Genomic DNA, 57671 nt, shown 5'->3' on the forward strand with positions numbered 1-57671 from the left:
CAGCAAATGCTCTTGCTGAACTAATTCTTCTACAGAAACTAATACGCATTCCAGATAATTTTTCACCCGTTGTAACATAGAAAAAGAGATTTAGATATAAAAAACAGGCTCTGGGGAAACTTTCCCCACAACAAAAAAAGGATGGCATTAGCCATCCTTTTTTCCATCATCAACTATAAAATTATAGTTTGATTACGTTTTTAGCTTGAGGTCCACGGTTACCTTCTTCGATTTCGAAGCTAACTTTTTGACCTTCTTCTAGAGATTTGAAACCGTCAGTTTCGATTGCAGAGAAATGTACGAATACATCGTTTTCGCCTGGAACTTCGATGAAACCGAAGCCTTTTTCGTTGTTAAACCATTTTACTTGTCCTGTTACTGCCATAATTATTTCCTCCTAAAGAAAACACAATTTATTTTAGTCTTCCTGTATAAAAAAAGAATCCACACATTATCAAACACGAAACATAAACTAGTTCTCACATACTTTTTCTCGTTCGTTTTTCGGCACTTGATAATATATGGATTGCTTAATTTAACTATTCAACTGATATTATCATAGCACATTAAAATAAAATGTACAATCTTTTTTGAAAATAACTGACAAATTAAATTACGTATGCAATTATCAATATCTTATTTGAATAAAAATAAACAAATCTTTCGAATGCCACTATATTCCTTTTTCTAAGTGTTAAAATATAATCTGACAGTACTTACTGGAGGGGATGAAATGTCAAACTACACAAACGAAGAAAAGCTTACAGGGGGAAACGTCTCAAACGTATATCGTTCTAAAAATACTGTTCGGCGAGAATTGAAGCCAGACAGTGCAAAAGTTCATAAGTTATTACAGCATTTAGAAAACAAAGCTTTTCATTACGCACCAAAGTTTTTAGGTATAGATGAGAGAAATAGAGAGATTTTATCTTTTATTGAAGGAGAGGCTGGAAATTATCCTTTAAAAGAATATATGCGATCTAATGATGTGTTAAAAGAAATAGCAAAGATGGTTCGCCTTTATCATGATGCTGTAAGTGACTTTCCGTTATTAGATGATTGGAAACCTATGGACCATACCCCAAATAATATTGAGGTTTTATGCCACAATGATTTTGCTATATATAACATTATATTTAATAACGAGAAACCAGTAGGTATTATTGATTTCGATGTTGCTGCTCCCGGACCAAGAATTTGGGATATCGCTTATACACTGTATACTTGTGTGCCTTTAAGTAGAGTGTATTATACGGAATCAGGCGAGACAATTCATTATGAATCGGCACAACATGCTGACCGTATGAAAGAAAGAATAAAATTATTCGTCCAGTCCTACGGTAAAAGTATGGATGAAGATTACTTAGGTATGGTACTACTACGTCTAGAAGCATTATGTACATATATGAAAAGAAAAGCAAACGAAGGCGACATAAATTTCCAAAGAATGATTGACGAAGGACATTTAGAGCATTATGAAAAAGATATGAAGTTTATTCGTGATCATGGAGCTGAGTGGATTTGATCATATTGTCTTTTTTTGTCGGTAAGTCGATACCCTTTGTCGAATCGTCGATATATTTGAAAAATCGTTGATATATTTTAAGTTATGATAGATATATCGAAAAAATCGTCGATATATTTTTATTTACTCTCGAATCGTGCGAAAAATAATAAGGGGCACCCTTCAAAAAGGGGCCCCTTCCTTTTATTTCGTAAATTGTGCTTCTTCTGTAGATCCTTTTAATGCTGTCGTTGATGAAGTACCACCTGTAATCACTTGTGCTACTTCATCAAAGTAACCTGTTCCTACTTCTCGTTGATGGCGAGTTGCAGAGTAGCCGTGTTTTTCTGCTGCGAATTCTGCTTGTTGTAGTTCAGAGTACGCTGCCATGCCGCGCTCTTTATAGCCGCGTGCTAATTCGAACATGCCGTAGTTTAATGAGTGGAATCCAGCAAGTGTTACGAACTGGAACTTATAACCGTAAGATGCGATTTCTTTTTGGAAGCTCGCAATTGTTTTCTCATCTAGTTTTTGTTTCCAGTTAAATGAAGGTGAACAATTGTATGCAAGCAATTTCCCTGGATGCTCTTTATGAATTGCGTCCGCAAATCGTTTTGCATCTTCTAAATTTGGTTCAGATGTTTCACACCAAACGAGGTCTGCATAAGGAGCGTATGCTAAACCACGTGCAATCGCTTGATCAAGACCTGCTTTCGTACGGTAAAATCCTTCTGGTGTTCTTTCTCCTGTAATAAACGCCTTATCAACCGGATCAATATCGCTCGTAATTAAATCAGCTGCATCCGCATCTGTTCTTGCAACGATAATTGTCGGTACTCCCATTACATCTGCCGCAAGGCGTGCCGAAATTAAATTACGTACCGCTGTTTGCGTTGGTAGTAATACTTTTCCGCCTAAATGACCGCATTTTTTCTCTGAAGATAATTGATCTTCAAAGTGCACGCCAGATGCGCCTGCTTCAATCATACCTTTCATCAGCTCAAATACGTTTAATTGTCCGCCAAATCCAGCTTCTGCATCTGCTACAATTGGTACGAAATAATCTGTATCACCGCTTCCTTCCATATGCTGAATTTGATCCGCACGTTGAAGCGTTTGATTAATTCGTTTTACTACAGCAGGTACGCTATTTGCTGGATATAAACTTTGGTCTGGATACATATGTCCAGAAAGGTTTGCATCTGCTGCTACTTGCCATCCACTTAAATAAATTGCTTTTAACCCAGCTTTTACTTGCTGCATCGCTTGGTTTCCTGTTAATGCGCCAAGTGCATGAATGTAATCTTCCGTATGAAGCGATGCCCAAAGCTTTTCAGCACCGCGGCGCGCTAACGTATGTTCAATATCAATTGACCCGCGCAGGCGAATTACATCTTCTGCCGAATATGGACGTGTGATCCCTTTCCAGCGCGTATCTAGTTCCCAGCTCTCTTGTAATTTCTCGATTCTTTCGTTTTTCATTTGTTCCATCCCCTTTTCACTTTTTATAAAATTTCATAACCCGGTAATGTTAAAAATGGTACGAATTCATCATTCCGAACGAGATTTGTAAATAACGTTGTCGCCTCTTGGAATCTCCCTTTCTTAAAGGCTTCTTTACCAATCTCTCTTTCTATTTTTGCTAACTCTTCTTCTTTTAGCTCTTCCATTAATTCAAGTGTAATATTACGGCCATCATTTAATTTTCCACCTTCATGGCGAATCCATTGCCATACTTGTGCCCTAGAAATTTCCGCTGTTGCCGCATCTTCCATTAAGTTATAAATTGGTGCTGCTCCCCGTCCGCTTAACCAAGATGCGATATATTGAATACCTACGCTAATATTCAGACGAAGACCCTCTTCTGTAATCGTTCCCACTGGTACTTCTAATAAATCCTTTTCTGTAACATGTATTTCTTCACGTTTTCTAAAAATTTGATTTGGCGTTTTCATAATGTGATTAAATACTTCCATTGCGACTGGTACAAGTCCCGGGTGGGCAACCCAAGTCCCGTCATGACCGTCTAAAGCTTCGCGCTCCTTATCCGCACGTACTTTTTCAAAAGCTGCTTCATTCGCTTTTGGGTTGTTTTTAATTGGAATTTGTGCTGCCATTCCTCCAATAGCTGGTGCATTACGACGGTGACACGTTTGAATGACTTTCAAAGAATACGCGCGCATAAACGGCGCCGTCATCGTGACTTGCGCTCTATCTGGAAGTAAAAATTCATTATGATTACGGAAACCCTTTAGAAAACTAAAAATATAATCCCATCTTCCGCAATTTAATCCAGCAGAATGATCTTTAAGCTCATACAAAATTTCATCCATTTCAAACGAAGCATGTATCGTTTCCAGTAACACTGTGGCTTTGATCGTTCCGTTTGGAATACCGATATATTTTTGAGCAAATACGAAAACATCATTCCATAACCTTGCTTCTAAATAACTTTCCATTTTCGGTAAGTAAAAGTATGGACCGCTTCCTTTTGCTAAAAGAGCTTTCGCATTATGGAAAAAATAAAGTCCAAAATCTACTAAGCTACCAGACATATTCTTTCCGTCAACTTGCATATGTTTTTCTTCTAAATGCCATCCTCTTGGACGCACAATTAATACTGCTGTTTTACTATTTAAACGATATTCTTTTCCGTTTTCATTTTTATGTGAAATCGTTCCCTTCACTGCATCTCGTAAGTTTATTTGACCTTCAATCGCATTTTCCCAAGTTGGTGAATTCGAATCTTCAAAATCCGCCATAAAAAGATGTGCTCCTGAATTTAAAGCGTTAATAACCATCTTTCTATCTACTGGGCCAGTAATCTCTACGCGGCGATCCTCTAAATCTTTTGGCAATTTAGCAATTGTCCAATCCGCTTCACGTATGTGCTTCGTTTCTTCTAAAAACTTCGGAAACTCCCCTGCATCAATTCTCTTTTGTTTCTCCGCACGCTTTTGTAAAAGTTCTATGCGGCGCTCATTGAAATTTCCATGTAGTTCCTTCAAAAAACTAAGCGCCTCAGGTGTCAATATTTCGTTGTACGCTGGCAACATTTCTCCGGGCAATGTAACCCGTGAAGTTTGCGTCGACATATTAGCATCCCCTTCTTAAACTGTTTTATAACAGATTTGATTTTATGTTTTATATTATATAACAAATCTTCAGAAAAGGAAGTTTTTTTTGAAAATTTAATTGTTTTTTTGTAAAACTGTATTCTTTCACCGGTATTACACATAAAAAAAAAGCCAGTGTTATACAACACTGACCCCTTTTTTATTAAAGCGCTCTAAATAAGAACTGCGCATATTGTTCACGTGTTACTTTCATGTTCGGAGCGAAGTTACCCTTCCCATCTCCTATTGAAATACCATTTGAACCTACTGCATTAATCGCATTTTCTGCCCAATGTCCTTTTGGTACATCTTTAAATCCTGCTGATCCTTTTACTTGTAGTCCAAATGCTCTCGTAAGAACTTGCGCCATTTCTGCACGTGTTAACGTATCTTTTGGTCTGAAGTTTCCTTTCTCGTCACCTGTAAAAATACCTAATTCTGTTACTGCTAACACTTCGAAAGGAAACATCGTTGAGTTATCATCAACAATATCATTATACGGGCTTTCTAATTCCTCATCTTCACCAAATTCTTCATCAAGGTCAAGCGCACGATAAATTAAAGCGGCTACTTGTTCACGTGTTACGTTATGTCCAAAACCGAACACACCATTTCCATAACCAAGCATAATTTCTTGTTCTGCTAAAGTTTGAATTGCTTCATAAGACCAATGTCCTGCTGGCACATCTTTAAAGATTGCCTGACTTGCTTGTTGTGGCTTTGCAGCTAATTCAGCTTTTGCTGTTGTCCCTTCAGCACTAAATGCCACTCCACCCATAATTGTTAAAGCTGTTGCTACTTTTAAAAACTTTTTCTTCACAGTATTCTCTCCCTAAAAACATATTTTTTTTCTAATATAAAGAATTAATGGAAGAGTAACAATATAATTTTCATGTGATTTTTGTCTAATTTATGAACTATATTTCATATACTTTTATTTACACTTTATTAAAAATAAAGTTACTAAAACGTATATTTAAACAATAAAAAGTCACTTTATTCAATCTCTTCTTATCCACTAAAATCGAAAAATTAAATTACGAATAGAAAATCAATATAATTACAAATAATTTTAAATAAGAAAAAAGCGCGGAATTCCCGCGCTTTTTTCTTAATATATATTATATTAATATAATTTAAACATCCTTATACTTTAACTTTCATTCATAATCTTCATCTTTTACTGGAAAATAAAAAACAGCTCTATTTAAAAACGTTGCATATTGCTCACGTGTTACAACTTTATTCGGTTCAAATTGCCCATTTCCTGTTCCTACTATGACATGATTAGACTGTAGTGCACTAATCGCATTTTTTGCCCAATGATTATTTGGTACATCTTTAAATGTATGGTTCTTCTTCACCTCAAATGTAAATGCATTCGTAAGAATTTGTGCCATTTCTGCGCGTGTTACTGGTGCAGTTGGTCTAAAGTTTCCTTTTTCATCACCTTTAAAAATACCATGCTCTGTTAATACTAAAATTTCATCTAAAAACATTGTTGCTCTCTCAGAAATATCTTTGTATGGATTTTTTAAAGGTCCTTCCCTTTTCAAATTCAATGTACGATACAGCACTGCTGCTACTTGTTCTCTTGTTACATTATCACCTACACCAAACTTACCATTTCCATACCCTAACATTACTTTATTGTATACTACATCCATTATATCGTCATATGCCCAGTAGTTTACTGGAACATCATCAAACACAATCATTTCTGGATATTCTTCTGCTTTTACGTTGGAAACATTCGTACTTACAAACAAGCCGCCCATAATAGTCATCGTTGCCATTATACGTAACATGTTCTTCTTCATTGCCCTCTCCCCTTTACCTCCATTTTAAAAAACGGAAAATAATAGACTGAAATCCTTTCCAATATTACATATGTTGCCTTTGCACCATTTATGCAATATATTACATTTAAAAAATCTATTATTGTGAAAATCACTACTAAAGGAGAGCCAATTCGCTCTCAATTTCAATTTTTATACCGAATTGTACGCAAACTAATTTTCTTTCCTGTATTCATGTAAAGGTGTTTCTATAATATAAATATTCTACTTTTTTCAAAAGAAATCCTTCACGTTTTAAGAGTTCATTTTCTAGACAAAAAATGCAATTATATCGACTTAACTACAACATACGACAATAGTAGCCTCTCTATTAACAAAAGCTCATAATGAGCGAAAGATACCTCTTCCACAAATTATGAGCTTTCTCTTTATCTATTCCATTTTCCCTGGAGAATTATCAATTGATCGTTGTAAAAACTTTGCAAATTGCCCACGTGTAACGAGCATTTCAGGCTGGAACTTGCCATCTCCTGTTCCTACCGCTACTTTATTAGACTGCAATGCGCTAATTGCATCCCTTGCCCAATGATTTTCTGGTATATCTGTAAATGTATGTGGACTCTTTGTTTTCAACTCATATGCTTTCGTTAAAATTTGTGCTAATTCTGCACGAGTCAATGTATCTTTCGGACGGAAATTCCCATTTTCGTCTCCTTTAAAAATACCAAGCTGTGTTAAGCGTAAAATTTCGTAAGGGAACATGGTTGATTTCGCACTAATATCTCCATATGGATTTCCAATAGTCGCACTTCTTTTTACATGAAGTGCGCGGTACAATACTGCTGCCGCTTGTTCACGTGTTATATGATCTTCCGTCCCAAACTTACCATTTCCATAGCCATACATAATGCGATGATGTACTAAATTTGTAATTTCATCATATGCCCAATGATCTGTTGTTACATCATCAAACTTTATCATAATATTAGGACTAGATTTTTGGATAATATCTGTATTTGCAGACACACCATTTGCACTTACAAATATTCCCCCCATTAAAGTTAGTGATGTCGCAATCTTTACTAGCTTTTTCATCCCTCTCATCTACCTTTTCCTTTATTTCCCTGCAAATTATATTATACAATAAATCTGAAAATTATAAATTCATTTCGACCTAATTATTTACAATTAATAATATAATTTTTCTTCTACTACTATTTTTTCACCCTTTGTTTTTCGAAAAGTAAATGCCATTCCTACAAATATAAGAACAATTCCTACTATTTGCATACTAGTCGGTCTAAACCCGGTAAAGACTGTATCTAATAGTATTGCAACCGCTGGATCTAAGAACACTAATACAGAAATTAATCTCGTCGATAAATCTCTTAAACTGTCAAAAAATAAGTAATATACAAATCCCGTATGTATAAGACCTGTCGCTGTAATCATCATCCAATTCATCTCTGTTAACCCTTGAAACTTGCCAAAGTCTACGAATGGTAGCAATAAAAATATACCTAAAAATGTTTGTAAAAATGTCATCGCATATGCGCTCGTATGCTGAATTCCTTTTCCTAATAAAGTGGTAAAAGCATAAAATAGTGCCGCAAGTAGTGCCCATACCATGCCAGATGACATCAGTTTTTCAAGTGATAGACTTCCATCTACTCCAGCCACTAACACTGTACCGATAAAACAAATGACAATGGACAAAACAGCAAACATTGTAAGTCTCTCTTTAAATACGATACTACCAATCATTAATACAATAATGGGTGCAAGATGGTAAACTGAAATCGCAATTGTAATCGACATAACTTCAAACGCTTTAAATAAAAATACCCAGTTAAAAACGAGAAATACACCGCATGCTAATATTTGCATGACTTCTTTTTTATTCCATTGCTCACTTTTATATTGTCCTGTTACGAGCCAACATAATGCTAAAAATATAGTCGCACAAATACAACGAACGAATACTAATTCAAAAGACGGTAAACCTGTTTGAACAGAGAAAAATCCAATTGATCCGAAAATAGACATCGAAAGGACCATTTTTATAGCCGGCATTGATTTTGAATGAAACAAAATATTAACCTCCTAAACATTTCACTGAATATTCCATATATTATACACTATAATTTTCCAAAACTCGAATAACGCATAAAAAAAGAAGCAGTACACTACCGCTTCTTTTCCTTTTCATATTGTTCAAACGTATGAATTCTTTCGAAAATTGGTGGATGTGTGTATAAGAAAAACTTCACTAACGCAGGAGGATTTACTTGGCTTAAACTCGTTTTTGATAAATATTGAAACGTTTTTACACCAGATTTCCCGTCCTTTGTCATGTCTAAAGCGTATTGATCTGCTGCTCGTTCTTCTATACGAGAAACGTAGTTTGTTGCTGGCTGTGATGCAAAAGAGAGTACAGAAGAAATTAAGAAAAATAAAGGTAAAATTGAAAAACATGCTGCTTTTGAAATTTGCAGCGTATTCCCCCATTTTCGAATACACATATTGATAATACGACTAATGAGGTACATCCCTATAAACGATAGCAACACATAACTCGCAACGCCCCAATATATATGTTTCATAACATAATGCCCCATTTCATGAGCCATTATAAATAAAATCTCTTTATCTTTTAATTGCTTTAGCGTTGTATCCCACATTACAATGCGCGAGTTAAGTCCTATTCCTGTTACATATGCATTTAACGCATTCGTTTTTTCCGACATATTGACTTCATATACATGTTTCGCTGGAATATCGGCTTTGTCTGCCATCGCTAAAATTTTCGTTTCTAATTCCTTATTTTTCAGCGTCGAAAAGTCGTTATAAAGTGGATCAATCACGACAGGCTGTATAAATGTTAAAAAGATTGTAAACGGAACAGAGAGTGCCCACCCTGCTAACCACCATCTCTTCGGGAATTTGCGAATAAGCCATAGAAGAACCGTAACTACAATTAACATCGTCGCATAGCTCTCCCAAAAACCGATAACATGATCTTTTATCCAGCTTTGTGTACTTTGCGTTGAAATGCCGTAATCAACAGAAACTTTTCGGCTAATCCATTGCATCGGCAGGGCAAGAACTGTTGTAAGTAGTGATAAATAAAAGAAATAAATCGCAACTTGCAGAACACTTATTTTCGTCGTTTCCTTCGACCATTTCTCAAACTTTTTTGAAATACCGAGCACAAGTACAAATAATAAAATAATCCATTCAAGAGGCGTCGCTAAAAAATACAGTAAATTTTTCACGCGCGAATAATCTTGGCTTAGCGTAAGCTCTCTTGCATTCATAAACGTTTCTGGATCTGCACTCGTTCCTTTATACATGTCCGGAATCAATTCATGACTCCATCCAAATAAATACCAATATATAAATAACGCAAACCCAACGTACAAAAAAAGCGACCACCCAATAACCTTCCTCACGCTATTCCCTCCTCTATGCTGCCTGTCTATTATTATTGTAAGTTCGTACATGCTAAATTAGAACAAGCTTATTATGCAAATTGCTCAAGAACCCTCTATTTACATAAAAAAACTCTTCTACGTACAGAAGAGTTTTACCTACCTTTAGACACTTTCTTCGGTTCATAATCTGGGATAAGAAATATACTTACAACCCAACATATTAAACCAGCACCTTTTATATAGCGTATATATTCATAGTCCTGAAAAAATAACGTCGTTACAATAAGCGTAAAAAAACCGACTAAAACTAGTACGTATCCTATTTGCTTCTTAGACAAACATAACGCGCCCCCTTAAGGAAGTACATCCATTAATAAGCTAAAATCTTGCAGAGAAAAAGAACTATATTTCATAATCCCTTGTACAGCTAAAAGTAAAATAAGACCGGTCACACACATATAATTAACGCTTTCTTCATTCTTTTTTTCAGCAACTACGCCGCCACTGATACATAGAATTCCTAACAAATGAAGCGCTAAATACATAAAGAAATAAGCTTCCTCCCAGCGAAGAATAACGTTGACTGTCGTTATTAGCACTATACTAAGCACAATCAAATAAAAAAACTTATTTGATGATATTGTTTCATTCATATAATTTTATACATCCCTTTCAAATTTAGAATTAATGATGTTTCAAAGCTATAAAGTAAATGATTGTTTTCATGCTATAAAACAAAAGGAAAGCCACTATTACTTTCTCGAATACTTTATGAACCCACATATACTTCTCTTCATTCTTTCTGAAGATGCGCTTCATCATTTCTTCTACAATTAGACCAAATATTAGTAAAACCCCTAACACAATAAGAAGAGAAATAATATTACCTTTTAAATGAGTACTAGAAAATAAGTAATACTCTGGAAATACAATCGTATCTACTACAGGTTGAAGCCAATGACAAATGCTTTTATCACACATATCTGTAAGAGACGTAGCATCTATAATGTCTTTCAATATTTTTTCAATCGTCTTCTTCATCTCATTTACTCCCCACTACGTCTGAAAAGCTTTTTTCCTGCTCTACATATATAGCGGGCATTTCTTTACTCCAATATTTGCGGTTAACAAATAAAAAGATGAGTACTAAGTTTAATCCTGTTATAAAAATAATAAGTCCTGGAAAGAACGTCGTATAATTTGAGAAATCTGCAAAACTCATTATCTCTTCTTTATTTATTAAAAAAGAAGCACCGATTACAAATGCATTGTTTAACATGTGAATAGCGATTGGCATGAGTAAACTATTCGTACGAATATATACGATTGATAGTACAACGCTAAATACAATTGCACCTAGGAAATCAACATGTAACAATGCAAACAATATTGCTACAACAATGATCGCTATACTCGTTCCCCATTTTGCTGCGAAGCGTTGCAGTAAAAATCCGCGAAAAACAAATTCCCCAATAATTGGTGCGATGAATACGACCATAATAACTTGATAAACATATCCTCCAGTGCTATCCATAATCGGTTCGCGTAATGCGTTCATAATAAATGTCGGTGTAATCCATGCAAAGCTATACATGTACAAAATAAGATATCCATAACTAAACACGCATAACATGATCGTAATGTATAAAACTTGCACCAGGTTAAATGTTTCATTTCTATTAATAAATAATGAAAATGCAACACGGTGTTTTTTATACTCAAAATAAATCCACGTAATCGGCAGGATATAGAATATAAGAATATTTATAAAAGTAGAATTTTGCATATGAAATGTATTTTCTATCAATTCATTACTGGCTCTTGCAACTACAGTTAATAGTGCAAATACAATTAAAAAATATCTAGCTCGCATCGTTTGAAACGGATTCACACTCATCTCCTCCCCTATGTTACTTTTATCATATCATTTGATTCTTAATTTTTTGAGAAAGAAAACCTTAAAATTTCCTTAAAAATTCCATAAGTTACCGAAAGATGATATGATATTCGAGGAAATTAGGAGGGATTTTTTATGTATGAAGCAAATATTTTGCTCGTTGATGATGAAACAGCAATTTTACAATTACTAACTACCATTCTTGAAAAAGAAGGTTTTTCTCATATTACAACTGCAACATCCGCTGAAATAGCTTTATCTCTCACTCAGCAAAACGATTACGATTTAATTATTTTAGATGTCATGCTTCCTGGACAATCTGGTTTTGATATTTGTCCAATCATTCGCAAAAAAACAGATTGCCCTATCTTCTTCCTCACAGCTAAAACATCTGATTTAGATAAAATATCTGGATTTTCACACGGTGCAGATGATTATATTACGAAGCCATTTAATCCACTTGAAGTAGTAGCTCGTATGAAAGCACAACTCCGAAGACATATGAAGCAAGTCATGCCACACGAACAAAAAGCACACTCTAGTTCATTTGGCAGATTTGAAATTGATCGATATTCCGCAGAGCTTACAGTAAATGGGCGTGTTGTCGAATGTTCCGCCCAGCTATTTCAGCTATTACTCTTCTTTTGTGAGAATCCGAACTACGTATTTTCAAAAGAAGAAATATACGAGAAAGTTTGGGGAGCACCTGCCTACAATGGCGATGACAATACCGTTATGGTCCACATTCGAAAACTACGTGAAAAAATCGAACAAGACCCAAGTAAACCAGAATATATAAAAACCGTTCGCGGGCTTGGCTATAAGTTCATTACAAAGTAGGGTGACGATATGAACTTTAATAAACGACTTATTATCCAGTTTATCATGCAACACGTATTTGTTTTAGTTACATTACTGATTGCTGTAGTAGCTGCATTCACGTATTTAATTTTTCTTGTTACGAGTACTTCATACGAACCGAACATTCCAGATGCTGAAAATTTTATGATTGCAAGATACATTTCTTCAGAAGATGGCGATATTTCGTTAAAAGCTGAAGTAAAAGACTTAATTAAAGAGAAAAATGATTGGATTCAAGTTGTAGAGGAAAACGGAAAAGTTCTCTATCACTTTAATACACCTAGTGACGTACCGACATCTTATACGAAAACATCTTTATTCTCGTATATACAGAATCACATAGAAAGTCCTTATACATTTACATATTGGGAAATTGAATTAGAAGAAAAAAACGTACTTGTTATTTACGGTGGTATGTTAAAAAGCAATGCATTACTAAAAACAATCCAGAAAATGCACCCTTCTGTATCTACAGATTCGTTCACATTAACAGAAGAAGAAAAACAGTTACTTTCTAAAGAAAAAGCAACACTTCAAATCTTTAATAGCGTTGGCGAAGAAGTATTCTCCTATCCAAACGGAAAGAAAAAAACATTTTCTGTTATACAAGCCGCCCTTAGCGAAAAGGAACCGTGGAATCATAAAGAAAACACGTCTAGCTTTTACGACACAAATAGCAATCATCTTCTCGTTGTAACTGCCAAAAATGAGTACTACTACCCAGATGATGAAATAGACGATGTATTTGCTAAAAAGTTTCTAATCGGATGCGGATTAATCCTTCTTATCGTATTTGTTTATTTAGTCATTCTTTCTATTTGGTACGGTAATAAATTTGGAAAACCGTTATTACATGCGATGCGCTGGCTTAAAAACATAGCTGGTGGAAAGTACGAAGAGCCTATTAGTAAAAAAGGAAAACCTATCAGGTTCAGGAAATCTGGTAAAGAAAAATGGTCATTCCGCTTATTTAGTGATGTTACAAATTCACTAGAGCACCTTTCTATTACACTCAAAAAAAATGATGCGATGAGGCAAGTACTCCAGCAAACACGTGAAGAATGGATTACTGGTCTAACGCACGATTTAAAAACACCACTAAGTTCTATATACGGCTACGCATTATTACTAGAATCAAAACAGTATAACTGGACTGATCGTGACATTCAGCAATTCGGCAGCGTTATGAAAGAGAAATCTCAATATATGACCACACTAATTGATGACTTAAGCTTAACGTATCAATTAAAAAATAATAGTCTTCCTGCACAGCATGTAAACATTGAAATGAATCAATTCGTCCAAAAAGTATTATTACAATTCATTAATAATCCGACACTTCAAAATCAAAATATTGAATTCGTACCAAGCTCAAATAAAATTCAATATTTCATTGAAGAAAAATGGTTCCAGCGTATTATTGAAAACTTACTCGTAAACGCTGTAAAACATAATAATGAAACGACTAATGTCATCGTAAAGCTTTCACAAAATGCTACTTCATTCACACTCTCTATTTCAGATAACGGAAAAGGAATGGATGATAAAACGAAAGAGCTTCTATTTGAGCGATATTACAGAGGAACAAATACGGAAGAAAGCAACATCGGAACGGGACTTGGCCTCGCCATTACAAAACAGCTCGTTCATGCTCATAACGGAACGATTTCTATCGATAGCAAACTAGGAAAAGGAACGACAATTATACTTGTGTTTCCGTTTCGTTCATAGAAAAGGCGCTATGTGGCGTCTTTTCTTTTTTTGGGAGAGTTCAGCGGTATATGAAATTATATCGGCAATTTTTCAAATATATCGGCGCAAATCAAAATATATCAGCGATTTTCTAAATATATCGACTTACCGACAAAAATCGACAACGCTAACCTGCTTCCTCTACTATACAAAGTAAAAATAAAACTATTAACAAATACATTTCTAAACTGTTATACTATAAATAGAAGTATAAACTAACTAAGTTTTGCATAAAATGAAGTAGACGAGGCGCTTCCAACACCCTGTCAATGCAACTAATTACCGCAAGGTGGAAGGTTGCAACTAAAGCTTATTTGCGCTTAGAAGACTTCCCACGCTTCGCAGGCAGACGGGTGGTCTTCTTTTTGCGCTTTTTTGTCGTTAATTTCTTAAATCCCATCACTATACCTTCTCTAGCTATAGTTTTTGTGATTTCCAACAAAATTTGCAAAAGAAATTCCATACGATTACACCTCCTTTCTTCACCAAATGAAGAAAGGGCATAACCTTCCACCCGCAATATTTAATTGCTATTTTACCATTTTCAAATGTATTACAGATAAAGCAATACAAATTTAACAATCCACTCATAAAAAATAACCTTTCATAACTCACTATGAAAGGTCACTCCATATTTCAGCTATTTTCCTACCAATACAAACACATTCTCATCAGGTGCTTCCATTACCGCAACGTGTCCTGATTCTGTTGGAAATGGTTCACGAATCCATTTAACATCTTTAGTATCTTTTAAACTTTCATACGTTTGTTGCACATCTTCTACTAATACTTCGACTTCCATAAAATGAATATCCGGATGATTGCTTATTACTAACTCCGAACTTTTCTCATCTGGAAACTTCAATCCGATTAACGTCCAAATAACCCCTTCTTCTAGTTCTCTTTCTATAACCCAGTTTTGCTCCATTCCCATTTCTTTATAAAAAGAAACGGATTTTTCTATATCCTTCGTATGTATAGATACACATTCTAGTTTTTTGAACATATTCCCACTCTCCCTTTATAAAAAAGCGAACCATTTCTCAATGACTCGCTCTTACTCTATTATTTCTTCTTCACCGGTATCCAAAGCTCTACTTGAGCGAACTCACTTTTATCTTCGTGACAACGCTCATCGTATAATTCAAACTCTGTAACGCCGCAATGTTCGTATCCTGAATGCGGGAACCACTCTGAGAATACTGCATTCCATGTTTGGTGAATAGACGATACCATTTCTTCATGAGGAACTTTCGGCGTTGTAAATACCGCATATGTTGCTGCTGGGAACGTGCGCTTTGCAATTTCATTTGGTACATTTTCAAAGCCTGTAACTTCCATTCCGATAATATAAGTGAAGTCCCCTGTTTCTAAATTAAAATCAGTACATAATCCAAGCTCTACCCATTGGCTCGTATCTTTACGATTCGGAATTGTCGTTCCAAGATCTTTTTGTAAATATTCTTGCCAAAATGCTGGAATGTCTTGATGGTTCTTCCCTTCTTTACTTGTCGTCTTCAGTTCATAACCCGCCACTAAAAATTTCGGTTTATTTACAATACGATATTCCATTTGTATGCCTCCTAAATACGGATTTAATTTTCTTTGCTTTACATTCACGCTGTAATACATCGGTGTCTCTATTTCTTGCTTTCGATATTCACTCGGTGTCATTTGAAATAATTTTTTAAAGGCTCTCGTGAACGTTTCGTGAGATTGAAAGCCATGTTCAAATGCGATATCAATAATTTTTTCATCCGTATGAGAAAGTTGATAAGCTGCCCGGGCTAACCTCCTCTTCCGAACATACTCCATTACCGTATCACCTACTAACGCCTGGAATACACGATGAAAATGCGACTCAGAAAAACCTGCAATGCGAGCTAACTTACGCAGCGTCTGTTTTTCCATTACATCTTCCTCAATATAATCAATGGACCTTTGAATTTGTGTTTCATAGCTTTCCATCTCTGTTCACCCGCCTTATATGTATTATGATAAAAGAGAATCTTATCCAATTCTTGACGTTTTTTACTATAATTCCATAAAAAATTGTAACTTTTTTATATGTTTTTCGTTGTTATGTGTGAAGGGAGGGAAATGTAGTGAAACGTAAACAATCATTAGAAGAAATTTATTCAGAACATATGCAAGATTTATTTCGCTATCTTCTCTCCCTAACCGGAGATTCCCATTTTGCTGAAGATCTCATGCAAGAAACCTTTTATCGAATGCTCGTCCATATTGACTATTATAAAGGCGAAGAAATTAGACCGTGGTTATTTACAATTGCCTACAACGCCTTTATCGATTGGTATCGAAAAGAAAAAAGATATAAAACGACGACAATTACAGAATTCCATTTACCAAACGTGCCAAGTACAGAGCACTCTTATTTCATAAAACATGAGATTGCTAGTTGGTTAGAAGGTTTATCTTCTCTTCCGCTCGAGAGACGAAATGTTCTATTACTACGAGATTACTACGGATTCTCATATAAAGAAATAGCAGAGATGACCGGTCTCTCACTAGCGAAAGTGAAAATTGAATTACACCGTGGTCGAAAAGAAATGAAAAGCATAAAGGAGTGATACGGATGGGTTGTACGGCATTTAAAAAACTATGGGAGAGATACGAAAACGGAATGCTCACGCATGATGAACAAGAACTGTTAGAAAATCATATTGAGACATGTGAAGAATGCGAGGCTTACTTAGATCAATTGCTTTCGAAGAGTGAAACAATAAAGAAAAAACTACCACCACAAAACCTGAAAGTTCCGTTTTGGAAAATAAAATGGAAACAACGTTGGCAAACCGTTAGTTTTGTCCTTGCCGTTTGTATTGCAATCTATTTTGTCGACCATTTTTCGTCTTCTCTTTACTTCTATAATATGAAAAAGTTAGTCGAAGTAGATGAAATCCCAGCACTCGCACTAGAAGCAACAATTCCAAATAGTCGTTCCACTGGAGGCAGTACAAAGATTAAACCCTTTTTCCGTACAGAAATTGAAATGAATTTAGTTAAAACGGTCGGTAAAAAAGAAATGCCAATTGGTACAGTAACAACGCGTAGCTTCTTATCATCTGTAACTGACACAAATCAATCATGGGCAAATAAACCCTATTCCAACAAACTTTCCTTTGTTCACCCAAAAATAAAGCAAGATGATCATTTGAAAGAAATCTCTAAAAAAGTTTGGAGTACACTCGGAAAGATACATGAGGGCACCGTTGCAGAAGTAGCGATATCTTTTGACAAACCTTACACTTTACAAGAATTAGCATCCATTCTATATAGCACATTTGAAGCACAAGAAATGCCGCCCACTCCTATATGGTACGCTTTAGACACAGGGCAAGAAAGAATAGATGAAGAAGATTTCATTCTACATGGCGGAGAGGTTATCGGATTTTCAGAACATATAAATCTCCCTGATAATGAAGCAAAACGACCGAAGACAAAAGAAGATGAAGTAATCGAAATGATGCGCATTCTTTCTACACATAAAGAAACTGTAAGTAAAACTACTTGGACTCCTGAAAAAGAGCTGAACTTAGATAAGCGTTATGAGTATGTAAAAGAGAACGGTGTAAAAGTATACGGGATCGTCATTACCGGACCGTCGAAAGAGTTATTAAAATTACAAAACTCGCCTCACGTTCGTTATGCGACTCTTGGAGATATTGAGGTTTGGAATTGGTTTGATCAGTGATGTGAAAAAGTAGAGCATCACTCCTAGATGCTCTACTTTTTTATTCCCTCTCAACAAACTTCCAAACTAAAAATGCTGCACATAGATAGGAAAACCCAATAACTAAAAAGCTATAGCTTGCCCCTCTGTACCAAGTGGATGATTCATTTAAAATGATTCCCATAATTGCTATACCGACTAATGCACCAATTTGACGATTTACATTTAAAGTTGCTCCAGCCATATTCCCATTTTCACGACCAGCAGATTTCATTACAATTGTAGTCATGGCAGGTACTGCTATACCGATTCCAAGATTAACAACACTATAAATGATTGCAATTCCTATATAACTCACATTATTTACTAAAAGCATTAATAATAAAGAGCCTATACTAGCTATAAATAACGCTATGAATAGTAACGATTTTGAGCTAAACTTACTCACCATTTTTGCAAATAATATATTCCCTATAACAAATACGCTCATCATCGGCAATAGTTGTAATCCTGCTACAAATGGACTTGCTCCATATGCTTTTTGTAAAAAGAGTCCAAACATAAATATGCCGCCAAATAACGCAAAGTTTATTAGAAATCCAACTATATTCGCCGAGCTAAATGTCTTGTTTTGGAACAACACTCTTGGTACAACCGAGTTTTTTGATTTTCGTTCTGCATAAACAAAGAGAATAGTAGTTAATATCGTCCCCACTACTCCTCCTAAAATTTGAGACGAAGACCATCCGTAACTTGGCCCTTCAATTAGAGTAAACGCCAACAATGTTATTGCAATTATACCGATTAAATGATTCGCTACATTTATCTTCTCCTTTTTCGGTAAAACATTTGGAATAATTACAAAAGCCATTAAAATACCAATCATCCCGATTGGAAGATTTATAATAAAAATGCTTCGCCAACCAAATGTATTTACTAAAAGGCCACCAATAAAAGGGCCCGTACCAGAAGCAATAGAGACAATTGCGGACCATATCCCAAACATTTTAGCTCTCTTCTTTTCATCCGGAAACGATAATACTAATAAATTAAGTGAACTTGGCATAAATAAAGCCGCTCCAACACCTTGAATTATCCGCCCTATAACAAGAGCGTTCCCCGTTGTAGCAACCGTACATAAAAGAGAGGCGAACACAAAAATAATTAAACCAATTAAATATATTCTTTTTGCTCCAAATCGATTGGCCAGCGCCCCTCCAGCCAATAATAATGCTGCAAATGATAAAATATATCCGTCGACAATCCATGTCGAACTATACAATGTCAGTCCTAATGTTTCTTGAATATTCACTACCGCAACATTTACTACTGTTACGTCTAATGTTGCCATAATAAACCCCATCGCTAAAGCGATTAAAATGATAATACCTGATTTCTCTTTAGTTTGAACATATAAATTTCTACTAGCCACCCCACTCACTTACTTACTCCCCTTTCAAAAATTAGTAATTTACCTATATATTCCTTTAGGACTATAATAAATAAAGTACTTCATTTATAAAAGTACTGATTTTTATATAGTACCTATACTTTTATATAGTAAGGAGCGTTTATATGGAAAATATAAATGAAGAAATTTTATTAAAATGCCCCATTGAAAAAACAATGTCTGTAATAGGTGGCAAGTGGACTTTCTTAATTTTAAGAGATTTGTTTTATAGTCCTAAACGTTTTGCTGAGCTTGAAAGATGCCTAAACGGTATTAGCCCACGCACCCTATCTCTTCGCTTAAAAGAACTTGAACAAGAAAATATTATAAAGAGAAAAATCTATTCAACTATGCCACCTCACGTGGAATATTCACTAACAAAAAAAGGGGAAACACTCCGTCCTATTTTTGACGCGATGAAGGATTGGGGAAACGAGTGGAAAATATTAGATGAATAGAAAGAAGGTATCATCTTATGTGATGATACCTTCTTTCTGTTAATCCGAAATCACTTTCACATACATCCCTCTCACCGCTTTTTCATAAGCGACCTCACTCATCTTTCTTATGTTTTCTGACACAACAGACGAGTGAATAACTTCCCCTTCACGAAGTAACGGAGGATCAATAAGGCGTACTTTATTTTTCTGATATAAATCATAATCGCTTCTATCTTCTTTTACTTTTACATTCGGATGGACTTTGCTTACTAAAACATGTACTTCTGAATCATTACATTGCTGCAATTTCGAAATTAGCTCATCATCTTCAAGAAGAAAATCATCTGCATGAATAACCTTTTTGTGTAGAGCTAACTTTAGCGTTTTTGCTAACATGTCATTTCCATAAATATTCATTGGTTGCATAAAGAAATCGATGACTTCTTTGTAATACGTTTCTGTAAACCATTCAGCTATTTCGATATTTTGAAGGACCATTCTCCCCTCTACTGCGATAATATCCTCTAAAAATCTATGAACCTCTTCTAAAGAAATATATCCGTATGTATACATATCTCGTAACGTATAATCTACTCGGTCTGCACATAATTCTGGCGCTGACCTTTCCAGTAATGTCCACTTCGAATCATCTAACAAAATCTCTTCATAGTTATAACCATACTTTGAAAGAATCGCTGGAATTTCTGAATTTTTCACAACAGCACTAAATATTTCTTCATGATAACTTTCATTTTTGTTATCAAAAACATAATCAATCACATGAGAAAAAGCAGTATGCGATACGTCGTGCAGTAAACCAGCAATTTGTTCCTCTACTGAGCCACCGAGTTTCTTAATTAACAACATAACGCCAACTGAATGATCAAAGCGCGTTACATTCCATTCCTCATTTATTAAGTAGCTTGCGCCAGTTTGATGAATACCTTTTAACCTTTGCACAGACTTACTTACAATTAATTATTCTACTACTGGATCCACTTCAAATTCTCCGTATAGCACATCTGATATGATCACTTATAATCCCCCTTTATCTTATAATCGTAACTCTTTTATGAAATCGACACCAAAAATATTAAATTCATATATATTGATTTTAAATTATAAGTATTGTATATTATACATGTCTGTTATTTGTTTTAATTCATTTATTTTTATTGAGTGCTCCTTATATGGAGCCTTTTTTATTTGTAAAAATAGAGAGCCATTAGCTCTCTATTACATACACTTATTCAAACGTAACCTCCACCTGTACAATCTCCGACCTACTTCCAAGTCTTAATGGTGGCCCCCAAAATCCGAAACCAGAAGAAACAATCGCGTGGAATGCACCTTTTTGTGCGTATCCCCAGTCTAGTTCGTACATTCTTCTCGTTACAATATGATTCGGTGCCATTTGTCCGCGGTGCGTGTGACCAGATAATAGTAAATCTACGCCAGCATCCGCTGCTTGTTTCAACTCAAATGGTTGGTGATCCATTGCGATAACTGGCATGGATTTATCTACTGTACTCATAAGTTTTTCAAAGCTTTGGCGATCTCGCTCTGTTTTATCTCTTCTTCCAACGAGATAAAACTGATCTTCAATTGTAATCACTTCATCTAAAAGAATGCGAATATCAATTTTATCCATCTCTTGTAAAAATTCAGGAACTGCTCGCCCGTAATATTCGTGGTTTCCTAACACACCATATACGCCTAGTGGAGCTGTCATTTGTTTCATAATATGTCCCATATTTTTTTGAATGAAAACACCTGGATGATCATCGATAATATCACCTGGCAATAAAATAATATCCGGCTCCATTTCATTTACATGACGAACAAGCCTTTTCAAATGCGAAACGCCAGATAATTTACCGAAATGCATATCAGAAGCCATCGCAATGCGTAAGCTTTTACGTCCCTCTACTTTTTTCGGAATGTGCACCTCATACTTTCTTACTACCGGGCTATATGCATTAAATACTCCGTACGCAAAGATAAAAATAAATGCAGCTAACACAGCTGCCCCTGTCCAAATAATTGCCGCTTCTTTCTCTACTACAAACTGTAAAAGAAAGACTGTAATATTAGCTAACGGCAATAACATAAGCGCGTATTGTATAACCGCAAACCAAATCGAACCTATCGTTCGTAGAAATGGCAAAAACTTAAACACTTGCACGAGAATGTACGCATACGAAATGAAGCCAACAACGAAAGCGTAATATCCCCAAGACTCCCAGCCAAATACGGCATGAAGCCAAACCCAGCCGTTCCAGCCTATGTAGAGCATAAGTAGTATGTATATAATTAATATCGTAAATATATTGAGATAACGAAGATTCTTCACAACTAGCCTCCTTATTCATTTCTTCTATTATATCTTGTTATGCACTTATAGCGTAAATATTAAGCACTTCAATCTTCACAATAAAAACCCCTAATTGCTAGACGCAAATCTAACAATTAGAGGTGCAATTCAAAACAACATTCCTTTTACAGATTTTCGTTATAGAAACTTGTTAATTTTTCAACTGCAATTTTTACTGGTTCTGGTTGATCATATAAATCGTAGTGACTCGCGCCTTCCACAACAAGTAAGTCTTTCTTCTCTGAAGCTGCTTTCTCATAAAGCTCATGACCATCTTTATAAGAACCGAATGCACCTTGCTTGCTACCGACAATAATTTGCAGCGGCTGCGTTAATAACGTATCTGCTAAATGGAACGCATCAAAACCAATTACCGATCCCATACTCGTAAAGTTTAACTTATTTGGCGAGTTCACACTTTGACCTCGCGGCGTTGTGTAATACTCAACTGCTTCTACAATATCTATATCCGTCATACCTGCTTCCGCTAACTCTTCCTGATTTTTAGGAATCCAATTTGTAATCATTACCTCTGCTCCGCATGCTTCAGCAGTACGTTGTTTACCAATTGCCTCTAACACACCAATCGGGTTAGACTCACGATTTAAACGACCGATATTTGCACCAACAACTGTACCAACCGCTTTAATGCGGCGCTCTGTCATCGCAGCATTTACCGCATAACCACCGCCTGCACAAACACCTAACACACCGATACGTTCTTCATCTATATAAGGTAGAGTCGTTACATAATCTACTGCTGAGCGAATATCCTCAACTCGCGCAGCTGGCTCTTCCATATATCTCGGTGCACCTTCACTTTCCCCTTGATACGATGCATCAAACGCAAGTGTTACATACCCTTGTTCTGCTAACTTTTCCGCATACAATCCTGCTGTTTGATCTTTACAGCTACTACCTGGATGCACACAAACAATCGCTGGATTTTGTTTCTTTTCCTCAGCATCTTCAGGAATGTTCAAAATACCTGCAACTTGTAAACCTCTTGCATAAAATCTTACATTTTTCTTCGTAACTGCCATATATAAAACCACCCTTATCTCATTTTTAATATTACACTTGTGAGAGTTATTACTCACGTGTATATTTATAATAAAATGAGTAGCACCTTGTTTCAATGACCACATTTACGCATTTAGGTCATAATACACACATACAGAAATATGTGTATCAACAACGGAGGAACACCATATGAAGAAAATCGATCGAAGAATTATAAAATCACAAAACGCCATTCAATCGGCATTTATAGAGATGTTAATTACAGATGGTTTTGACGAAATTACAGTAAAAAACATTACCGAAAAAGCAAACATCGGGCGAAAAACTTTTTACTTACACTATCTAGATAAGTACAATTTATTAGATAAAATTGTGGACGATCATTTAGAACAATTAAAAGAAATATGCTATGAGAAACAAAACAAAGGGTTTATAGAAGGAACGATCATATGGTTTGAATACTTCAAAGAACACAAACCATTTTTCGCGGCGTTATTTAAAAGTAACAGCACATTATCGTTTCAAAAAAAGTTATTAACTTTCATCATGGGTGAAATAGAGAAAAAGTTAAACACAAACACATCAATAAATAAAAACATCGATAAACACATCATTTTAAAATTTTTAGGAACGGCTGTAATGGGCATTTTGGAATCTTACGTGTTAGACGAAATTGATAGTGATGTTGCGTTTGTTGCGACGCAAGTTGGGGAGTTGATGAAGAGGAATATATAACGGTTATGAAAAAGCGCACCCAGATTGTTGAGTGCGCTTTTTTATCATCTCATATATTAATTGTATCAACATAATACAGCCTATCATCCATCTGAAAATACATAACAGATCCGAGGCTATAATAAGCAACAAATTGAATCGGTTCTCCTAGTTCATTACGAAGATTCACATCATGCACATGATTATTATTTAAATCATAAACAACCAACTTTTTATCTTGCGTAATAAATACTACTTTGTCCTGAGCAACCGCAAAACTTTCCGACCGTATTTCCTTAATTACATTTATTTCATTCCAAGACATATGAAATTTTTTTATCTTTCATTTGAACTAAAGGAAATTCTGAATAATAGAGCCAAACGTCTCCATCTAGCACATTTATTGCATAACAATCAGCTATATAAGATATTTATAAAAAAGAAAAGCCGATATCAGCTCTTCTTTCTACAAATTATTTTTCATTTAATTTTCACCATTCATTTCCTCTGCTGTCCCAGGTTAAAATTCTTTTAGTTTTTTTCAATATCTCTAGTTTTTTCTTCATATAAATATCCCTTTTTACTAAAAAAGATGTTTTACACCCACCTATAGGAATATATTGCTCCAATGCTATTTGTCATCATAGAGTGTAAATGAATTAGCGGGGAATTGTTGTGTAAAATTAGAAGTATTGAGTTGTTCTATTGGTTCTTGAGATGTTTGTTTCATGTGTCGTTTTTCAAATGCTAATTGTATCCTTTGTAGCATAATATGTGCTGTAATAATAGTCAGGATGAAAAATGTAATAGGAACCATTGGAATCCAAGGTTGAACAGAGAGGGAACGAAAATAGAGACCAATTAAACCTGACCATTCATTGCTAACTGACTCAGCTTCATTTCCGTAGAAAAGAATTGTACCACCAAAAAATAATTCTAAAATACCAAAATGAGAGAAAATGATTAAAGTTTGTACAAATTGTTGCATCATGACAATGATTAGAATAGGAAATATATTTGGAAATATGTGTTTTATAGCGAGATGAAATTTGCTTCCTCCTAATATTGTAGCAGCTTCTATAAATTCTTCATTCAGTATCTTTTTTGTCTCTTTTGCAAAATAAAATATAAGAACGGGTAAAGCGAGAATGACTAATACTATGATTTCAAAGGATGCTCGTTCAAAGAAAGAGGGAACTGGAGACCCGTTTTGAAAACGCAATACTGTATCAAGAATAAAGTAACCAATGAGGGTCATTGGAACAACTGTAAAACAATCAAAGAGAGCTTCAAGTGTCTTAAAAATTTTTCTTACATAAAAAGCGAAGAATAATCCAATTGCTAACCCGATAAATGTTCGTAGAAATGCTATTAATAACGATATACCAATGGTCCATTTCGCTCCATCTACTACTCTATGTAATAAATCATATCCCTTCATATCCGTACCTAACAGAAAAGTGAAAGAAGGAGGAAATGGTGCCGCGTGTACATTACCACTTTCATCATATAGAATCGATGTTTGGCGAACTTTCCCATCAAAGAATATGGAATTTCCAATGCTTGCTATGATTAATAGAAGCAAAAAGGATATACAAATTATGAAATACTTATCTCTTTTTAAATGGGCCCACATGTTAAGATTCTCCTTTCAGTTCATCAGGTATGAAAATATTGAAAAGCTTAAAGACAATAAAGATAGGAATGTAAATTAAAAACAATGTAACACAAAATATTTCAGGTGCTGGTTCTAATTCGGTATTATACGTTTTTAAAAATGTGAAAATACCTTGAACATTGAGTAAGTATTCAATAATGTATAAATTAGATAACATATACCAAATATTTGTTTTTGAGAAGTAGAGAGTACTTAAAAAGACGTTTCTTAGAACGTGACGATTGAGAATATAAAACGTGTCAAATCCTTTGGCGCGTGCTAGCAAGGTATAATCTTTTTGTAATTCATTTTCAAAACGTAGCAAGAGTAGCTTATTAAACATAAGAATAGTTGGAAAACTTAAGCAAATAATTGGAAATAGTAAGATTGAGTTGTCTTTTGTGCCAGCTATATTTGCGATTAAAAAGTTGGTCTGTTTATAAATCCAAACGACAAGTAATTGGAGACATAAAATAATAAAAATATCGGGAATTGCTTCTAATAGTAAAAAAAATGATTTTATTCTTTCTCTTTTTTTTACAGGGAGTAGCAACAAGGCATAAACAGTCATAAAAGAAATTAATACGGAAATAAAAAGAGCAGCTAAAAAGATAATAATCGTGTTTCCATATTGAATTAGAATTTGAGGAAATAGGGGTTTTGCAAATTTCGTGTAAGTTAATGGATCCCATCCTATTAATTTAGAGGTGACGTCCGTAAGTGTGTGCAGGTAATTGTTAAAGTCAATCTTCATCCCAATAAATAAGTGCGGTAATGTGCCGATAAATATAATAATAATAAACGATAAGAATAGGTGGAACGGTATCGTTAAATATGTTTGTGCAAAATTTTTTTTCATGTTAGCCTAACCTTTCCTATAAAGTGAAGCTACCATTAGTAGAGATTCTCTACTGACGGTAGCCTAATGAACTAGTTTTTACAACAAATTCAGGAAAAAGAAACACTTCATATACTTGAATTGAAAGGGAAAAAATTTTTATTCCTTATTTATTAGGGATGCTAAATGTTTTTATAAACAAACTAACAACCCCTTTTTAAATTATTGGTAATACAATACAAATTTTAACAATAAAAGACAGAATATTCAATATATTTTTTCGAGTTTTTCAATTTATAGCTCATTAATTATAAAAAGAACCAGTTTCACAATTGTTTCTTTTCCTATTTGCTAGTAGAGAAGACATTAAATTACAGCACAATTATTCAAAAAAATAGTTATAATTCATTTTGAATAGAAAGATTTATAAATTTCCTCAAGTTTTTTCAGTTTATAGCCCATTAATTATAAAAAAGAATCTGGTTCACAATTGTTCTTTTTTATTTGCTAATTTACTGCTTGGAATATGATATCTTTCGAACATCTTTAATTTCTGTAATTCTCCCTTTAGATAAACTATCAGGAATTCCGGCCCATTACCTTTTTTGTATTTTTCGCTAACCCAAATTCTTTTAATACTTTCTTTTCAAAGCTTCAACAATAGACTTAAAACTGATTAACTCTTTGCATACGATATCTTTCATATAGATAAAAAACCCTCTCATTGATTCTAAACATAAAAAATAAGCGTCAAACTCCCTTAATTCTAATAAGTTTGACGCTTATCCTCCATTATAATTTTATATACTTTACCTTACTTACTCCAAGAAAATGTTAAATCCCATTGTTGCTTTCTATAATTTATTGGACTCATCTTTTCAAATGTTTGATCTTGAATATAAAAAACTATCTTTTGTATATTTACTTTTGGATTGAATAAAAAATCTCTCAAATCGATATACTCTTCATTTATAAATGCAGCCCCTTCTATAACAGAAAAAGTCTGCGCTATTTGGTCTACATCTATATTTAAAATACATTTGTATACACTATCATCGTCCTCTAATAATAAGTCTGCTTTTATAAAGACATCCGTATTATCTAATTCAAATATACTCTTAACAGTTGATGGTCTAATCCAAGATTCATCTTGGTACTCAAAACTTTCATTTTCTAAGTCCCATTCCCAAATGGATGAAAAAGAAAAATCTTCAAGACTTAGCTCCTCTATCGGTTTTCCATTAATTGAACCCACCGGCGATCCTGCCTCTTTCACTATTTTAGGAATAAGATTACTAAAGTACATATTTCTCTCACTCGTTACTGATTCCTTAATAAGGGGATATAAATATAAAGTAGCCATTGTTCTTAAACCATTACTCGCTTTTAATTCTAATTCCATTTCTATAGAAAAAGTCCTTATAGATAAATAGTCCATTTGAATATTCCCATTCAAAATCTCAAAGGATTGTCCCTCAATGTTTATTTTTGATCCTTGAAAATTAAACTCTTTATAGTAATGACTTTGTTCCTTATGAATAAAATCAGGATACTTATTTAAATATATATCAAAAAAATCATCTTTTACTAACGTCTTATATGTTGGACATATAATTTTAAACTGTAACTTTCGAGATTTTGAATCCACCACAATATAGTCATCCTGTATGACACAATACACCCAAGGTATATAAAATTGATTCCCCTCTATTACGAGCTTTGAAGGCTCTCGTTTTAACATTGATACCACCTCTTTTATACATCCTAACGTAACTCAAACCATTGATAAAAGTTCTATTATCACTTATTCTTTTTCTACATTTATAAATGGTGCGCTCTCTTCTCAATCAAATAAAACTTCCATGCAGAACAAACTCAAGTGCTCTGCATGGAAGTTTGTATGATTAGACATTCTTTACATAGATAGAAATATAAAAAACTCTCTCCTATTTGAAACGTTATTCCTCCTGTAAGTTCTCCTTCATTCCCATAATCTTCTCCGGTCAACATAGCCACATAGTTCATACTTTTCGAGCAACAAGGACACGTTGCCTCTATAGAATCTTCTATGTATAGGGGTGCTCCAAGTATTCTACAAATATAATCTCTTCCCATAGCATCTAAAGCTTGGTCATTTTCATCTTCATCACAAGGGACATCATAATTCTCCATCGTTACTAATTTCATATCATATTTCGGCAAAGGAACTGGTATCTTATCAATTAATTCATACTTCCAATCAAACATCTCACTTTGAGTAATGGTATGTATAGAACGTTCCATTATATTTACTTTGAAATTTTGCACATCTTCATATAAGGAACAATTTAAACAAGTAATTAATGGCAACTCCTTTAATTCTTCTGTCTTAAGTTCCTCTAATCTCGAATCATTCAAATCAAAGGTAAATATTTGATGCACTTGTTCATTACATTGCGGACATATAGGGACTTCCCAAGTTTCTCCACCAAAATAATGGCTATATCCCTCTTCCCCGCGAATAACTCTAAACCCTAATTTATTCATATATTTGCCTCCACTTTATAATACGGATAACAGTTGTTATCCTTCAGTTATACTCAATTACAAAATTTCTATTAGCGGATATCTCTTCTACAAACTTTTGTTTCTTTTCTAACTTGTATTCCATGCAGAAATCTATTAAATGAGAAGTAGACCAAGTCACATTTCGAACTGGATTTCTCCTAGTGTTTTCATTGATTTCTCCCATTATTTCCATTTCAAAAATAACCTTAAGAGTATAATCGTCAAATACCATTCCATTAAGCATCAATGCTGTTAAAATGTTAGCATTATCGATATCCTCTTTAGTAGGCACTGTTTTCAAATGCAAATCAAATATAACACATAAAGGAAACACGTCTTCCATCAATTCAACAATTTGTCCGAAAAAATATATTTCATTTGGTAAAGAGATAGAAAATACATCCCCAACTTTCCATTTTTGCTTTTTAGGTCGTTTCCAAGATTCAATGAACTGTTCATACTCTCTTTTATTCTCAAATGTAAATTCTTCGTCTATAAGCTTATTCACCAAAATCGCAACTTGCAACATTGTCTTTCCATTTGTTGAATATATCTCTACACAATCGCTCTCTGAATCAAAACGGACTTTACCTTTTATTCCCGCTTCTTTAACTTGATTTCGTATAAAAACCATTGCATCATAATTTGTCTCTAAACCTAAAAGCCCGGCTAAATCCTCAAAAATGATATATTCTTTTGAACTAAAATCCGGTATAAACATACGAATTCTCCCGATTTGTAACGTATAATTTAATTCATTAAATTATACTGATTCCATTTACTCTCTCCTTAACTAATTAAACCTTGTATTGTTTCCACCTTTTCTTAGCAATTTCATGCCGTACATGTTCCAGTTTCCCACCATATTTTTGCGGACCGCAAAATTTATTAATCATTTTTTCCTCTTTATAAACCTTATCCATTACTTTCAATTCTCTGAGCTTTTGATCACAAAAGAAAGAAGAGCCAATACCAGCTCTTCTTTCTCCAAACTGTTTCTTTATTTATTCTTCTTCTTCTCCTTCTTCTGCATCATATAATAACTCTTCATTTACAACAAAAATTGGTCCGTTTGCTACATCAATACGCAGTGCCCACGCCCACGGAGCAGATACACGATTATAAACACCCCTCCAAAATTGCATTGACTTAATTTCAAACTCTTCCATTTCTTTTAAAATCTCTTTATACGTATGTCCATCTATTTGGAAATTTAATTCTTGCATCCTCATTAACGCATGATGTTTAGCTTCTAGCTCAGCAGCAACTTGCATCTCTTCTTCTGTTGCCATGTTAATAATTGTCCCATATGGTGGTAAAATTTCATATACATTCTCTACTCTTACATACTCATTAGGTGCTTCTTTAAATTTATTTCTTCTATTAAACATCTTTTATCCTCCAAAGTAAATTTACTATTAAATTCTTATTTCTTCTTCCCAATTACTTGATTTGGACTTGACTAAAATTAGATTTTCACTTTCCCATTTCAATGTACCCAAAAACCTTGAATACACCACTTCATTCCCTACCTCTTCCACCAATAATTTATCAAGAATTTTCAACCCTTTTTCATCATATACCTCACACCTTAGTTGAAAACCTTTGACACGATGAATCCCTTTTAATATGGCCATCTTCTTACGACTTGGACTTTTTTTAGGCGTCTTTCCAACTAAAAATATTCCTTCATAGTTTTGCTTTGCAATTTCATCTAAAGCTTCTTCTACATAATCTTTAATAACAGATGGTGAGAGGGTAGAATCTTCTTCAATCCCAGGAATAACATATTTGACGACTAATTCACAAAACTCTTTATATTTATCCTCAACTGATTCCAGTGTTAAGAAATCCATAAAATCATAAGGAACAAGTACAGTAACTTCTCCCGACTCCCTATTCACTTTATACGAAACATCAGTGTTTTCATTAGCTAAACAATAAATAGAAATTTTCTCTATTTTTCTTAATCCCATCTCAAATTCACTAATTTTTCTTGAGAAAATCAACTCAAAAATCCTTATTTCGTGCACATTTAAATAATGTTTTTTAGGACGTTTTTTTTTCCAATCATAAAAATTTACTTCCAGCAATAGACTTCACTCCTATTTAAATTTACCACCACGGCCATGGAGTCTTGTGATACTTTCTATCGAATTTCACCCCCGCCTTGGCTACTCTATTCACATGTCCCTGTTCCCACCTTAAAGCTTTTTCCCGTGACATATTTTTCTTTACAATTCTTGTATAATACTGTTCCTTCTCTTTACCTGTCCACCTGTTCGCTTGAGAAGTTGCTCTATAAGATTTCCCAGCTTTTGATATATGACCACCACTAATTCCTACTTTTACTACTTGCTTTTTCCCATTAACTTTTATATATATCTCATAGCCATGATTATTTTTTTTTACTTAACAAGCTATTTCCATTTATTTTTTTCGCAACTTGTCTTACAACTTTGGCACCATATTTAAATCTTCCACCACCAGCAGCACCCATTGCAGCGGCTTTAGCGATACCCTTTGCACTTTTCCCTGATTTATAAGCTTTATATCCATCGTAAGCTGCAAAGCCAGCATTAATTGCCCACCAGAAAGCATGTCCATCTGGATCTACTGACATGACTGGATTATTTCCCGCATACGTATAAGCATTTTGGGTAATCGGATCATCCTCATCCCCTGGGTCAGGATCTGCCGATAAGAACACACCATGATCTGGATTATAATAGCGCGCAATCAGATAATACATACCAATCTCTTTATCGTACATGTATCCCGCATATCCGAATGGATTTTCTGCTGCGATACCTTTTACTTCATTCTTTAATACGTTACCCCACGAATCATATTCATACGTTGCTACAACTTCTCTATTTTGATCTGTCATCGCAACAACATCACCACGAGGGTTATAGTGATAGTATAACGTGTGTCCCTGTGACTTCATAGCTAAACGTACACCATCTATTGAATAAACATATTGACGAAGTACTTTTCCACTACCATCTGTTTCATACAACGGATTAATACTGTCTCCATCATAGAAATAGCGTGTTACTTGACCATTTACACTCTTTTCAATACGACGATTATCATCATCATATTTATAAGTCGCGAATGCATTGCTCTCACCTTGTTTTGTAATCGCTACAATTTGATCATTTTCATTCCATGTATACTTATACTTCCCATCAGATGTACGATTTCCATTCGCATCATATGTTAATGATTCATTTCCAAATTTTACAAGTTGATTTCCTTCATTAAATGTTGCCGCTATAGATTTTGTTTCTTTTCCATTCTCTACAACTTTCACACTTGTACGGTTTCCAAATCCATCATATGTGTATAATTTAGTTGTTCCGTTTGGTAGTGTTTCATTTAATAATTGGTTAATCGGGTCATAGATAAAGTTGCTTTCTGTTACTTTTCCACCCGCACCTTCATGTTTAATCTTCGTACGGTTACCTGATTGGTCATATTCATATCGTTCAGAAAGCAGAATACTATTTGATGTACCTACTACTAGATCTTTAATTTTGTTCGCATGGTCATAGTTGAAGGTAGAACCTGAACCATTTCCAGCTGTATACGTACGAACATTTCCTTGATCGTCATAATCAAATCGATATGTTTGCGAGCCATCTGTCACACGAACATTTTGATCTAACGTGTTGTAGTCATACGATACTTTATTTGTGTATCCACCTTGCGTTACTGTTTGTTCTTTTAATTTTTCTGTCTTACTGTTTGCTTTGTCGTGATATGCCCAGTCAATTTTTCCGCCTCGGCTATCTGTTGCGCTTGTAACGCGGTCTGCTTTGTCGTATGTTTTCGTACGTTCTACGCCATTGACAAGATCTTTTACTTTCGTAACTTGTCCATTTTGATCACGTTCAAATGTAAATGAATCTTTTCCATTGCGTTTTTCACCAATGACACGGTCTGCTGTATCATATACAGATTCTACAATAGAGCCATTTGGCATTATTGTTTTAATCTGGTTTGCATTTTCATCATACGTATGTTCAATACGACGGTTTAACGCATCGATATACACTGTATTTTTATTATCTACATCAAATTCATATTTGTATGTTTGTGTTTTCCCACTAAACATAACAGATTTTTCTGTTGTGTTTCCATTATGATCATAACGATAATTTACAGACGTACCATTTTTTAATGTAACCTTCGTTAATAGATTATCTTTGTTGTAATCATATAGTTTTGTATTTCCTTTTTCATCGGTTTCGCTCTTTTTATTTCCTGATGCATCGTATGTGAATGTATTCTTCTGTCCTTCTTCATCGTACGTCGCAACAACATTGCCATCGTTGTCGTACTCGTTTTTAATAAGAGCGTTTCCTTCTAGTAAACGAATATTATCAAACCAAACTTTCCCTTTATTCTCTCTTCTAAATTAAAATAAAGTATTCCCCCTTATCCAAAGAGGCAATACTTTATCTACCTCTATCCCATTAATGAAACCCACAACAAAAAAGCACACAATCCATTCACAAAAGTGAACGTTGTGCGCCTTCATTTCTCATTCTATTTCATTTATTTCTTCAACTTATCCGCCTTCGCAATAAATTGTGCTGCTTCCGCACGACTTACCGCTTTATTTGGAGCCCAGCCATTATCTGTTCCAATTGAAATCTTTTCTTGGATTAAAATATTGGCATACTTCGCACCCCAATGATTGTTTAAGTCAGCAAATTCTTTCGGTAGTTTTATATTTTCATTTCTTTCTAATTTATATGCATTTACTAACATAGAAGCCATTGATGCACGGTTAATTAACCCGCTCGGATTAAAGTTTCCCTTCTCATCACCTTTTACAATACCCGCTTTTTCTACAGCAGCAATGTATGGAGTTGCCCAGTGATTTTGTGCATCAGGGAATGATGGCTTTGCATCTTTCTTAATTTCTAACCCTAAAACAGTTGCTACTATTTTTGCTGCAGAACTACGATCGATGCTTTCAGCTGGAGCAAATGTACCATCTGGTTTACCGTGCACTGCTTCTTTATCTACTAAATATTGAACTGACTCTTGTGCCCAAGTTGGTACGTCAGAGAATTTAGGCTTCTGTTCCATTGCACTCGCGTCGATTTCAAACTGTACTTGATATGTATGATCATATTTAATTGCTGGAATTAATATATGCATTTGCATATTATATTTTTTCGAAAACTCATCAATTTCAAATTGAACAACTTTCGTACCGTTATTTGCTTTATCTTCAGAAATTACTTTTACATCATGGAATGTTCCTAATTTTTTCGGATCTTCTACTCTAAGATACTGGAAATAGCTACTATCTTGAACTGTTAACGTAACGATTTTTTTATCACCTTGAATCGTTACTTTTGCATTTTTTAAATATGTAGAAGCAACTGATGTATCATTCGTTTGATCTTTATAAGTCTTTAAAATAACGTCATACGTACCATCTGCTAATTTGCTAGCTGCTTTCATTTCTACTACCGCTTCTGCTTTCGCAATCGGTGCCATCATACCGCTAAATGGAACTGCTAACGTTGCTGCTATAACGAATGCATTCATATATTTTTTCTTAATCATTATCAATATGACATCTCCCTTTATATAAATATACTTAACACAACTATCATATTGATAATGATTATCAATGTCAAATAAAAATAATACTATTATTTCCTACATAAGTACGCTTTCCGCTCATTTTTAAAAAGTAAATAATGCGCTGTATGAACTTTCCTTTCCAAATAATCGATAGAATACGTGCTCGATGGATCAACTAAATCACCTATCGCTCCTGAAAGATGATCAATGACTTGCTGCAATATTTCTAAGTTGTTCTTCTCATTTTCAGCATTCATTTCATCCATAATGTCACAAATAAGATACTGCACTCGCCGTAAACGTAATTCCTTCTGTTCCACTTATATCTCCTCCTTATTAGTCATATTACGGTTTAAATATATGGCACCATAGCTTAACCAATGCTAAAAAATAGAAAGGCAACCATCTTCATAAAGATGGTTGCCCCTATATTTAAACTTGCATCGCTTTTTCTCTCAAAGCTCTTCTCAGCAACTTGCCTGTCGTATTCTTCGGCAGTTCTGTTAAAAATTCAATACTCTTTGGTACTTTATATTTTGCTAAATGTAACGCACAGTAATGCATCAGTTCTTCTTCTGTTACGTTCGTTTGTTTCAGAACGACGTACGCTCGCACTGCTTCTCCTAAGTTTTCATCAGGAACACCGATTACGACAACTTCCGCCACTGATTCGTGCATGTACAATACTTCTTCTACTTCACGAGGGTATACGTTATAACCGCCAACTAAGACGATATCCTTTTTACGATCAACGATATAGAAGTAACCTTCTTCATCCATTTTCGCTAAGTCTCCTGTATACAGCCAGCCATCTTTCAATGTCGCAGCTGTATCTTCTGGCGCATTATAGTAACCTTTCATAACGTTAGGCCCGCGAACAATTAATTCCCCAACTGCACCAACAGGTACTTCTTCCCCAAGTTCATTTACAATTTTATTTTCTACATGCCAAATATTTGTACCGATTGACCCTGGCTTACGCGGACGATCTAGTGGATTAAAACAAGTAACTGGTGATGCTTCTGATAAACCGTATCCTTCTGAAACGATAACGTCAAAACGTTTTTCAAAGTTTTGTAGAAGAGCAACAGGCATTGAAGCACCACCTGAAATACAAAGACGAAGCGTCTTCACATCTTCTGCGCTCGCTTCTTCGAATAAATATAAATAATTGTACATTGTCGGTACACCGGCAAAAATCGTCGGTTCGTACGTGCGACAAATACGGAATACTTCTTTCGGGCTAAATTTCGGTAACATCAAAATCGTTGCCCCGTTCACAATCGGTGCATTGACCGCCACTGTTAAACAGAATACGTGGAACATTGGCAGTGCTGCAACGACGCGATCATCAGCCGTATATTGTAAATACGACGCCACATCGCTCGCATTACTATATAAATTTTTATGCGTTAACATAGCGCCTTTCGGTTTTCCAGTTGTGCCCGAAGTGTATAAAATAACCGCTACATCTTCTTCATCTAGTTCTGGGCCTTCGTAAGTTAAATCTCCAGCCCCTATCATTCCAGTAAACGTTTTCATTTTTTCGGTTTCTGTATGGTTAAAATCTGATGAGGTTTCGCATATGATGATGTTTTCAAGTGAAGGAAGTCTTGTTGTAAGAGATTGTATAACAGGTAGAAGGACGTCGAGTACGATGATTGTTTTTACATCTCCATTTTGTAAAATGTAATGCATTTCGTCTGCTGTATAAATTGGATTAACTGGAATAACAGTTGCTCCCGCTTTCATTGTTCCGTATAAACCGACCAAAAAATGTGGTGAATTTCCAACAACTAATGCAACATTGTCCCCTTTTCCAATGCCCATTTCTGCTAAATTGCTAGAAAACCTTGTGACCATTTTGTTTAATTGGTCATATGAGACCGACTGATCCATAAATATATAAGCCGGTTTATCCCCCTTCTTTTTCGCCGTTTCAGCCAAAGATTGAACGAGATTCACACAAACCCCACCTTTATAAAATTTAGAATATTTAAAAATTCTAAATTAATTATATTAAAAGAAAATTAAAGTGGCAAGTGTTATTCCATTAACTGCATATAAACAGATCACCTCCTCTTCATTTACTTTGGAAGGATAAGGGAATTTCATTTACAAGTAATTTTTGAAACTAGACCAAAAATCATTTTAGGATAATATGCACTCATCTTTTCTCTAAGTTTAGTAAGTTCCTCTTTATTTAACGTCGTATGCTCTCCAAACAAGTTAATCGCGTCCGCTCCATCTTCATGAAAATACACCGTAACATATAGTGCCGGTAACCCTGTATTGTCTTCATCTATTGAAAAGACGACATCTGGTGTCTTATTAACAGTGCTGAATGTTTCATTTCTTTTCCACTTCTTATTTTGAAACATGACTTGTATTTCCTGTATCTTTCGTCTGTTATCTGTATGCGTAAAATATATAACATTATCTTTCGCTGGTTTTCCAATAGATAAAATTGTACGACTTGAGGAAGTTTCATCGTTACAAGCTGCTATTCCAATAACGAAGCTGAGCAATAATACAACGTACATTACTCTTTTCATTTCGATCCGCCTCCTTTTGAATATGTATATTCTTTTATAAGAGGCAGATGTCCTGTGATTTTATCGTATATAAAATTATATCGGCGATTTTTCAGATATATCAGCGCAACTCGAAATATATCAGCGATTTTCCAAATATATCGGTCGTAACCCGGAATATATCAGCGATTTTTTAAATATATCAACTTACCGACAAAACATGACAATCTACGCAAAAAGAAAGAGGCTGCTCGTTACGACAGCCTCCCTTATTTTTAGAAGAACAAATGTAAGAAATCTTCTGTTGTAATATTACCGAAGTAACGTGCGATATCTACGCCTTCTAAAGCTGCAGTGAATGCATCTTTATCAAATTGTACGCCTGTTAGACGTTCTTCAATATCATGCACATCTAGTGAACCGAAGAAGTCACCGTAAATTTTGCATTCTGTTACTGTTCCTTTTTTCACTTCAAGACGAACGTCAACTTGTCCAACTGGGAAGCGGTGTGAATGTTGTAAGTTGAACTTCGGAGATTTTCCGTAGTTCCAGTCCCAATTGCGGTAGCGCTCTTCAGAAAGTTTATGGATTTCTTTCCAATCTTCTTCTGTTAATTCATACGTTGGAATTTCTGTTTCTCCTTCAAAAATTGTTTCTAGAAGAAGTTGTCTAAACTCTTCTGTCGTCATTTCTTCGTTTAGGAATTCTGTAATGTTCGCAACGCGGCTACGGATTGATTTAATTCCTTTTGATTGTATCTTATCCATTTTTACTTTCAGTGCTGATACGACGTGATCGATTTCAGAGTCAAATAGTAACGTACCGTGACTGAACATACGACCTTTCGTTGAGAACTGCGCGTTACCTGAAATTTTTCTGCCTTCAGCTAAAATGTCGTTACGACCACTTAGTTCTGCATTTACGCCTAATTTACCAAGCGCTTTCGTTACAGGCTCTGTGAATTTTTTGAAGTTGCTGAAACTGTCTCCATCATCTTTCGTAATAAAGCTGAAGTTTAAGTTTCCTAAATCATGATATACTGCGCCTCCGCCTGATAGACGACGAACGACATGAATACCTTTTTCTTTTACGTAATCTGCATTAATTTCTTCTACTGTGTTTTGGTTTTTACCAATGATAATCGAAGGTTCATTAATGTAGAACAGTAAATATGTTTCGTTAATATCTAAATTCTTCACACAATATTCTTCAATCGCTAAGTTTATTCTAGGATCTGTAATCCCTTTATTATCAATAAATAACATCGTATCACCTCATGAGTTCCATACGTAGCCACTATGCGCTAACGTAATATGGCCACTGAAAATTTGTTTTGCTTCTGTTACTAAATCAGCTGGATTGCCTGTATGCGGTAAGTGCGTTAATAAAAGTTCTTTTACATTCGCATCTTTCGCAATACTTGCTACTTCTGTACTATTCATATGCCCTGCTTTTGCAGCCTCTTGATGTGCATACATATTACACTCACAAATGAAAAGATCAGCATCTTTTGTGAATGGAATAAATTCAGGAATATAACTGGAATCTGCGCTATATACTACAGCGTCATTACCTGCTGTAATACGCATCGCAAAGCATGTAACAGGATGAACAGTTTTTAAGAATGAGATCGAGAACGGTCCAACTTGAAGTGTTTCTTCTGGATTGTACGCGATTCCTTTCGTATGCGGTTCATGCGTTAAAGAATGGAATCCACTCTCATCAAACGTATGACCGTATATTGGTAGTTCCGGTAGTTGTCCCTTTGTCGCACTCGTAATTAGTCTCGCATATTGCAATACCCCAATGTCTGCAACATGATCGTGATGATAGTGCGAAAGTACAACTGCATCTATATCAGATGGTGTTATATATTTTTGAAGCTGTGCTAGTACACCACTACCACAGTCTACAAGTAAACGAAAACCATCGTGTTCAAACAAATACCCCGACGTTGCTTCTCCCGCTTCTGGAAAGCCGCCCCAAAAGCCGACAACAGTCATTTTCATATGTATCCATCCTTTCTAAAACCGAGTAGAAATGCATGTTTCACTTACATTCTACATTGTTAACTATAATCCATTTCCTAAACTTTTTCATTAATTTTCAATTTTGTTATAAAACAGTTGTTGACTTTTGTTTTTTGTACTAATACAATGATAGTAAGAAATGGAAATGGAGGGATTGACATGATCGATCAACCAATGGAGTTTTTCAGAAATTTACCGACGAAAACTTGTGCGCACTGCGGGAAAGAAATTGATGAGCAACACGAAGCATACCATAATAAATGTGATGACTGCGTTCACGAAGAATAGTAGTTTGTGAACAGAAAAAAACCTAGCAGACATAGTCTACTAGGCTAATAACATCGTATCCTTCATCGTTGAACCTTTCACCAAGAGCTCCAGTTCAAACTCATACAATTCTTTTTTTCGATAATTTTTCGTATGGATTTTATCCATCATCAGGTCGACAACTTTTCGGGCCATCTCATCGATTGGCTGTTCAATTGTCGTAATACCTGGCTCTGTAATCTGTGATAAAATTTGATTATCAAAACCGATAACAGCGAGATCATCTGGAATGCTCCAGTCATGGCGTTTCGCCTCTGAAATAATTCCAGCTGCTACCTCATCGCCTCCTGCCAAAATCGCGGTAGGATTTTTTTTGTCCTTTAATACTTCATGGAATATTCGTTTTCCATCTTCCCAAGAGAAAGCGTTTTCAAGAAAATCAATCGCTTCTACTTGGCGGCTCTTCTCCGTTATTGCACGTAAAAAGCCCATTTTTCGCTGTTGGCTAACCACTTTGGTTTCGTTACCACGGCAAAAAATAAGATTACGATATCCTTGTTCTAACACATGCTTAGCAGCTATGTATGCTCCTTGCGCATGATCAAACTTCACTGTTGGAATATTTGCTTCCTCAATATATTCATTACATAACACGATTGGACCGTGTTGTAAGTATGGCTCTACATCTTCCCACGGATTTTCTAGTGAACATAGAATAATCCCATCTACTTGTTTCGTAGATAATAATTGTAAATACTCCATCTCTTTTTCCGGTAAATATCTTGTTTGACAAATAATCAGTTTATATTTATGTTCAGAAGCAGCAATCTCGATTGCTTCAATAAATCTACTGAAGAAAGGATTTGTAATCCTTGGAACTAGCACCGCAATTGTTTCCGTTTTTTGTTTACGAAGCCTTCTCGCCGCAGAATTAGGAACGAAGCCTAAATGCTTCATTGCTAATTGAACCCTTTTTTTCTTCTCATCTGAAACATATGGATGATTATTAATCACCCTAGAAACCGTTGTCCTTGATAACCCCGCTAATTTCGCCACGTCCTCTATAGTCGACACGAAATTCTCCCCCTTTGCATGAAAACGTTTTCTTAAATTGATTATATAGTATATTATTGGAAACTGCAATACGGCTTCTTATGATTTTACTATATTAATATTATACATAGGGAAAAGTATGTTAATGGGAGGGGAATTTATATTACTTTTAGAAGTTTACAGGAGGCATATTTATTAAAGATAAAAGGAGATATTTCATGAATCGGACCGATCGTTTATTAGCTATATTAATTGAATTACAAAGAAGACAAACTGTTACAGCACAAAGCTTAGCGGAAAAATTTGAGACAAGTATAAGAACGATTTATCGAGATATGGATGCACTTAACGAATCGGGTGTTCCTATTTATTCAATGCCTGGTCACGGTTATTCATTAATGGATGGTTATTTCTTGCCCCCCATTCAGCTTACGCCTGAAGAGGCTGTTACTCTTTTACTAGGCGGTGATTATATCGAGAAAACTTTCACTTCTTCTTTTTCTGTACATGCACGATCAGCAAAAGAGAAACTTGAAATTGTTCTCCCTGCTGATCAACAAAAGAAAGCCCAGGAATTACGAGAAACTTTTCGTTTCCTTTCTCCTATATTTTCACATCAGCAATCTGAACAAGAAAAACTAGAAAATCAACTTCTTCTATTGCAAGAATCTATTCAAAAAGAACAAGCTATCTCTTTTTCTTATCGGAAACCGAGAGAAACTACAAAAATAAAGCGGACCGTTCATCCTTATGGCTTAGTCAATATTTCAGGAATTTGGTACATCGTTGCCCACTGTTTACTTCGAAAACAAATACGCAATTTTCGTTTAGATCGAATGGATACATTACAGCAAGAACAAGAATTCTTTACAAAGCCGAAAGATTTTTCTTTACAAAACTATAAACCTGAAAGCAATCGGACTGTTACGGTTCATTTATTGTTTCCATCTCATATTGCACATAAGATTATTGAGTCCCGCTACTTTTTTATAGATTCATACGAGCATAGAGATAACAGTTTTCACGTTTTTTTGAAATCAAGAAACATAGACGAAGTGTTTCAATGGGTATTGAGCTGGGGGAGCCAAGTGCAAGTACTTGAGCCAAAAATTCTTTCTGAGAAAATCCGTGATGAAGCAAAAAAAATGTTAAAACTTTAATTTCACTACTGACATAATGTTGTCAGTAGCCATCCTTTATATTAGGTATTAACAAATACATTTTTATAAAAAGGGGTTAACAATATGAAGAAATTTGAGGAATTAGCAACGTATTACATAGACGAATTAGAAAGGTACTCTATAGAACAATTTAGGATGAAGCCTTCTAGCGAAGAATGGTCCCTCGGTCAAATGTATAGTCATTTAATTGCCTCTACATATATGCAGTTAGATGCAATTGCGAAATGTAAAACTGAAACACCATCAGCAACTAACAAGAAAACGGACATGGGTGAAAAAGTATATAAACTTGGTGCTTTCCCGGATATACAAATCAAAGTACCAAATCATCCTGGATATACACCTGAAAATCCCTCTAATAAAGAAGAAATACAAAAACGTATGCTAGAATTAATTACAGTTGTTAAAGACATTGAGCCAATACTTTCTTCTATTCCAAGTGATTGTAAAATCGAACATCCTGGGCTTGGTTACTTACATGCAGCAGAATGGTTCCAACTTATTTCTATGCATTTTGCTCATCATCTTCGTCAGAAAGAAAGATTGGAGCTTAAGGTTTGCTAAGTGTTAACATTTCCACTAAAAAGAGACTGCCAATATTGGCAGTCTCTTCACTAACGTATGCATCGCCTATACAATTACTCATAAAATCCCACGTGCTATCAATAGAAAACTCCTTTGTTTCATTCAATATAAAACCCCATCAATACGTCATCTCCATATGATCCATCTTCATACTTTATTTGCTTTCTTTGTCTGCCTTCCTCTACAAATCCCATACGTTTATACACCTTAATCGCCCTATCATTAATAGAAACTACGCCTAAGCAAATTTTCTCTAAACCTTTCTGCTCTTTAGCCCAACGAATAAGAAATTCAATTAGTTTCGTACCAATGCCTTGATTACAGTACGCCTCTTTAATCCCCATTCCCATTGTGCCTGCATGTCGTAAGCGGTCTAGTTCATATCGATTGAAAAGTAAAAAGCCAACTATCTTACTATCTACTTCATAAACTATGTAAAGATTGCCTTTCTCATTACTTTTCCGTATCTTTTCTCTTTCTGCATTACTATCATTTTGTAATTTCTTTGGAGATACTACGAAAAACTTTGTAGTAGTTTCCGATAATATAATTTCTTTTCTAATATCCATAATTGCTTCCGCATCAATCTCTTTTGCTAATCGTATCACTAAATCACCTCGTACCTTTTTCTAAAAACTACAAAGAAGAATAGATAACGTGAGGATTCCCCTCTAATGCATTATTTTAACTCCTCCCACTTCGTCCACATTTCTCTCCCATTTATACGGTACATATTATCCTCTCTGTCCATAAACCCCTGCACAATAAACTCGCGTCTAATCGTACAAAAATCGTCATGATATTGTTTGATGAATGCATTGATTTCTTTTTCCGTATACTGATTCTCCGCATTTAACTTGCTAATTAAATACTCTAACAATACTAGTTTTTTCTTCTTTTGACCTGGAATCGATTTTAAACGGTCCTCTTTATCAAAAAAGTTACGAATGGTCGCATCCCTAAATTTCATTTCACTGTCAGTCATTTTATTGTCCTCCATTGATTTTTATACAATAAGACTTTATTGTTTGTCCTTACTATTCTTCTTCATTCTTTCACTTACAACATCCATAAAGTAATACCCACTAATAAGCACATAGTAAACTACAAGTATTCCTAGTGCATCTTTCATATTTATATATTTTTCTTTATGAAACAAGATAGGTGAAAGGGCGTAAACAAGAAAGATGATTAGCGGATTTAAGATAAAATAATAAGTAAGCTTTCCTTTCATCATATCAGCTCCTCTATTCTAGTTTTCTCTGTAAATTGTTGTAATTCCTTTTCTTTCGTTTCTATAGTTTTTAGACAGATTCATATCCGAACTACAAAAAAGATGCCCTGCATTACAATAAAAAAGCACCAAAAAGGTGCTTTTTTCTACGCTTCAACTGATTGATTTTCAGCAATATTTTTAAACTGTCGTTTATGCATCCACGTTAATGATGCAATTGTTCCAAGTGATAACACAACGATGAAAATCATGAGTATTCCTATGTTTTGCCACATGAAGTTAAAGTCTCCGCTTGATACGACTGCTTTCAATCCTGATACAGAGTATGTCATCGGCAACCAAGTATTGAATGGTTGTAAAAACTTCGGAATCAATTCTAGTGGGAATGTTCCAGCACTCGTTGTAAGCTGAATAATTAATGTGATGATGGCGATGAAACGCCCCGCATCACCGAATGCTGTTACTAAACATTGAATTAATGTGATAAACGCTAAGCTTGTAACGATGCTAAAGAGTATGAAATACGGAATACTTTGTACTTCTACACCTAATCCAAATAGTAATATAACATCCGCTACTACCGCTTGAATAATACCTACTGATAGTAATACGCCGAACTTACTAATAAACCAACTAAATCCTGATTTCGGAACACCAACTGTATCACGTAATGGATATACGATAGATAATAGTAATGCCCCAACAAATAAACCGAGTGATAAGAAATACGGTGTAAATCCAGTTCCGTAGTTTGGAACTTCCGCCATTTTCTCCGTCTTCACTTTTACAGGACTTGCAAACATATCATACGTTTTATCCGTCCCTTTCACTTCACCAGTTTTCTCTGCCCCTTCGCCAAGTTTCTCAGCAAGTTCACCTGAACCATCGTTTACTTTTACGAGGCCATCCGTTACTTTTCCGGAACCGTCTGCTAGTTTATTAACTCCGTCGATTAACTGGGTTGAGCCAGTTGATAATGCACCTAAGCCTGTTGTTACTTGACCGGAGCCACTAGCTAACTTGTTTACTCCATCAACTAGTTGACCTGTTCCTCCTGATAATGTACCTAATCCTGTTGTCACTTGGCCCGAACCGTCTGCTAACTTATTTACTCCATCGACTAATTGGTTTGTTCCTCCTGATAATGTGCCTAAACCTGTTGTCACTTGACCCGAACCATTTGTTAGCTGTCCTAAACTACTTGTTACTTTATTAGAACCGTCCGCTAACTTATTCGCTCCCAAGGTTAACTGTTCTGACCCTGTTGATAATTTATTTAATCCGCTATTTATTTTATTGGAACCAGCTGTTAATTCATTTAATCCGTTTATAAGCTTTGGACCATTTTCAGCTAATTTACTTATTCCCCCATCTAACAGCTGACTACCTTCTTCAATTTTTACAGTTCCAGATTGCGCTTCATCTAAACCTTTACCGAATTCCTGGAATTTAGTAACAAAACCGTTCTGTCCATTCGTTAACTTTTCAACACCCACAGCTAATTCTTTTAAAACTTGAGGATTCGGTAATCCCGTTTGTAATCCATTAACGGTTTCACTTACATTCTCTTTTAAATTCGATATTTCAGTTTTTAAATGACCTATCGTACCTGCTACTCCTGCTGAATTCTTTTGAACAGCAGCAGTGCTATTTGTAGCATTCGTAATAAAAGGCTTTAATTTTTCTTGGTATTCTTCTGGTAAGCTCTTAATCTGTTCTTGTAAAGCCGCTACATCTTGCATTGCTTTATTTGCATTCTCTACATTCGACTGCGCGGCTGAATCTAATTGTTTTATATTATTTTCAGCTCCATTTATCTTGTCATTTGCTTGTTTCAATGAACCTGTTACATTTGGCTTCACATTCAATGATCCATTTTTAAAACTTTCCAGTTGATTATTTAAATTCTGTAAACCTTGTTGAATATTTTGAGCTCCTTGCTCTAGGTTACCTTGTGCGCTATCCAACGTTTTCATCCCATTTGAAAGGTTAATAGTACCTTTTTTCAAATCACTAGATCCGAGAGAAGCATCCTGTAAACCATTATTAAATGTAATAAATCGGCCAGTTAAATCGTTTAATCCCCCATATAATTTACCTGATCCAATTGAAAGATCATCCACACCTTTTTGTAATTCACCCGTTTTATTTGCAAATGTATTTAAATTATTTGTTAATTGACTTGAACCAGCTGTTAATTTATTTACTCCATTTGTCACTTCACTGGATCCATTTAATAACTTAGCAATGCCTGTTGCCATCTCCCCTGATTTCCCTTGCAACGTATACAAACCAGATGTTACCTGACCGGATCCATCAAACAACTTATTAATACCAACTGTCATTTTCCCTGATTTTCCTTGCAACGTATAAAGGCCATCCGTTACTTTCCCAGATCCATCAAATAGTTTCCCTACCCCTGTCTGTATCTCCCCAGATTTCCCTTGAAGCGTATGAAGACCATCCGTCACTTTACTTGAACCATCATGCAGTTCACTTGATCCGTCGTATAATTTATTTGCTCCTTCCGCCCCATCTGCTAATCCTTTTGAGACGTCTTGAATGGAATCAAACATTTTCTCTGCATATGTTTTCGTTAACGTACTTGCTACTTCACCTTTAATTTTTTCAATGGCTGTTCCGCCAATTTGTGAAGATAAGAAGTTTAAGCTTTCATTTGGAATATATTCTAAGTTTAATGGCTTTGGATCGTCTTTTAATAACGTTGTAGCGTTACTTGAGAAGTCATCTGGAATGCGTACTAACATGTAATACTTTCTACCTTCCATTCCTTTTTTCGCTTCTTTTTCACTTACAAATTCCCATTTAAAACTTGTATTATCTTTTAAATTATCAACGAGTCCTTTTCCGACCTCAATTGGTTTCCCATCAAATACTGCACCTTTATCTAAATTGACTACCGCAACCGGTAAATCATCTAACTGTTTATATGGATCCCAAAAGGCCCATAAAAACATACCTGCATATAAAATTGGTACGAATAGAACCGCGATAATTGGAATTAATATTTTTTTACTTTTTATAATTTGTGTGAACTCTTTACGAAGTAACTGATTTCCTTTCATCATTTCTCCCCCTTTTTTGAAATGACCGAAATGTTCAATTGGTCATTTTTACCCAAACAAAAAGGCTATACTGATTCATACATATGCCTTATCCCCGAATTTATACTATGCAACTGTTTCTTACTATAAAGTGAATATTTCTATTATCCCTCCTAAATTAAATATATGACCATTTTGTTCAATTGGTCACTTTTTTTATAATAATAAAAGGATTATCTTAGTTTGACAATCCTTTTAATAAATAAAGTTCAAATAATTCTGCAATTTTTTCTTTTTCTAGCGGTTCATGATTTTTTTCCCAATCAAAAATAAGCGATACATATAAGCGAAGCATAATAAATGCTGTAATTTCTGGATCACATTTGCTAATTTCACCTTTATCAATCGCAATCTTTAAATACGATTGAATGAAAGAGACAATTTCCACATCTACTTGTTGCATCACTTCTTGTACTTCTTTCGTTCCCATATCGCGCTCTTCTTGAATTAACTTAATCATGAGCTGATGTTCTTTTCTGAATTCTAATATGCTATATAATGCTCTATGTACATTTTCAAAAAATGAAACATCTGAACGAATTGCATTTTCTGCAACTTGCTTCATTTCTGTAATTAAATTAGAAATAATCTCGCCAAATAGCTCTTCTTTATTTTTGAAAAAAGTATAAATCGTTCCTTTTCCTACATTCGCTAACTTCGCTACTTGATCCATCGTTGTTGCTTTATAACCGAATGCTGAAAAAGACTTTGTTGCAGCCTCAATAATAGAACGTTTTCGATCTATCGCCACATCGTCACCTCCAAAAATGACCAATTGGATAATATAGTCAATCAGTACATCTTTGATATTACCACACGCTTACATTCTATACAAGTTCTCTTTGTTATTATTTCCAGTATAAAAAATTCCAGTCAAGTTATATCATACTTTCCATAGTTTATCAGAAGAAAAGAGAAAAGGAAAAGGTGTTCTTGAGATATACATCTCTAGAACACCTTTTTATTATTTCAACATAGAAAGCATAATTTTCTCTAACTCTTTCTTATTTACATTTTTATCAAATACTGCTTCTCCTTGGTTCTCTAAACTATGATTAATAATAACGATTTGGTATGCACTATTTTTCCCTTTTGCTGGAACAATCATCTTCATACCTTGTAAATTACTATCCGAGTGATCAGTAGCGTAGAATATTTGATTCTCTTCTAATTCGTACTGTTCTATATTTTCAGGCACTACAAACTGGTGGCTGAATGAATCTTTACTTTCCCCAAAAACTTGTGACTGAGAAATTGCATAATTTGCTTTTCCGTTTGTATATTCTAAATCAATAATTAATTCAGGTCTTCTCTTAATAAAATAACCTACATTTTCATTCTTCAGATTGTATCCTTCAATTGTATACGTCGGCTTCTTAATTTGAAAATCAACATGTTCCTGCGCTTCTTTCACTGTATAATTTAAAGATTCATGCACTTTGTCATCAAATGGTTTTGCTTGATCATAAAGTGCATATAATTTGTCACGATCGGCTTTTGATAAACGCTCTTCTCTAAAAAATGTTGACTCGTAGTCAGAAACTCTCGGAGCACCTTTTTTCTGTATATTAATAATTTTTTTAGATAATTTTATGTACTGCTGGAATTCATCTTTTGTTAAAGCTTTTTCAGCTAAATATAAGTAATCTGTCTTTTCTTCATACACTCTTGCTGAATAATGATATTCTTTTTTCGCATTTTCTTCTGTACCATACAACATATCTACAGCATTTTGGAAAGCATCCTTTGACTGCTCTACTTTATCCTCTTGTTTTTCTTTCCCTTCCGTTTCACGTGCGTTGAATAAAGAAAGAGATGCTATAGCAACTATGACAATAATTCCGAGTAAAGAAAGACGATACGATTTCTTTTGAAACTTTTTAATCATAACGATTCTCCTTTTTAATGTTCGTTTATTTCTACTTAAATTTGCTAGGTTTGGTACTTGATAGGAATAATGTTCTAGGAGGGTAATAATTGTATGACCATATGCAATTTGCTCCTCTTTATCTATAAAAGTAAGCGCATATGCATCACAGGCTAATTCTTGATCTTCTCGCATACAAAAATAGGCGTACCAAAGAATCGGATTGAACCAATTTAATAGAATTAAGCTGTACATAATCCAATTTACAGCTACGTCGTTTCTCTTAATATGAGCTAACTCATGGTAAAAGACATATTGTAATTGTTGCTCGTTTAATACTTTCATATGTTTTTTTGATAGTAATACTTTCGGGCGAAAGAAACTAAACACAGTTGGACTCGCAATCTTTCCTGCTAAACGTAATGAAACTGCCTTCTTCATTTTCATAGACTGCTTACAGCGATTAAACACCGTAATGACCTGTTCATCCGTAATATCGGGTTGTTTCTTTATGTAAGAATATAAACGTCTATTTGTAATAAACGTTATAACTGCTAATAGGATTACCCCAGCTAACCAAACATACATAGCAAGTTTGTATAAAGAAAATGGAGTCTGTTGCTCCGTACTTACGTTTACTTCAGGTTTACCACTTTTTGTAACGGTTTCAGCATGTGATTCTAATTCCACTTTACGGTCACTTTCTATGTTCATCTTACTCTCAGTAGACGGCATATTTTTCGGAATAACTTCCGATACACTAGAACGATAAGAAAGTAATGAATAAATGCTATAAGAGCTATCTGGTGACCATGGTAAAAGGAGTCTAATCATTAATACAATCCACAGCATATATTGCCACCGGGGTGCTAATTTATTTCTAAATAGTATTTTTATACATAAAATAAACCCTACTAATATGCTAGCCATAAGTGACGTTTCTATAAGCCAATCAAAAAAATGAGGAAGGTATACATTTATAAGCATGTCTATCATTTTTATCGATCCTTCCTCTTGTTCTCCTCTGTCTTCTCATCTAAAATGCGTTTTAATTCATTAATATCTTCTGAAGATAATTTCTCCTCTTTTAAGAAATTAACAAGTAATGGCTTAAACGCCGCACCGCAAAAACGCTTTAGTAAAGATTTTGTTTCCACTTGCAAATAATTATCTTGTGATACTAACGGATAATAAGCGTACATACGTCCTTTATCTTGATGGTAAGAAACAGCTTCCTTTTGTACTAACCGATTAATTAATGTACGGATTGTTTTCGGTTTCCAGTCCATTGTATCTTCCAGTTCTTCTATAATTTCATTCGCTGTTTGTGGAGATTTCGACCAAAGTACTTTCATAATTTCTAATTCTGCTTCAGATATTTTAGGTAATTGATTTGTCATAATATATTTCACTCCTTCGTATTACATTTGTAATCTATAACTAAGATTACAAATGTAATACTTAATTGTCAACCATATTTTAGAAAAAACTAATTTCAACTAAACCTTACTTCCCAACAACAAATTTCTCTTTTTTCAAATAATCAAATAAAAAAACAAGAAAATCTTTACATTTAATAGTAATATAGAAAATAGACAAGTTTATCCGACTTTAATGGGCAGTAAGACCCCCACCTCAACATTCAGCGAAAGCAAAGAATTTAGGTGGGGATCGGGCTGTCCATAAAAGTCCGATTGGTGAAGACTAATAATCAGTGGGGGATGAAGCCCCCACTGATTAAAGTTTCACTTTATCAAAACAGTGGAGGCTTTTTCAGTCATGATGCGTGCACTTCGTTTAAATATAAAGCAAGCTTTTTGTAATCGTGTTTCTTTAATTATTATGTTTAGTGGATTCGTTCTTATTTGTATTTATCATTATTATTATGTCATTCGTTATTTAGGAGACGCTGCGAGCGGACCTATATCAACAGATATAAAATGGATTGGATTTCGTGATAATGAAATGGATGTTTATTTATTATTAATGCCAGTTATTGCGAGTTTCCCCTTTAGTACAAGTTACAATTCCGATAAGTCAGATGGTTTTAAACCGTTCGTGAGCAAAGGAATTTCTTTATTTCCTTATTCAGTAGCGAAATATATCGTTACGTTTTTTTGCGGAGGATTTCTTTATACATTTCCATTCATCTTATCGTTATTATTTTGCAAATTAACAATTCCAGACGGAACACCTACGATTGGTTCTGGCATCATAAATGAGGATGGAATGTTCGCAAACCTATACTTCGATGCGCCTCTCACTTACATTACGGTATATATTGGAATTAATTTTTTATTTGCAGGTTTAATGGCCCTTTTAGGACTCGCTGCATCTGCATGGTCACAAAAGGACTATATGGCGATTCTATTTCCATTTGCAGTTAACTCCATTCCGTACGTCCTACTAAATACAATATTCCCTACAATAGGCGGGGCACCTATTCATTTATATGACCCAAAGCAACCATTGCAAGGCATGTCACCATATATTTTAATGATTCAATGTGCTTTCTTCTTTTTCGTTAGCTTACTTATGTATATACAAGGAGTAAAACGTGATAGAAAAAAATATAAAAGAAGACTGCAAAAAAGAGATCGATGTAGAAAAGCGTTTCAAGTAATTTCAGACTAAATCATTGAACGAATAAGAGCGTAATTCCCTGAGTTATATGGGAGTTACGCTCTTATTCTTAGTTCTCAAAAAAACTATATGCGATATTACACATTTGTTTTGGCTGTTCCACTACCGTCCAATGTCCGCAGTTTGCAATCTCTACAAACTCTATATGAGGTATATATTCTGTAAAATGTTCTTTTATAGTAGCAAGAGTTAAAATATCATGACTTCCTTGCGCAATTAATATTGGAATTTTCGAGAGCTTTTTTATATGTTTAGTCACATCATAATTTTTCACCATATCTGCACCTAGTATCGTATTAACTTCATTACTAAAAGTTGTTTTCTGTTTATAAGTTAAAGTTTTCGTAGCAAATACATAATACGGATCTAACACTTGTAACATCTCGTATATAGAAGCCTCTCCTCTTTTAATCTTCTCGCTTACTTCAGAAATGATTACTTTATCTTCTTCCGTTAACCTCTTCTGCAGTTCTTCACCAAACCTTTCTAATCCCTTTACATTAACTCCTATCGCAGCAGTTAAAAGTAACTTATTCACTCGTTCAGGATATGTAGTTGCATATAATAATGCAAGCATCGATCCCCATGATTCACCTAATACATTTATCCCACTTTAATGGGCAGTAAGACCCCCACCTCAAAATTCGGCGAAAGCAAAGAAGTTAGGTGGGGATCAACTGCCCATAAAAGTCCGATTGGTTCAACTAATAATCAATGGGGGATGAAAAAAACCCCCACTGATTAAAGTTTCACTTTATTTTTTCAAACCCTAATTGCACACGCAGTGCTTCTAAGTTTTCAATCTCATCCCTCATAGAATATTGATTATTCTTTGGTGCTTCCGATTCTCCACAACCTGTTTGATCATAAAAAACTAATTGGAATTTTTCTGCTAGTGGAGCCATATAGGGCAGAAAAAAATGGTGTTCACTTCCAGGTCCTCCATGAAGAAATATGATTGGTTCACCTTCTCCTAACATTTTTACATAGAGATTATTATCATTTACATGTATCAATCGTATATTTTCAATACTCATATAATCATCTCCCCTTTACGGCGTACCTGCCAACATCCATAAAACTACAAAAACAACCATATAGATTATTTGAATTCCTACCGCCGAACATACTGAAATAATGGCATATTTACTTAATTCCTTTTTAATACCCAATATAGTAAAAATTACGGCTAGACCGAATGCTATATAAGCGATATTTGTACTAAGCGTGCCTAAATAATACATACCTAGCGATTGCGTAAGACCTGTTACATCAGCTACAAACTTAATGATTATAAAAATACTAAAAAAAATCGCTAGTTTATTCATTAATTTCCCGTTTAGTTGAGCTACCATACATCCAAACCTCCTTCATAAAGGCATGAATATTCAATTAATTATACGCTATTTTACAAAAAAAGGGATTCTTTCTTTGTAATTATATGACGATGCAAAAACAAAAAAGAACGCTTAGTTACCTAAGCGTTCCCCCTACTTTAAGATGCCTTCTTCAAATCAATTTGAGCAAGTACTGGGTCGTGGTCACTTACACGTCCGTGTTCTTTCATAATGTTTGAGTTTAAGTGTACTGGATCTACGATTGTGTGCGGTGCGATGTTGTTTGTTACTAAAATATGATCTAACACTTGTGCATTTCCTTCATGAATGTACGTGTAACGGTTCTCTTTTGGCACTGTGTTTATCATATTTTTCAAGATTGTTCCTTCTAGTGCTTTTAGTGGTTTAGCAAACTCAAAATCGTTCATATCCCCTAACACAACAACTGGTGCATTCGTGTTCTTTTTCTGAATTCCTTGTACGAAATGATTGACTTCTTGTGCTAATTGAACTCGTTTTTCTTCACTTTTTAATACGAGCGGTTGTACTTTTCCAAATGGCGTTGCATCTCCTATTTTTGAGTTTAAGTGATTTGCAACAACAACTAAATTTTGTCCTTGGAACGTAAATTCTGCCGCTAACGGTTTACGTGTACTTTCAAACAATGGATTTTCGTCTCCAATGCGAACGACATTTTTATCAAGCAACTTCGGTACTGTCGCTAATTTCACGCGTGATGGGTTATAGAAGAACCCGACGCGAATGTTAGCGCCTGGTGCTCCCCCGTCTAAATTATTATTCGGAGCAATTTCTACATACTCATACTTTGGCCCGCGAATTTCTAGCACTGCATCAATGATACGTTTTGCGCTTAACGAAGCATCTGTTGTACCGTCATTAACCGTTCCGTTATTATCTTGCATTTCCTCTACACCGATAATATCTGGCATTTTTAAATTGTATTTAATAGAATACGCTAATGCTTTTACTCTTTCATCTGTTGTTTCTTTTTTATTCGCCGAGAAGTTTTCAATGTTATATGTAGCAACCGTTAATTTATCAAGACGAGGCTGAATATTTGCTCCTATTTGCTTAAATCCGCCGTCTACTACAGATGGTAATTCTGTTATTGGCGCAATGCGGAACGCACCGTAATCATATCCAACTACTCCTGTTATATCTCCAGTGAAAGTATCTCCTACTTTTGCTACATAATCACGAGGTACTTTTACAGAAAGACGCTCTGGGTTTAATTGATTTTCATCTAATACAGGTGTGCCATATTTCGTTACGACTTTATTTCCGCCATTTTTCACTGTTACATATAAATTCCCGTTTTTCTGAGGTGCAATAATTTTTGGCGTTGGCATCGTAACGCGCATACCTTCTATACTTTCATAAAAATCGATTGCATCTTCATTTGGATCAAATAAACCAAATGCATCATTATCGATAATTTGATCAGGAATTTTCACACCGTTTTCTCCAAGTACAATCGGTGCTGGTAAATCTTGATTTTTTGCGATTACAGCAACGCGGCTCGCTTTAATTTCAGTCGTCGTTAAGTCTGTGTCAAACCTTTCTGCATATCCAGGTCCAACATATTCTTCTACTACTCCATCAACTTGAATAAGATCTCCTACTGCTACATTCGCATCTTTTTTGTACACATACATACCTTCTGAAGTAGCTGGATCATTATCTGGCTGATTATCTTCTATATAAAAACCATTTTTATCAAGCGCTGTTACAACGCCTTCCACATTGTATACTTTCTTCCCGTTGTAAGGGGAAAGATGTGATTTCCCTTGAATATCATGAATACGAACCTGTTCATTGTTTACGATAACAAATGAAAAAGTTGAAATCGCTGAAGAAGTAAGCCCTTCTTTCTCTGCAATTGCTTTCATTACACTATTTTCATTCACGATAATTTGTCCGTTATAACGAACACTTTTATTTGTAGGGTTAGAGCCATCTAACGTGTAATAGATTGTTGCTCCTTCTGTATTCGTTGTTAACGTTACTGCTGTTCCTTTCGCAACTTCTCCTCCATTCGGTGAAGCTACTACATCACTAACACGGTTTTGTTCTTCCCCTTGAAACTTATGAGCTGTTACTGATTTTAAACCTGGGCTACTAAAATATAATTCAAGCGTCCCTGTTAAACTAACTTTCTTCCCGATATTTTCAGGATGATCTTTCACGTTTACTGCCGCTCTCACGTCACCTTTTGGCAACTGAACAGGCATCATCTTGTCTGGATTTGTTTCGTTTGGTGAATCGGCAATTGCTACATTTGTATCATCAAATTTAGCCGGATCCTTCGTGTATTTAGAAGGACTTTGCGTATATCCAACGATATATCCTTCCACGATCCCCTTCGTTTTCCCTTGCTGCTTAAAAACTTGAATTGCTTTTTCTACTGACATAGAAGTAGTTTCTTCTGCTTGTACTAAAGTTCCAGTAAATGAAAGCAATAGTATGAATGATAAAAAGACACTTAACAATTTCTTCACAGCCATTTCCCTCTCCCTATTTCATATTTTCTCAGCATTTCTATCATAACAAATGATTCGTTATATAGAATAATATTTCGACAAGTTTTACAAAAAATTAATCTAATTTACTCGTTTTCAAACTATAATACAAAATAATAATTTTACACTTTCTACGAATGCACTCTATAATGTTAGAGAGAGAAAACAGAAAATATCGAAATTTCATTGGCATGTAAAATGGATTCATTTGAATAGGAGTGATTGGATGGAAGTACAAACAGAAACATACCGCGCAGCTATGAATGGAACATTAGAACGTCATTTTTCAGATATGATTGCTGTTATACCGACTAGAATTACAATTGAGCAGTTAAAACAGCGGCTAGAAACTATCGCTACTAAAGTTGATGAGTTAAAAATTGTTTATAGTGATGAGACAAGCCTTATCGTTGAGTTACATATGGATGAAAAAGTCATACCGTATGAACTGCATATTGATGAGGCGAATGACCCAGAAGAATATAAACTGTACAATAGACAAGATTCTACAATCGTAGATCGTAATTTTGAAGATGCGGCTTTCGGTACTGAAATTTTCACCCGTACGCTATTTGTAGGCGATGTACTGAACTGCTTTTTCCAGCAGTTACAGTTTTTATGGAATCTTGCGCCAGATTTGTTATTTGTAATTGATTCAAGTGCAGCAATGAAGGTAATATCTAGAAGCTATATTGAATATCACGTTGAAAATGAATTATTACCTGACATTCCTGACTTGTACATTATTCATTCCGTTTATGAAGACGATAAAGAAGGCGAGCCTACGCAATATTGGTTTCATACACACGGCCTTTTAAGAGCGGGCGTAACAGAAATAGAATTAATTATTCCAAATCGCATTCCTTCCTACTATGGCATTGGTGACCTCTTTCAAACATTTGCGAATAATGCCGTTGAAAATGGACAAGTCCCTATGAATGAGCCTATCGTTATCGCACATAGTCAGCAAGGTTCTATACATACAGTAGCTGTGCCGTGGGAAAAAGGTTTATCTTATATTGGGCATAAAACGAGTATAGATCAATTATCTTCAATTGAGGATGAAGAAGTGAAGCTACAACCAATAGATGCACAAAACACATTCTTAGGCGGGATGGATGACCGAGATGAATACCATCAATCGCCATCTGTTCTCTTGTTCAAATTTGATACTTCAGAAGAATGTATCGAAAGCTTTTTCAAAGAACACGAGGAAGCTACAGGGCTCATGTTCTATAAAACAAATAGTGAAACGGCTCGTATGGCTTACAATGCAAAAAATACTTTCGGGTATTTCAGCAACATTTTTCAAATTGAACAATCAAATGAGGAGTTTCGTTTTCTCGCTAAGTTTGGCGTTTCCTATGAAGAGGGTAAAAGCGAGCATATGTGGTTTGAAATGCAACATATTACAGAAGACTTTATTCAAGGAATACTCATTAATGAACCATATTTTATAGAAGATATGAGTGAAGGAAATAGTTATCATTTAGATTTTGATGACCTAACAGAATGGGTTATTTATGCAGGAGATGCCGTTATAAAGCCAAATAACTTATATATGTTTATTGGTGAATAAGTAACAAAACGCCTTCAATATGATTGAAGGCGTTTCTCTTTATTGTGCGATTAATTCCGTATTCATTACTTTCTCCAAATGAGAGAGTACACGTTTTGCAGCCTTCTCACCTTGATCAATACAGTCCGGCAGACCAGAACCAGCGTAAGAACTACCTGCCAAGTATATACCTGGCAACTCTTTCTCCATAAATGTTGTGAGTTTCTTCATTCGCTCGTTATGGCCTACTGTATATTGGGGCATTGCTTCTTTCCAACGGCTTACGACTGTAAACTCTGGATTCTCTGTAATATCCATCGTCTTTCGTAAGTCTTCTAGTACGAGCTGAACGAGTTCCTCTTCTGTTTGTTCTACAACTGCTTCATCACCAGGTCGTCCAACGTAACATCGAAGAAGCGTTTTTCCTTCTGGCGTTGTATGTGGCCACTTTTTATGCGTCCACGTACATGCTGTAATTGTGTAATCACTATTTCGAGAGACAACAAATCCTGTACCATCAATATCTCGCTGAATGGCTGATTTCGGGAAAGCCATTGCTACATTCGCAACTGATGTGGACGGAATGTTGCGGAAGAAACGAAACTGCTTGTACTGTGCAAACATAGATGGCAATACTTTATGTGAACTTGCCACTACGACCGCGTCCGCTTCTATTTCTTTTCCGTTACTAAGAGTAATCGTATAGCCATCACCCTGTTTTGCAACTTTTTCAATGCGAGTTCCCTTTATTATCGTACCTTCATGCATCTTTGCTTCGAGAGATTCTACGATAGATTCTAAACCTGTTTTCACTGTTTGGAAGATTCCTTTTTTCGGTTCAGCTTTCTCTTCTTTCGGAGCGAGCGTACGCATACCGAGTGAAATACTGCGATGTTTCTGCTCAATTTGATACATTTGCGGGAATGTTGACATTAAGCTCATTTCATCAATATCCCCTGCATAAATACCCGATAGTAACGGTTCTATTAAGTTTTCAACCACTT

At 35.0% G+C, this 57671-nt stretch carries 57 protein-coding genes and 2 pseudogenes (1 of these 59 running past the window's edge); 12 read left to right on the forward strand and 47 right to left on the reverse strand.

Going from position 1 to position 57671, the window contains the following annotated elements; genetic code table 11:
• Positions 1 to 181: 181 nt before the first annotated feature.
• Complete coding sequence (cspA, locus tag MR147_RS08940) at positions 182 to 385, reverse strand: RNA chaperone/antiterminator CspA (RefSeq protein WP_000301519.1); 204 nt, start codon at positions 383 to 385, stop codon at positions 182 to 184.
• Positions 386 to 733: 348 nt separating this feature from the next.
• Between cspA and MR147_RS08945 the strand changes: the two genes are divergently transcribed.
• Positions 734 to 1525 carry a phosphotransferase gene (locus tag MR147_RS08945; protein ID WP_074610521.1) on the forward strand — a complete coding sequence of 264 codons (792 nt, stop codon included), beginning with the start codon at positions 734 to 736 and terminating at the stop codon, positions 1523 to 1525.
• Between the two features lie 183 nt (positions 1526 to 1708).
• Here the strand turns inward: MR147_RS08945 and aceA are convergent, their stop codons facing one another.
• From aceA to MR147_RS09000, 11 genes are all read right to left on the reverse strand, one after another.
• Positions 1709 to 2986, reverse strand: coding sequence for an isocitrate lyase (gene aceA, locus MR147_RS08950; RefSeq protein ID WP_000787352.1), 1278 nt, complete (start codon positions 2984 to 2986; stop codon positions 1709 to 1711).
• Between the two features lie 23 nt (positions 2987 to 3009).
• A complete protein-coding gene (gene aceB, locus MR147_RS08955; protein ID WP_074610519.1) occupies positions 3010 to 4599 on the reverse strand; it encodes a malate synthase A in 1590 nt (529 codons plus the stop codon).
• A 184-nt stretch (positions 4600 to 4783) separates the two neighbouring features.
• Positions 4784 to 5440, reverse strand: coding sequence for an S-layer homology domain-containing protein (locus MR147_RS08960; protein WP_074610518.1), 657 nt, complete (start codon positions 5438 to 5440; stop codon positions 4784 to 4786).
• A 340-nt stretch (positions 5441 to 5780) separates the two neighbouring features.
• Positions 5781 to 6440 carry an S-layer homology domain-containing protein gene (locus MR147_RS08965; RefSeq protein WP_074540086.1) on the reverse strand — a complete coding sequence of 220 codons (660 nt, stop codon included), beginning with the start codon at positions 6438 to 6440 and terminating at the stop codon, positions 5781 to 5783.
• A gap of 411 nt (positions 6441 to 6851) precedes the next feature.
• Entirely contained in the window at positions 6852 to 7523 is a 672-nt protein-coding gene (locus MR147_RS08970) for an S-layer homology domain-containing protein (protein ID WP_074609618.1), read from the reverse strand.
• A gap of 84 nt (positions 7524 to 7607) precedes the next feature.
• Complete coding sequence (locus MR147_RS08975) at positions 7608 to 8510, reverse strand: DMT family transporter (RefSeq protein WP_242303924.1); 903 nt, start codon at positions 8508 to 8510, stop codon at positions 7608 to 7610.
• Between the two features lie 95 nt (positions 8511 to 8605).
• Positions 8606 to 9871: a M48 family metallopeptidase gene (locus MR147_RS08980; protein ID WP_242303925.1), complete on the reverse strand. Its 1266-nt coding sequence runs from the start codon at positions 9869 to 9871 to the stop codon at positions 8606 to 8608.
• Positions 9872 to 10005: 134 nt separating this feature from the next.
• Positions 10006 to 10191: a hypothetical protein gene (locus MR147_RS08985; protein WP_242303926.1), complete on the reverse strand. Its 186-nt coding sequence runs from the start codon at positions 10189 to 10191 to the stop codon at positions 10006 to 10008.
• 15 nt (positions 10192 to 10206) lie between these two features.
• Entirely contained in the window at positions 10207 to 10506 is a 300-nt protein-coding gene (locus MR147_RS08990; RefSeq protein ID WP_046198623.1) for a hypothetical protein, read from the reverse strand.
• Between the two features lie 31 nt (positions 10507 to 10537).
• The gene (locus MR147_RS08995; RefSeq protein ID WP_074609623.1) at positions 10538 to 10894 is read right to left on the reverse strand and encodes a hypothetical protein; all 357 of its coding nucleotides are present in this window, start codon (positions 10892 to 10894) and stop codon (positions 10538 to 10540) included.
• Between the two features lies 1 nt (position 10895).
• Positions 10896 to 11744 (reverse strand): CPBP family intramembrane glutamic endopeptidase, encoded by an 849-nt coding sequence (locus MR147_RS09000; RefSeq protein WP_001067973.1) that lies wholly within the window; start codon positions 11742 to 11744, stop codon positions 10896 to 10898.
• A 141-nt stretch (positions 11745 to 11885) separates the two neighbouring features.
• Here MR147_RS09000 and MR147_RS09005 point away from each other — a divergent pair, with 141 nt between their 5' ends.
• Positions 11886 to 12590: a response regulator transcription factor gene (locus tag MR147_RS09005; protein WP_071737223.1), complete on the forward strand. Its 705-nt coding sequence runs from the start codon at positions 11886 to 11888 to the stop codon at positions 12588 to 12590.
• Positions 12591 to 12599: 9 nt separating this feature from the next.
• Positions 12600 to 14342 (forward strand): sensor histidine kinase, encoded by a 1743-nt coding sequence (locus MR147_RS09010; RefSeq protein ID WP_074609625.1) that lies wholly within the window; start codon positions 12600 to 12602, stop codon positions 14340 to 14342.
• 331 nt (positions 14343 to 14673) lie between these two features.
• On the opposite strand, the gene MR147_RS09015 is transcribed toward MR147_RS09010, so the two are convergent.
• From MR147_RS09015 to MR147_RS09025, 3 genes are all read right to left on the reverse strand, one after another.
• The gene (locus MR147_RS09015) at positions 14674 to 14826 is read right to left on the reverse strand and encodes a hypothetical protein (protein ID WP_000394952.1); all 153 of its coding nucleotides are present in this window, start codon (positions 14824 to 14826) and stop codon (positions 14674 to 14676) included.
• Positions 14827 to 15003: 177 nt separating this feature from the next.
• The gene (locus MR147_RS09020) at positions 15004 to 15369 is read right to left on the reverse strand and encodes a VOC family protein (protein ID WP_012644261.1); all 366 of its coding nucleotides are present in this window, start codon (positions 15367 to 15369) and stop codon (positions 15004 to 15006) included.
• A 59-nt stretch (positions 15370 to 15428) separates the two neighbouring features.
• The gene (locus MR147_RS09025; protein ID WP_242303927.1) at positions 15429 to 16331 is read right to left on the reverse strand and encodes an AraC family transcriptional regulator; all 903 of its coding nucleotides are present in this window, start codon (positions 16329 to 16331) and stop codon (positions 15429 to 15431) included.
• A 137-nt stretch (positions 16332 to 16468) separates the two neighbouring features.
• Here MR147_RS09025 and MR147_RS09030 point away from each other — a divergent pair, with 137 nt between their 5' ends.
• Both MR147_RS09030 and MR147_RS09035 read left to right on the forward strand, forming a co-directional pair.
• Complete coding sequence (locus MR147_RS09030; protein ID WP_000823998.1) at positions 16469 to 16954, forward strand: RNA polymerase sigma factor; 486 nt, start codon at positions 16469 to 16471, stop codon at positions 16952 to 16954.
• A gap of 5 nt (positions 16955 to 16959) precedes the next feature.
• Complete coding sequence (locus MR147_RS09035) at positions 16960 to 18078, forward strand: anti-sigma factor (RefSeq protein WP_242303928.1); 1119 nt, start codon at positions 16960 to 16962, stop codon at positions 18076 to 18078.
• Positions 18079 to 18118: 40 nt separating this feature from the next.
• Here MR147_RS09035 and MR147_RS09040 read toward each other — a convergent pair whose 3' ends face one another.
• Positions 18119 to 19498 carry an MFS transporter gene (locus MR147_RS09040; protein WP_242303929.1) on the reverse strand — a complete coding sequence of 460 codons (1380 nt, stop codon included), beginning with the start codon at positions 19496 to 19498 and terminating at the stop codon, positions 18119 to 18121.
• 134 nt (positions 19499 to 19632) lie between these two features.
• On the opposite strand from MR147_RS09040, the gene MR147_RS09045 reads away from it, so the two are divergent.
• Positions 19633 to 19965, forward strand: a complete 333-nt coding sequence (locus tag MR147_RS09045) for a winged helix-turn-helix transcriptional regulator (RefSeq protein WP_242303930.1) — start codon at positions 19633 to 19635, stop codon at positions 19963 to 19965.
• 39 nt (positions 19966 to 20004) lie between these two features.
• Here MR147_RS09045 and MR147_RS09050 read toward each other — a convergent pair whose 3' ends face one another.
• The 3 genes from MR147_RS09050 to MR147_RS09060 form a co-directional block, all read right to left on the reverse strand.
• Entirely contained in the window at positions 20005 to 20922 is a 918-nt protein-coding gene (locus MR147_RS09050) for an HD domain-containing protein (RefSeq protein WP_242304090.1), read from the reverse strand.
• Between the two features lie 271 nt (positions 20923 to 21193).
• Complete coding sequence (locus MR147_RS09055) at positions 21194 to 22300, reverse strand: metallophosphoesterase (protein ID WP_242303931.1); 1107 nt, start codon at positions 22298 to 22300, stop codon at positions 21194 to 21196.
• Between the two features lie 146 nt (positions 22301 to 22446).
• A complete protein-coding gene (locus tag MR147_RS09060) occupies positions 22447 to 23364 on the reverse strand; it encodes an alpha/beta hydrolase (RefSeq protein ID WP_139302871.1) in 918 nt (305 codons plus the stop codon).
• 169 nt (positions 23365 to 23533) lie between these two features.
• On the opposite strand from MR147_RS09060, the gene MR147_RS09065 reads away from it, so the two are divergent.
• Complete coding sequence (locus MR147_RS09065) at positions 23534 to 24079, forward strand: TetR/AcrR family transcriptional regulator (RefSeq protein ID WP_074609634.1); 546 nt, start codon at positions 23534 to 23536, stop codon at positions 24077 to 24079.
• A gap of 49 nt (positions 24080 to 24128) precedes the next feature.
• Here the strand turns inward: MR147_RS09065 and MR147_RS09070 are convergent.
• The 15 genes and pseudogenes from MR147_RS09070 to MR147_RS09145 all read right to left on the reverse strand — a co-directional run.
• Positions 24129 to 24480, reverse strand: a pseudogene (locus tag MR147_RS09070) (hypothetical protein); the annotation flags it as partial.
• A gap of 209 nt (positions 24481 to 24689) precedes the next feature.
• Positions 24690 to 25694, reverse strand: a complete 1005-nt coding sequence (locus MR147_RS09075; protein WP_139302873.1) for an ABC transporter permease — start codon at positions 25692 to 25694, stop codon at positions 24690 to 24692.
• Between the two features lies 1 nt (position 25695).
• Positions 25696 to 26574, reverse strand: a complete 879-nt coding sequence (locus tag MR147_RS09080; RefSeq protein WP_074609636.1) for an ABC transporter permease subunit — start codon at positions 26572 to 26574, stop codon at positions 25696 to 25698.
• Between the two features lie 793 nt (positions 26575 to 27367).
• Complete coding sequence (locus MR147_RS09085; protein ID WP_242303932.1) at positions 27368 to 28294, reverse strand: hypothetical protein; 927 nt, start codon at positions 28292 to 28294, stop codon at positions 27368 to 27370.
• Between the two features lie 134 nt (positions 28295 to 28428).
• The gene (locus MR147_RS09090) at positions 28429 to 29079 is read right to left on the reverse strand and encodes a hypothetical protein (RefSeq protein ID WP_242303933.1); all 651 of its coding nucleotides are present in this window, start codon (positions 29077 to 29079) and stop codon (positions 28429 to 28431) included.
• A gap of 43 nt (positions 29080 to 29122) precedes the next feature.
• Positions 29123 to 29821: an Imm26 family immunity protein gene (locus MR147_RS09095; protein ID WP_242303934.1), complete on the reverse strand. Its 699-nt coding sequence runs from the start codon at positions 29819 to 29821 to the stop codon at positions 29123 to 29125.
• 283 nt (positions 29822 to 30104) lie between these two features.
• On the reverse strand, positions 30105 to 30491 hold the full coding sequence (locus tag MR147_RS09100; protein WP_074609647.1) for a hypothetical protein: 387 nt from the start codon (positions 30489 to 30491) through the stop codon (positions 30105 to 30107).
• A gap of 27 nt (positions 30492 to 30518) precedes the next feature.
• Positions 30519 to 31193, reverse strand: coding sequence for a hypothetical protein (locus tag MR147_RS09105; RefSeq protein WP_139302875.1), 675 nt, complete (start codon positions 31191 to 31193; stop codon positions 30519 to 30521).
• A 22-nt stretch (positions 31194 to 31215) separates the two neighbouring features.
• Positions 31216 to 33649: pseudogene (locus MR147_RS09115) on the reverse strand (RHS repeat-associated core domain-containing protein).
• Between the two features lie 17 nt (positions 33650 to 33666).
• Positions 33667 to 34692, reverse strand: coding sequence for an S-layer homology domain-containing protein (locus tag MR147_RS09120; protein ID WP_074609649.1), 1026 nt, complete (start codon positions 34690 to 34692; stop codon positions 33667 to 33669).
• Between the two features lie 89 nt (positions 34693 to 34781).
• A complete protein-coding gene (locus tag MR147_RS09125) occupies positions 34782 to 35033 on the reverse strand; it encodes a hypothetical protein (RefSeq protein WP_074609650.1) in 252 nt (83 codons plus the stop codon).
• 112 nt (positions 35034 to 35145) lie between these two features.
• The gene (locus MR147_RS09130) at positions 35146 to 36678 is read right to left on the reverse strand and encodes a fatty acid--CoA ligase family protein (protein WP_242303935.1); all 1533 of its coding nucleotides are present in this window, start codon (positions 36676 to 36678) and stop codon (positions 35146 to 35148) included.
• Between the two features lie 146 nt (positions 36679 to 36824).
• A complete protein-coding gene (locus tag MR147_RS09135; protein WP_242303936.1) occupies positions 36825 to 37268 on the reverse strand; it encodes a hypothetical protein in 444 nt (147 codons plus the stop codon).
• 254 nt (positions 37269 to 37522) lie between these two features.
• Positions 37523 to 38512 carry a lipoate--protein ligase gene (locus MR147_RS09140; protein ID WP_000897258.1) on the reverse strand — a complete coding sequence of 330 codons (990 nt, stop codon included), beginning with the start codon at positions 38510 to 38512 and terminating at the stop codon, positions 37523 to 37525.
• Between the two features lie 9 nt (positions 38513 to 38521).
• Complete coding sequence (locus MR147_RS09145) at positions 38522 to 39256, reverse strand: MBL fold metallo-hydrolase (protein WP_000784661.1); 735 nt, start codon at positions 39254 to 39256, stop codon at positions 38522 to 38524.
• Between the two features lie 180 nt (positions 39257 to 39436).
• Here MR147_RS09145 and yhfH point away from each other — a divergent pair, with 180 nt between their 5' ends.
• Positions 39437 to 39565, forward strand: a complete 129-nt coding sequence (yhfH, locus tag MR147_RS09150; RefSeq protein ID WP_000567010.1) for a protein YhfH — start codon at positions 39437 to 39439, stop codon at positions 39563 to 39565.
• A 39-nt stretch (positions 39566 to 39604) separates the two neighbouring features.
• Here yhfH and MR147_RS09155 read toward each other — a convergent pair whose 3' ends face one another.
• Positions 39605 to 40618 carry a LacI family DNA-binding transcriptional regulator gene (locus MR147_RS09155; protein ID WP_000103718.1) on the reverse strand — a complete coding sequence of 338 codons (1014 nt, stop codon included), beginning with the start codon at positions 40616 to 40618 and terminating at the stop codon, positions 39605 to 39607.
• 197 nt (positions 40619 to 40815) lie between these two features.
• On the opposite strand from MR147_RS09155, the gene MR147_RS09160 reads away from it, so the two are divergent.
• Positions 40816 to 41757 (forward strand): helix-turn-helix transcriptional regulator, encoded by a 942-nt coding sequence (locus MR147_RS09160; protein WP_001082269.1) that lies wholly within the window; start codon positions 40816 to 40818, stop codon positions 41755 to 41757.
• Positions 41758 to 41841: 84 nt separating this feature from the next.
• On the forward strand, positions 41842 to 42342 hold the full coding sequence (locus MR147_RS09165; protein ID WP_242303937.1) for a DinB family protein: 501 nt from the start codon (positions 41842 to 41844) through the stop codon (positions 42340 to 42342).
• A 119-nt stretch (positions 42343 to 42461) separates the two neighbouring features.
• Here the strand turns inward: MR147_RS09165 and MR147_RS09170 are convergent, their stop codons facing one another.
• The 7 genes from MR147_RS09170 to MR147_RS09200 all read right to left on the reverse strand — a co-directional run bounded on the left by MR147_RS09170 (position 42462) and on the right by MR147_RS09200 (position 49989).
• Positions 42462 to 42971 carry a GNAT family N-acetyltransferase gene (locus MR147_RS09170; RefSeq protein ID WP_074609660.1) on the reverse strand — a complete coding sequence of 170 codons (510 nt, stop codon included), beginning with the start codon at positions 42969 to 42971 and terminating at the stop codon, positions 42462 to 42464.
• 71 nt (positions 42972 to 43042) lie between these two features.
• Positions 43043 to 43348: a DUF2087 domain-containing protein gene (locus MR147_RS09175; RefSeq protein ID WP_071729476.1), complete on the reverse strand. Its 306-nt coding sequence runs from the start codon at positions 43346 to 43348 to the stop codon at positions 43043 to 43045.
• A gap of 36 nt (positions 43349 to 43384) precedes the next feature.
• Positions 43385 to 43600 carry a hypothetical protein gene (locus MR147_RS09180; protein ID WP_042331749.1) on the reverse strand — a complete coding sequence of 72 codons (216 nt, stop codon included), beginning with the start codon at positions 43598 to 43600 and terminating at the stop codon, positions 43385 to 43387.
• A gap of 143 nt (positions 43601 to 43743) precedes the next feature.
• Positions 43744 to 46683 carry a YhgE/Pip domain-containing protein gene (locus MR147_RS09185; protein ID WP_074609664.1) on the reverse strand — a complete coding sequence of 980 codons (2940 nt, stop codon included), beginning with the start codon at positions 46681 to 46683 and terminating at the stop codon, positions 43744 to 43746.
• Positions 46684 to 46900: 217 nt separating this feature from the next.
• Positions 46901 to 47473 (reverse strand): TetR/AcrR family transcriptional regulator, encoded by a 573-nt coding sequence (locus MR147_RS09190; RefSeq protein ID WP_000963371.1) that lies wholly within the window; start codon positions 47471 to 47473, stop codon positions 46901 to 46903.
• Between the two features lie 213 nt (positions 47474 to 47686).
• Positions 47687 to 49585, reverse strand: coding sequence for a M56 family metallopeptidase (locus MR147_RS09195; protein WP_242303938.1), 1899 nt, complete (start codon positions 49583 to 49585; stop codon positions 47687 to 47689).
• A gap of 2 nt (positions 49586 to 49587) precedes the next feature.
• Complete coding sequence (locus tag MR147_RS09200; RefSeq protein ID WP_242303939.1) at positions 49588 to 49989, reverse strand: BlaI/MecI/CopY family transcriptional regulator; 402 nt, start codon at positions 49987 to 49989, stop codon at positions 49588 to 49590.
• Positions 49990 to 50368: 379 nt separating this feature from the next.
• On the opposite strand from MR147_RS09200, the gene MR147_RS09205 reads away from it, so the two are divergent.
• Complete coding sequence (locus MR147_RS09205) at positions 50369 to 51223, forward strand: hypothetical protein (protein ID WP_242303940.1); 855 nt, start codon at positions 50369 to 50371, stop codon at positions 51221 to 51223.
• 58 nt (positions 51224 to 51281) lie between these two features.
• Here MR147_RS09205 and MR147_RS09210 read toward each other — a convergent pair whose 3' ends face one another.
• The 4 genes from MR147_RS09210 to MR147_RS09225 form a co-directional block, all read right to left on the reverse strand.
• A complete protein-coding gene (locus MR147_RS09210; RefSeq protein ID WP_242303941.1) occupies positions 51282 to 51809 on the reverse strand; it encodes an alpha/beta fold hydrolase in 528 nt (175 codons plus the stop codon).
• A 172-nt stretch (positions 51810 to 51981) separates the two neighbouring features.
• Positions 51982 to 52269, reverse strand: coding sequence for an alpha/beta fold hydrolase (locus MR147_RS09215; protein ID WP_242303942.1), 288 nt, complete (start codon positions 52267 to 52269; stop codon positions 51982 to 51984).
• Positions 52270 to 52284: 15 nt separating this feature from the next.
• A complete protein-coding gene (locus MR147_RS09220) occupies positions 52285 to 52587 on the reverse strand; it encodes a hypothetical protein (RefSeq protein ID WP_074609670.1) in 303 nt (100 codons plus the stop codon).
• A gap of 140 nt (positions 52588 to 52727) precedes the next feature.
• On the reverse strand, positions 52728 to 55094 hold the full coding sequence (locus tag MR147_RS09225) for a DUF6359 domain-containing protein (protein ID WP_242303943.1): 2367 nt from the start codon (positions 55092 to 55094) through the stop codon (positions 52728 to 52730).
• A gap of 241 nt (positions 55095 to 55335) precedes the next feature.
• Between MR147_RS09225 and MR147_RS09230 the strand changes: the two genes are divergently transcribed.
• Positions 55336 to 56688, forward strand: coding sequence for a DUF4026 domain-containing protein (locus MR147_RS09230; protein ID WP_242303944.1), 1353 nt, complete (start codon positions 55336 to 55338; stop codon positions 56686 to 56688).
• Positions 56689 to 56727: 39 nt separating this feature from the next.
• Here the strand turns inward: MR147_RS09230 and hemY are convergent, their stop codons facing one another.
• Positions 56728 to 57671 carry the 3' portion of a protoporphyrinogen oxidase gene (gene hemY / locus MR147_RS09235; protein WP_074609675.1) on the reverse strand. The gene runs 478 nt beyond the window's last position, so 944 of the gene's 1422 nt are visible here — the last part of the coding sequence; its start codon lies beyond the right edge, outside the window — the gene reads right to left on this strand; the stop codon is at positions 56728 to 56730.

The sequence above is a fragment of the Bacillus cereus group sp. BfR-BA-01350 genome (assembly GCF_022663775.1).
Classification (GTDB): domain Bacteria; phylum Bacillota; class Bacilli; order Bacillales; family Bacillaceae_G; genus Bacillus_A; species Bacillus_A paranthracis.

Excerpts from the sequence above, each read along its gene's own strand:
- cspA (WP_000301519.1), bottom strand. The coding sequence starts at position 385 with ATGGCAGTAACAGGACAAGTAAAATGGTTTAACAACGAAAAAGGCTTC.
- MR147_RS08945 (WP_074610521.1), top strand. The coding sequence starts at position 734 with ATGTCAAACTACACAAACGAAGAAAAGCTTACAGGGGGAAACGTCTCA.
- aceA (WP_000787352.1), bottom strand. The coding sequence starts at position 2,986 with ATGAAAAACGAAAGAATCGAGAAATTACAAGAGAGCTGGGAACTAGAT.
- aceB (WP_074610519.1), bottom strand. The coding sequence starts at position 4,599 with ATGTCGACGCAAACTTCACGGGTTACATTGCCCGGAGAAATGTTGCCA.
- MR147_RS08965 (WP_074540086.1), bottom strand. The coding sequence starts at position 6,440 with ATGAAGAAGAACATGTTACGTATAATGGCAACGATGACTATTATGGGC.
- MR147_RS08970 (WP_074609618.1), bottom strand. The coding sequence starts at position 7,523 with ATGAGAGGGATGAAAAAGCTAGTAAAGATTGCGACATCACTAACTTTA.
- MR147_RS08990 (WP_046198623.1), bottom strand. The coding sequence starts at position 10,506 with ATGAATGAAACAATATCATCAAATAAGTTTTTTTATTTGATTGTGCTT.
- MR147_RS08995 (WP_074609623.1), bottom strand. The coding sequence starts at position 10,894 with ATGAAGAAGACGATTGAAAAAATATTGAAAGACATTATAGATGCTACG.
- MR147_RS09005 (WP_071737223.1), top strand. The coding sequence starts at position 11,886 with ATGTATGAAGCAAATATTTTGCTCGTTGATGATGAAACAGCAATTTTA.
- MR147_RS09010 (WP_074609625.1), top strand. The coding sequence starts at position 12,600 with ATGAACTTTAATAAACGACTTATTATCCAGTTTATCATGCAACACGTA.
- MR147_RS09015 (WP_000394952.1), bottom strand. The coding sequence starts at position 14,826 with ATGGAATTTCTTTTGCAAATTTTGTTGGAAATCACAAAAACTATAGCT.
- MR147_RS09020 (WP_012644261.1), bottom strand. The coding sequence starts at position 15,369 with ATGTTCAAAAAACTAGAATGTGTATCTATACATACGAAGGATATAGAA.
- MR147_RS09025 (WP_242303927.1), bottom strand. The coding sequence starts at position 16,331 with ATGGAAAGCTATGAAACACAAATTCAAAGGTCCATTGATTATATTGAG.
- MR147_RS09035 (WP_242303928.1), top strand. The coding sequence starts at position 16,960 with ATGGGTTGTACGGCATTTAAAAAACTATGGGAGAGATACGAAAACGGA.
- MR147_RS09045 (WP_242303930.1), top strand. The coding sequence starts at position 19,633 with ATGGAAAATATAAATGAAGAAATTTTATTAAAATGCCCCATTGAAAAA.
- MR147_RS09060 (WP_139302871.1), bottom strand. The coding sequence starts at position 23,364 with ATGGCAGTTACGAAGAAAAATGTAAGATTTTATGCAAGAGGTTTACAA.
- MR147_RS09065 (WP_074609634.1), top strand. The coding sequence starts at position 23,534 with ATGAAGAAAATCGATCGAAGAATTATAAAATCACAAAACGCCATTCAA.
- MR147_RS09075 (WP_139302873.1), bottom strand. The coding sequence starts at position 25,694 with ATGTGGGCCCATTTAAAAAGAGATAAGTATTTCATAATTTGTATATCC.
- MR147_RS09080 (WP_074609636.1), bottom strand. The coding sequence starts at position 26,574 with ATGAAAAAAAATTTTGCACAAACATATTTAACGATACCGTTCCACCTA.
- MR147_RS09085 (WP_242303932.1), bottom strand. The coding sequence starts at position 28,294 with ATGTTAAAACGAGAGCCTTCAAAGCTCGTAATAGAGGGGAATCAATTT.
- MR147_RS09090 (WP_242303933.1), bottom strand. The coding sequence starts at position 29,079 with ATGAATAAATTAGGGTTTAGAGTTATTCGCGGGGAAGAGGGATATAGC.
- MR147_RS09095 (WP_242303934.1), bottom strand. The coding sequence starts at position 29,821 with ATGTTTATACCGGATTTTAGTTCAAAAGAATATATCATTTTTGAGGAT.
- MR147_RS09100 (WP_074609647.1), bottom strand. The coding sequence starts at position 30,491 with ATGTTTAATAGAAGAAATAAATTTAAAGAAGCACCTAATGAGTATGTA.
- MR147_RS09120 (WP_074609649.1), bottom strand. The coding sequence starts at position 34,692 with ATGATTAAGAAAAAATATATGAATGCATTCGTTATAGCAGCAACGTTA.
- MR147_RS09135 (WP_242303936.1), bottom strand. The coding sequence starts at position 37,268 with ATGAAAAGAGTAATGTACGTTGTATTATTGCTCAGCTTCGTTATTGGA.
- MR147_RS09140 (WP_000897258.1), bottom strand. The coding sequence starts at position 38,512 with ATGTTATTTATTGATAATAAAGGGATTACAGATCCTAGAATAAACTTA.
- MR147_RS09145 (WP_000784661.1), bottom strand. The coding sequence starts at position 39,256 with ATGAAAATGACTGTTGTCGGCTTTTGGGGCGGCTTTCCAGAAGCGGGA.
- yhfH (WP_000567010.1), top strand. The coding sequence starts at position 39,437 with ATGATCGATCAACCAATGGAGTTTTTCAGAAATTTACCGACGAAAACT.
- MR147_RS09160 (WP_001082269.1), top strand. The coding sequence starts at position 40,816 with ATGAATCGGACCGATCGTTTATTAGCTATATTAATTGAATTACAAAGA.
- MR147_RS09165 (WP_242303937.1), top strand. The coding sequence starts at position 41,842 with ATGAAGAAATTTGAGGAATTAGCAACGTATTACATAGACGAATTAGAA.
- MR147_RS09175 (WP_071729476.1), bottom strand. The coding sequence starts at position 43,348 with ATGACTGACAGTGAAATGAAATTTAGGGATGCGACCATTCGTAACTTT.
- MR147_RS09180 (WP_042331749.1), bottom strand. The coding sequence starts at position 43,600 with ATGATGAAAGGAAAGCTTACTTATTATTTTATCTTAAATCCGCTAATC.
- MR147_RS09185 (WP_074609664.1), bottom strand. The coding sequence starts at position 46,683 with ATGAAAGGAAATCAGTTACTTCGTAAAGAGTTCACACAAATTATAAAA.
- MR147_RS09195 (WP_242303938.1), bottom strand. The coding sequence starts at position 49,585 with ATGATAGACATGCTTATAAATGTATACCTTCCTCATTTTTTTGATTGG.
- MR147_RS09200 (WP_242303939.1), bottom strand. The coding sequence starts at position 49,989 with ATGACAAATCAATTACCTAAAATATCTGAAGCAGAATTAGAAATTATG.
- MR147_RS09205 (WP_242303940.1), top strand. The coding sequence starts at position 50,369 with ATGATGCGTGCACTTCGTTTAAATATAAAGCAAGCTTTTTGTAATCGT.
- MR147_RS09210 (WP_242303941.1), bottom strand. The coding sequence starts at position 51,809 with ATGCTTGCATTATTATATGCAACTACATATCCTGAACGAGTGAATAAG.
- MR147_RS09215 (WP_242303942.1), bottom strand. The coding sequence starts at position 52,269 with ATGAGTATTGAAAATATACGATTGATACATGTAAATGATAATAATCTC.
- MR147_RS09220 (WP_074609670.1), bottom strand. The coding sequence starts at position 52,587 with ATGGTAGCTCAACTAAACGGGAAATTAATGAATAAACTAGCGATTTTT.
- MR147_RS09225 (WP_242303943.1), bottom strand. The coding sequence starts at position 55,094 with ATGGCTGTGAAGAAATTGTTAAGTGTCTTTTTATCATTCATACTATTG.
- MR147_RS09230 (WP_242303944.1), top strand. The coding sequence starts at position 55,336 with ATGGAAGTACAAACAGAAACATACCGCGCAGCTATGAATGGAACATTA.